This is a genomic window from Streptomyces sp. NP160 (assembly GCF_006335115.1).
Taxonomy (GTDB): domain Bacteria; phylum Actinomycetota; class Actinomycetes; order Actinomycetales; family Quadrisphaeraceae; genus Quadrisphaera.
The window spans coordinates 1-54697 of the sequence record NZ_VDMJ01000003.1; the positions used below are offsets into that span (position 1 = coordinate 1).

Consider the following 54697-nt stretch of genomic DNA (forward strand, 5'->3'; position numbering starts at 1 on the left):
ACCCCGAACACCGTGGTCGCCGAGACCCGCATCGCCGAGGTCGGCTGACCGCACCGCGCCCCGAGCGACGGCGAGGGCCCCGGACCAGCAGGTCCGGGGCCCTCGTCGCACCCCCCCCACCTCGTACCCCCCACCTCGTACCCCCGGCAGGCGCGGGTGGCGGCACGGGGGAGCCCCCCGGACCTGGTGGTCCGGGGGGCTCTGGCGCGCGCCCGGTGACCCGGGCGGACGGTCAGCTCAGTGGCTGTGCCCGTGGCCGGCGGCCGCGGGGGCCTCCTCCTCGGGCTTGTCCACGACCAGCGTGTCGGTGGTGAGCACCATCGACGCGATGGAGGCGGCGTTGCGCAGCGCGGAGCGCGTGACCTTCACCGGGTCGATGACGCCCGCGGCCACGAGGTCGACGTACTCGCCGGTGGCGGCGTTGAGGCCGTGGCCCGCCTCCAGCCCGCGGACGCGCTCGACGGCGACGTAGCCCTCGAGGCCCGCGTTCTCGGCGATCCAGCGCAGCGGCTCGGCGGCCGAGCGGCGCACGATCTGCGCGCCGGTGGCCTCGTCGCCGGTGAGCTCGAGGGCGTCGATGGCGGAGACGGCCTGGATGAGGGCGGAGCCGCCGCCGGCGACGATGCCCTCCTCGATGGCCGCGCGGGTCGCCGAGACGGCGTCCTCGATGCGGTGCTTCTTCTCCTTGAGCTCCACCTCGGTGGCGGCGCCGACCTTGATGACGCAGACGCCGCCGGCCAGCTTGGCCAGGCGCTCCTGCAGCTTCTCGCGGTCCCAGTCGGAGTCGGTGTTCTCGATCTCCGCCTTCACCTGGCGCACGCGGTCGGCCACGGCGTCGGCGTCGCCGCCGCCGTCGATGATCGTCGTGTCGTCCTTGGTGATGACGACGCGGCGGGCCGAGCCGAGGACCTCCAGGCCCACCTGGTCGAGCTTGAGGCCGACCTCGGGGCTGACGACCTGCGCACCGGTGAGGATGGCGATGTCCTGGAGGATCGCCTTGCGGCGGTCGCCGAAGGCCGGGGCCTTGACGGCGGCGGCGGTGAAGGTGCCGCGGATCTTGTTCACGACGAGCGTGGACAGCGCCTCGCCGTCGACGTCCTCGGCGATGATGAACAGCGGCTTGGAGGTCTGCAGGACCTTCTCCAGCAGCGGCAGGAGCTCCTGGACGGAGCTGATCTTGCCCTGCGAGAGCAGCACGTGGGCGTCCTCGAGGACGGCCTCCATGCGCTCGGAGTCGGTGACGAAGTAGGGCGAGATGTAGCCCTTGTCGAACTGCATGCCCTCGGTGAAGTCGAGCTCGAGGTTCATCGAGCTGGACTCCTCGACGGTGATGACGCCGTCCTTGCCGACCTTGTCGAAGGCCTCGGCGAGCAGGTCGCCGACGGTGGAGTCCTGCGCGGAGATGGTGGCGACCTGGGCGATCTCGCCCTTGTCGTCGATCTCGCGGGCGGTGGCGAGCAGCTTCTCGGAGACCGCGTCGACGGCCTTGTCGATGCCGCGCTTCAGCCCGGACGGGCTGGCGCCGGCGGCCACGTTGCGCAGGCCCTCCTTGACCATGGCCTGCGCCAGGACGGTCGCGGTGGTGGTGCCGTCACCGGCGACGTCGTTCGTCTTGGTGGCGACCTCCTTGGCGAGCTGGGCGCCGAGGTTCTCGTACGGGTCGTCCAGCTCCACCTCGCGGGCGATGGTGACGCCGTCGTTGGTGATGGTGGGGGCGCCCCACTTCTTGTCGATGACCACGTTGCGGCCCTTGGGGCCGAGGGTCACCTTGACGGCGTTCGCGAGGGCGTCGACCCCGCGCTCGAGGGCGCGGCGGGCGTTCTCGTCGAACTGCAGCTGCTTGGCCATGTCCTTCTTCCTGACGGCGTGGTGGTCGCGCTACCGGGTGCGCGAGTGGTGCGGGGACGGCGAACGCCCCGGGGCCCCCGCCGTGCGGCGTGGGGGCCGCCGGGGCGAGCCGAGATCAGTGGTCGATCAGGCGACGACGGCGAGCACGTCGCGCGCCGAGAGCACGAGCAGCTCCTGGCCGCCGTACTTCACCTCGGTGCCGCCGTACTTGGAGTAGATGACCTTGTCGCCGACCTTGACGTCGAGCGGCACGCGGTTGCCGTTGTCGTCGATGCGGCCCGGGCCCACGCTCAGGACCTCGCCCTCCTGGGGCTTCTCCTTCGCGGTGTCCGGGATGACGAGGCCGGATGCGGTGGTCTGCTCGGCGTCGAGGGGCTTGACGACGATGCGGTCCTCGAGCGGCTTGATGGAGACCGACACGGGCGGACCTCCCCTTCGCTGGTGGTGCGGAACGGACGGATGCGCGCGCCGGTGGGCCGGTGCGTCGTCGCGGGTGCCGCTCCGACCTCGGGCGCTGGCACTCTCGCAGGGAGAGTGCCAAGAAGGACAGTAGTGAGGCCGTCAGCACTCGGTCAACCCGAGTGCCAGCCGGCTCGCCCGTCCGCCCGGCTCAGACCAGCGAGCAGACGGTCTTGGCCTCCAGGTACCCGGCCAGGCCCTCCATCCCGTTCTCCACGCCCCACCCGGACGTCCGCCGCCCGCCCTTGACGAGCTCCGGGGAGAACACGGAGTGGCAGTTCACCCACACCGTCCCGGCGCGCACGCCGTCCACCACGCGCTGCGCGGTGCGCAGGTCGGTGGTCCAGACGCTCGCCGCCAGGCCGTAGTCGGTGTCGTTCGCCGCGGCGAGCACCTCCTCCACGTCGTCGAAGGGCGCGACGACGACCACGGGACCGAAGACCTCCTCCTGCACCAGCGGCGAGGTCGGGTCCGCCCCCACCAGCACCGTCGGCGCGAAGAAGCAGCCGCCGCCGGAGGCGTCGGCCACCGGGCCGCCGGACCCCACCACCTGCGCACCCGCGGCCACGCCGTCGGCCACGCGCTGCGCCACCCGGGCCGCGTGCGCCGGGCTCGCGAGGGGTCCCAGCTGCGCGCCGGGGTGGAGGCCGTGCCCGAGCGGGGTGCCGGCCGCGACCCCCGCGAGCGCCTCGACGAAGGCGTCGTGGGCGCGGCGCTCGACGTAGACCCGGGACCCGGCCACGCACACCTGCCCGGAGTTGGCGAAGACCCCCCGCGCCACCCCCGGCACCGCCGAGGCCATCTCGGCGTCGGCCATGACGACGGCGGGCGACTTGCCCCCCAGCTCGAGGGTGAGCCGGGGCAGGTGCCCGCCGGGCCGCCCGGCCGAGCGGACGATGGCGCGCCCCGTGGCGGTCGAGCCGGTGAAGGCCACCTTGTCGACCCCCGGGTGCTCGGCGAGCGCTGCGCCGACGGCACCTCCCCCGGTCAGCAGCGACACCGCCCCGCGGGGCAGGCCGGCCTCGTCGAGGGCGCGGACCAGCAGCTGCACGAGGCGCACGGACGTGAGCGGGGTGTCCTCGGCGGGCTTGAGGACGACGACGCACCCGGCGGCGAGCGCGGGCGCGACCTTCATCGCGGCCATGAGCAGGGGGGAGTTCCACGGCGTGATCGCGGCGACCACGCCCACCGGTTCGAGCACGGTGCTCGCCACCAGCCGCGCCCCGGGGGCCGCGTGCGTGGGCACCGGCGAGGAGGGCCGGAAGGTGGTGCCGGTGAGCTTGGTCGCGGCGCCGGCGAAGTAGCGGAACTGCTCGGCCGCGCCGGCCACCTCACCGCGGGCCGTGGCCAGGGTCTTGCCCTGGTCGAGCACCTCCAGCTGCGCCAGCTCCTCGGCGTGCTCGGCGAGCAGGTCGGCCACGCGCCACAGCAGCCGGCCGCGGGCCGAGGGGGTGGCCGCCCACCACGAGCCGGGGCGGCGGTCCTCCAGCACGGCGCGGGCCTCCTCGACGGCGGGCCCGACGTCCTCCGGGCCGGCGTCGGCGACGTCCGCGAGCACGGCGCCTGTGGCGGGGTCGCGGGTGGTCCGGCGCCCCCCCGTCGCGGCGGGGCCCCACTCCCCCGCGGTGAACAGGCCGGCCGGCTCCTCGCGCCACGCGTCGAGCACCGACCGCGCGGCCGGGGAGACGGCGCCGGCGGGCGCGGTCCCGCCGTCCAGCAGCGCGCTCACCAGGCCACCTCCGGCAGGCCGTGCTCGGCCACCCACGCCTCGCGGCGCGCGAACAGGCCGGGCGCGGTGGCGCGCGCCTCGTCGACGAGCTCGCCGAGGTCGGCGTGCACCAGCGCGCCGTCGCGCACCACCGGGGCGCCGTCCACCCAGACGTGGTCGACGTCGGAGCCGCGCACGGCGTGCACGAGGTTGTGGTGCACGTTGAGCAGCGGACCCGACGTGACCAGCGGCGTCATCCGCGGGGTGCGCGAGCGCACCGCCACGACGTCCGCCTTCTTCCCCACCTCCAGCGAGCCCAGGTCGGCCTCGCGCCCCAGCGCGCGGGCTCCACCGGTCGTCCCGAGGGCGAACGCGTCCCAGCTGGGCAGCGCCGCGGCGTCGAGGTCGCGCAGCTTGGCCAGCAGGGACGCGGCCTTGAGCTCCTCGAACACGTCGAGGTTGTTGTTCTCCTTCTCGCCGTCGGTCCCCAGGCCGACGGCGACTCCGGCCGCGAGCAGCTCGCGCACCCGGGCGGTGCCGCTGGCCAGCTTCATGTTGCTCACCGGGTTGTGCACCACGCCGACGCCGCGCTCGGCGAGCAGGCCGATCTCGTCGTCGTCGAGCCAGACGGCGTGGGCGAGCACGGTGCGCGGGGCGTCGAGCATCCCGAGGCGCTCCAGGGCGCGCACCGGACGGGCGCCGTAGCGGCGCTCGAACTCGGCGACCTCGTCGCGCGACTCGCTGCAGTGCGTGTACAGGCCGGTGCCGAGGTCCCGCGCCATCGCCACGGCGCGCTGCTGCGCAGCCTCGACGGCGTAGAAGGGGTGCTCCAGCCCCACCCACACCTCGACCCGCCCGCCGGCGGAGCCGTGGTGGTCGGCGGCGAGCCGCTCGACGTCGTCGAGGGTGTCGAAGAAGTCGTGCTCCGGGTGCTCCGCGGCGTACGGGACGGCCACGAGCCGGTTGCCGAGCAGCTCCGCGGCGCGGGCTCCGCCGTGCAGGTACCGCCACATGTCGACGACGGTGGTGGTGCCGGCGAGCAGGCCCTCCGCGTAGCAGAGGCGGGCGGCGACCTCGGCCTCGTGGGCGGTGAGCACGCGGTGCATGGGGTCGATGTGGACGCGCAGCCACTCCCACACCGGCAGCTCCTCGGCGGTGCCGCGCAGCAGGCCGGAGTGGTGGTGCGCGTTGACCAGACCGGGCACGAGGAGGTGGTCCGGCAGCTCCTCGACGGGTGCCCCCGGGTGCTCGGCGCGCACCGCGGTCAGCACCTCCTCCCGCGGCCCGACGGCGGTGATGCGGTCCCCGTCCAGCGCCACGGCGCCGTCGGTGAGCACCGTGTGGGCGGCGTCCCCCACGACGACGACGCCGGCCGCCAGCACGCGCACGCCGGCGCTCACCGGCGCACCGACCACGGCACCAGCAGGTCCGCGGCGCGCTCGGCCAGCGCCACCACGGGCGCGAGCGTGTTGGACGTCGGCACGGTGGGGAACGCCGAGGCGTCGGCCACGCGCAGGCCGTCGACGCCGCGGACGCGGAGCTCGGGGTCGAGCACGGCGGTCCCGTCGTCCTGGCGTCCCATCGCCGCGGTCCCGCAGGCGTGGAAGAAGGTGGTGCAGGCCAGGCTCATGAGCTCCTCCAGGTCGGTGTCGCCGGTGTCGCTGGTGAGGGTGGGCAGCGGCGCGAGGCGCTGGGCGCCGAGGGCGGAGAAGACCGGGCCGTCGGCCAGGTCGAGCACGTCGCGCAGGCCCTCGAGCAGGGCGGCGCGGTCGGCGGGGTCGGCCAGGAGGCCGGGGTGCAGGTCCACGGCGCCGCCGGGGGCGAGGTCGCGCACCACCAGGTGGCCGCGGCTGCGGCTGCCCATGAGCCCCACGCCGAGGCCCACCAGGTGCGGGTCGGAGCGGTCCAGCTCGTGGGCCTGCGCGACCGCCGGCGTCGCGCAGGCCGCCTGGGTCACGAAGCAGTGCAGGTCCGGGGCGTCGCTGCGGGGGCTCGCGCTGCGCCAGTTCCAGACTGCCCCGCCGCCGTTGTCGCGCACCGGCCCCCGCGGCTCGCGCAGCCGCAGGGTCACGCCTTCCAGCAGCGGGTGGTCCTGGAGGTTGCGCCCCACGCCCGCCAGGGCGCTGACCACGGGCACCCCCAGCCGGGCGAGGTCGGCCGGGTCCCCGACGCCGGAGGCCAGCAGCAGCCGCGGCGTCTCCACCGCGCCAGCGCACAGCACCACCTCGCCGCCGCTCACCAGCGCGCTGGTCACCGGCTGCCCGTCCAGCAGGTGGACGACGCCGGTGGCCCGACCGCCCTCCACCTCGACGCGCAGGGCCGGGCTGCCGGTGACCACGGTGAGCGACCCGCTGCCCGGCAGCTGCTCGAGCGGTGGCAGCTCGCGCAGGTAGGCGCGCGAGGTGCTCCAGCGGCGCGAGCGGACGCCGCCCGCGCCGTCGTCCTCCGCGGCGGCCGTGAGCTCGGCCAGCTCGGCGAGGCCGCCGGCCCCCTGCCGGCCAGCGGCGACCACGGCGTCGACCAGGGCCGTCGCGACCGGGTGCGGGTCGCGCGGCCGCTCCACGCGCAGCACGCGCTCGGCGAGCTCCAGCCGGGGCGCGACGTCCGCCCAGCCCCAGCCCGGCAGGTCCCAGCCGTCGTAGTCGCTGGGGTGCCCGCGGTACCAGAGCATCGCGTTGGTGCTGCTCGACCCGCCCAGCACCCGGCCGCGCGGCAGCGGGATGCGCCGGCCCGCCACCTGCGGCGACGGCGCGTACGAGACGCCCCAGTCGAGCTCGCCGCCGAGCATCGCGGGCCAGGACCCCGCGTCGGCGACGTCCTCGCGGCCGGCGTCGTCGGGGCCGGCCTCCAGCAGGAGGACGGCCGAGCCGCGCTCGGCGAGGCGGCGGGCCACCACGCAGCCCGCTCCCCCGCCGCCGACCACCACGTGGTCGTAGGCCCTCGCCGCGCCGGCCGCTGCGGGTCCCACCATCAGTTGTGCTCGCTCGGGCCCATGATCGTGACGCCCTCGGTCGCCTCGACGTGCCGCACGAAGCGGTAGGTGTCCTCGCGGCCGTCGCTGTGCTTGCGGCGCACCACGGGGTGGCCGGCCGCGGCGTGGCCCTCCGGGGAGGTGTCGACCTTGGCGACGACGACGTGCGGCGCGCTCGTGTCGGCCAGGCCCGCGGCGCACGCCGCGGCGAACGCCTCGACGTCGCGGACCGTGCTCGCGCGCACCACACCCGCTCCGCGCGCGATGGCCGCCAGGTCGACGGTGCCGGAGGAGGTGTGGGTGCGCGGCCCCCCGATGGACTGGTAGCGCTCGTTGTCCCAGACGACCACCAGCAGGTTGCCCGGCTGCTCGTTGCCGAGGGTGGCGAGCACCCCGAGGTTGAAGAGCAGGCCCCCGTCGGTGTCGAGGGAGACCACCCGCCGGTGCGGCAGCCCCACCGCGAGGCCCAGGGCCTGCGGGGTGACGCACCCGAGCTGCTGCTGGAAGAGGCTGGCCTCGCGCAGGTGGGGCGCAGCGGTGTACCACTCGTCGACGGCGCCGCCGAGGGAGAGCACCACCAGCTCGTCGGTCAGCATCCCCGCCAGCGCCTCCATCGCGGAGAAGCGCGTCATCGCCGAGGCGGGTGCAGCGGTCATCGGACGACGCTCCCGCCGAGCACGACCGCCGAGTGCTGGTACGCGGAGTACGACCACTCGTAGGCGTCCACCACGGCCTGCTCGATCCCGGCCTCCTCGCGCACCACGCGGTAGGGGATGCGCAGCGCCGCGAGCATCGGCTCCATCGTGATCCCGTGCGGCACGGCCCACCAGTTGTTCTCACCCAGCTCGCCGCGGTAGCTCATGACCATCACGACGGGGATGCCGGAGCCCAGGCCCATCCGGGCCAGCGGCTCGGCGGCCGCCCGCAGCCCGGAGTTCTCCATGCACAGCACGGCGCGCTTGCCGGACAGGAACACCCCGCCGCACACGGCGGCGCCCTCGCCCTCGTTGGTGCAGGGGACGGTGCGGATCCCGGGATGGGCGTCGAGCGCGGGGTAGAGCGGCTTGAGCAGGGAGTCGGGCAGGTAGCTGGCGACGGTCACGCCGGCGCGCTCCAGCCCGGCGATCACCGCCTGCACGGCGGTCGGGGTCATCGGTCTCCTCGGGTGCTGGCTGGTCTGGTCGGGGGTCGGGGTCAGAACTCGGCGAGGTGGCCGCGCAGCGTGGCGGCCGTGTAGCGGGTGCGCACGAGACCGCGCCGCTGCAGGACGGGCACCAGGCCCTCGGTGACCTGCACGACGTAGTGGCGCGAGAGCCGGTGGTACGGCGTGGTGACGAGGAAGCCGTCCCCGCCGACCTCGTCGGCCGCGGCCTCGAGCTGGTCGGCCACCTGCTCGGGGGTGCCCACGAGGTCGAGGGAGGAGTTGGTGCCGGCGTCGGCCGCCAGCTCGCGCAGCGGCTTGGTGCTCGGGCGCCCGTCGCCGCCGACCTGCGCGAACTTCGCGAGCGTGCCCAGCGAGCCGCGGGCAGAGCCCGCCAGCAGCAGCTCCGGCGCGGGCAGCGGCGCGTCGAGGTCGAGGGCGGTGAGGTCGACCCCCGTGTAGGCGCTGAACTTGGCCAGCGTCGTCGCGAGCGCGGTCGGGTGGGCCGCCGAGCGCGCCAGGGCGGCGCGGGCCTCCTCCTCGGTCTCCCCCAGCACCGGGGCCACGAGGAACAGCACGCGCAGGTCGTCCGGGTCCCGGCCCGCCTCGGCGGCGCGCTGGCGCACGTCGTCGCGGGCCGTCTTCATGGCCGCGGGGCCGTTGGCCACGGCGAGCACGACGTCGGCGTTGCGCGCGGCGAAGGCCCGGCCCGTGGGCGACCCGCCGGCCTGGCAGTACACGGGGCGGCCCTGCGGCGAGCGCACCGTGGTGAGCGGGCCCGCGACGGGGTGGCGGGGACCGGCCGCGTCGACGGGGTGCACGCGGGTGTGGTCGGCGTAGGTGTGGGTGGCGCGGTCCATGACGACGGCGTCCGGGTCCCAGCTCTCCAGCAGCGCCGTGACCACGTCCACGTGCTCCTGGGCCGCGGCGTAGCGCTCGTCGCGGTCGGGCAGGGCGGGCAGGCCGGCGTTGCGGGCCTCGGCGTCGTCGGTGCTGGTGACGATGTTCCAGCCGGTGCGGCCGCCGGAGAGGGAGTCGAGCGTGGAGACCAGCCGGGCCAGCAGGAACGGCGGGTAGAGCAGCGTCGACAGGGTGGTCACGACACCGAGGTGCTGGGTGGCGGCCGCCAGCAGCGCCGACAGCGGGGCCGGGTCGTGCCGCGGCGCGCGCACGCCCGTGCGCAGCAGGAGCTCGCGGGTGCCGCCCGCCTCGGACGAGACGGCCAGGGAGTCCTCCAGCAGCACCAGGTCGAAGCAGGCGCGCTCCAGGGCCCGCGCGAGGTCGGTGTGGAAGGCGCCGTCCCAGGGGCTGCCGCCGGCGGAGGCGAACGGCGCGTCCCACTCGTCGGGACCGAAGTGCGTGAACCACCCGAGGTGGAAGGGCCGTGCCACCGCTGCGCTCCCCGTCCGCGTCCCGCTGCTGCAAGGCGGGGCCGCACGTCGTCCGACCACCGGCCCTCGCACCCGGTGGCGGAACAGCACCCGGGGGCCGCGAGCGCGGCCGGGGCGGCGCAGGGGAGCTGCGCGCCGCCGATGGTGCCCGCGGCGCGGCCACCGTGGGTTGCGGGCGTGTTACGGCTCGGCGGGAGGCGGCTGCGAGGATCGGCGGGTGCACGAGGAGCCCGCTGACGCGTCGTCGTCCTCCTCCTCACCCTCGGCGGCGGGCGTGGCGCCGCTCCTGCGCCCCGAGGGGTGGGCGCTGCTCGAGGCCCTGCCGCCCTACACCGGCCCGGACGCCGCGATGGCCCTGGGCGAGCGCCTGCGCGCCGAGGGCGCCGAGCCGCAGCTCGTCGCGGCGGCCATGACGCAGTCGCGGCTGCGCGCGAAGGGCGAGGCCAAGTTCGGCCCGTTCGCCGCCGGGATGCTCTTCACCGCCGAGGGCCTCGAGCAGGCGACGCGGCTGCAGGTGGCGGCCCACCACGCCCGGCGCTTCCGCGACGCCGGCTGCACCCGCGTGGCCGACCTCGGCTGCGGCATCGGCGGCGACGCGATGGCGCTGGCCTCCCTCGGCCTGGGGGTCCTGGCCGTGGACAGGGACGAGGCGACCGCCGCCGTCGCCACGGTGAACCTGCGCCACTGGCCCGAGGCGCAGGTCCACCGCGCCGACGTGCTGGACGTGGTCGCCGAGCTCGGCCGGGACGGTTCCGTGGACGGCGCCTGGCTCGACCCCGCCCGCCGGAACGCCTCCGGACGCCGCGTCCTGGACCCCCACCACGCCTCTCCCCCGTGGAGCGCGGTGCTGGACGTCGCTCGGCGCGTGCCCGCCACGGGCGTCAAGCTGGCGCCCGGTGTGCCCCGTGACGTCGCCGCGGGGTCCGGGCTGGCCGCGGAGGTGCAGTGGGTCTCCGTCGACGGCGACGTCGTGGAGGCGGCGTGCTGGTTCGGCCCCCTCGCCCGCCCGGGCCGGGCGGCCACCGCCCTGGTGCTGCGCTCGGCCGAGCACGGCGGCACCGCCACCCTCGTCGACGACGAGGGACTGGAGGTGCCACCCGCCATCGGCTCTCCGGACGGGGTCGGCGCCTACCTGTACGACCCCGACGGCGCCGTGGTGCGCTCCGGGCTCGTGGGGCAGGTGGCCGCTCTGGTCGGCGGCTCGCTGCTCGACCCGTCCATCGCCTACGTCACCTCCGACCGGCTGGTGACCACGCCGCTGGCGCGGGCGCTGGCGGTGGAGGAGGTCTGGCCGTTCGGGCTGAAGGCGCTGCGCACGCGGCTGAGGGACCGGGGCGTGGGCGCCGTGGAGGTGCTCAAGCGCGGCAGCGCCGTGGACGTCGAGCAGCTGCGCCGGTCCCTGAGGCTGGAGGGACCGCGCCAGGCGACGCTCGTGCTCACCCGCGTGGCGGGTCGCCAGCACGTCCTGCTCTGCCGGCCGGTGACGACCCCCTCGGCGCCGACGCCCCCGCGACCGTCTCCTGATCGTGACCAGAACCCCGGTCCGGAAACAGCCCCGTAACACGGCCGTCCTCCGGCCGACGCACAGCGCTCCTAGCGTCCCCGCTCGTCCACCGCGAGCTGGCACGAGAAGGCAGCACGCGGTCCCCACGCAGCGCGGGAGAACCGCGAGCACCAGAACCCGGGAGGCCCTCGTGCCGTCGATCGACCGCCACCACCAGCAGCTCGTCCGCAGCGCCCTGGGGCGCCGCTCCTTCCTGCGCATGGCGGGACTGGCGGGCCTCGGCGTCGCCGGCGCCGGCGCGCTGGCGGCCTGCGGCGGCTCCGACACGGGGGCCGGCACGGGCGGCTCGAGCAGCGGCGGGTCCGCCGACTACGGCGACCTGGCCATCCAGCTGTCCTGGATCAAGAACATCGAGTTCGCCGGCGAGTACTTCGCCGACTCCAAGGGCTACTTCAAGGACGCCGGGTTCTCGAGCGTCAACCTCATCGCCGGCGGTGCGGCGGGCACGAGCGCCGAGGCCGCCGTCACCACCGGCAAGGCGCTCGTGGGCCTGTCAGCCCCCACGCTGACCGCCCCGGCCATCAACGAGGGCGCCCCCCTGAAGATCATCGGCGCGACGTTCCAGAAGAACGCCTTCTGCATCGTCTCGCTCGACTCCAACCCGATCCCCGACCCGGCGGCCATGGCGGGCAAGAAGATCGGCGTGCAGTCCGGCGGCAACGAGCAGATCTTCTCCGGGCTCCTCAAGGCCAACGGCATCGACCCCAGCTCGCTGACCATCGTCCCGGTCCAGTACGACCCGACCGTGGTCACCACCGGCGAGGTCGACGGCTTCATGGCCTACCTCACCAACGAGCCGATCCTCCTGCAGGGCAAGGGCTTCAAGACCGTGCAGTTCGCCTTCGCCGACCACGGCCTGCCGCTGGTCACGGAGACCTTCACCGTGGCGCAGCAGACCATCGAGGAGGACCGCGACAAGCTCAAGGCCTTCCTCAAGGCGGAGATCCTCGGCTGGACCGACGCCCTCAACGACCCGCAGGAGGGCGCGCGCCTCGCGGTGGAGCAGTACGGCAAGGACCTGAACCTCAACCTCGACGAGCAGATCCAGGAGATCAACGCCCAGGCCACCCTGATCGTCACGGCCGACACGGTGCAGAACGGCCTGTTCACGATGACCGATGAGCTCGTCGCCACCAACATCGAGTCGCTCGCCACGGCCGGCACCACGATCACCGCGGAGGAGCTCTTCGACCTCTCGCTGATCCAGGAGGTCTACTCCGAGGACCCCTCGCTCATCACCGGCCCGACGCTGACGCCCGAGGCCGCCGCCTCGGCCGCCCCCGCCTGACGCACCCGCCCAGCCCGCGGCGGTCGGCGCAGCAGTGCGCCGACCGCCGCGGGCGGGGCCCGTCCCGGGAGGGACCCGCATGGACGCAGCACTCCTGCCCAAGGCCGAGCTCCACGTGCACGTCGAGGGCACGCTCGAGCCGGAGCTCGTGGTCGAGCTCGCCCGGCGCCACCGCGTGGCGCTGCCCACCACCGACCCGGCCGTGCTGCGGGCAGCACGCCGCTTCACCGACCTGCAGTCCTTCCTCGACCAGTACTACGAGGCCGCCGAGCTGCTGCGCACCGAGCAGGACTTCCACGACCTCATGGCCGCCTACCTCGCCCGCGCCGAGCAGGCCGGGGTGCGCCGCGCCGAGGTCTTCCTCGACCCCCAGCACCACACCGAGCGCGGCGTGCCCCTGGAGGCGGTGTTCGGCGGCCTGAGCGCCGCCGCCGCGGCGAGCCCGGTCTCGGTGGCCCTCGTCCCGTGCTTCATGCGCCACCTCGGGCCCGACGCCGCGCTCGAGGCCCTGCGCACGTGGCTGCCGCACCGCGAGCACTTCGTGGGCGTGGGCCTGGACTCCACCGAGGTCGGCAACCCGCCGGCCGCCTACGCCCCCGCGTACGCCCTCGCCGCCGCGGAGGGCCTGCACCGCAGCGCCCACGTCGGCGAGGAGGGCACCGCCGCCGACGTCGCCGAGGCGCTCGACACCCTCGGCATCGAGCGGCTCGACCACGGCAACCACTCCCTCGACGACGCCGAGGTCGTCGCCCGCCTGCGTGACGCCGGCACGTCGCTGACGGTGTGCCCGCTGAGCAACGTGGCGCTGCGCGTCGTCGACGTCCTCGAGCGCCACCCGCTGCCGGCGATGCTCGAGGCCGGCCTGGTCGTGTCCGTCAACAGCGACGACCCGGCCTACTTCGGCGGGTACGTCGACGACAACTACCGGGCCCTGCGCGACGTCGTCGGCCTCACCGACGACCAGCTGGCCCAGCTGGCGCTGGCGTCCTTCGACGCCAGCTTCGCCGACCCCGGCGCCAAGGAGTCGTGGCGCGCCGAGGTGCTCGCCGCGAGCACCGCCCCGACCCCCGTGACGACCCCCGACCCCCGAGGAGCGCTGTGAGCACCCAGTCCGCCCAGACGGCGACGACGACAGCGGGGGCCGGGTCGCCGGCGCCCGGCAGCAGCGGCCTCGACATCCGGGGCCTGACCAAGACCTTCGCCACCGGCCGGCGCACCGTGACGGCCCTGGACGACGCGCACCTGTCCACCCCGCAGGGCACCTTCCTGTCGCTGCTGGGGCCCTCCGGGTGCGGCAAGTCGACGGTGCTGCGCATCCTCGCCGGCCTGGAGGAGGCGACGTCGGGCCAGGCGCTGGTCAACGGCCTCACCCCGCTGGAGGTGCGCCGCCAGCACAAGCTGGGCATCGCCTTCCAGGACTCCGCCCTGCTCCCGTGGCGCAGCGTGGTCTCCAACATCAAGCTGCCGCTGGAGGTGGCCGGCGTGAAGCCGGACCAGTCCTACGTGGACGAGCTGGTGGAGCTGGTCGGCCTGAAGGGCTTCGAGAAGGCCAAGCCGGGCCAGCTGTCCGGCGGCATGCGCCAGCGCGTCTCCATCGCGCGCGCCCTCGTGGTGCGCCCCGAGGTGCTGCTGCTCGACGAGCCCTTCGGCGCCCTGGACGACATGACCCGCCAGCGCCTCAACCTCGAGCTGCTGCGCATCTGGACCGAGAAGCCCGCCACCACGCTCATGGTCACCCACGGCATCGCCGAGGCGGTGTTCCTGTCCGACGTGGTGGCGGTCATGAGCCCCCGCCCGGGTCGCGTGCTGGAGGTGGTCCCGATCGACCTCCCCCGCCCGCGGACGCCCGAGATGATGCGGACGCCGGAGTTCCACGCCCTGCACGACCACCTGTCGGGCCTGCTGTTCGGCCGCGGCGGTGCTGCGATGGGCGGCCACTGATGACCGACTACCACGTCGCGCCACCCACCGAGCAGGAGCTGGAGGCTCGCACCAAGCGGTCGTTCGAGCGTCCCCGGTGGCTGGCCGGCGTCATCGGCGTCCTCGGGATCCTCGCGCTGTGGTCCCTGCTGGCCGTCACCGTCTTCGCCGACGGCGGTGGCGTGCCCACGCCCTGGGCCGTCGTCGCGAAGATGGGCGCCGACGGCTGGTCCCTGTACGGCCCCAACTCCGCGGTCACGGTGAGCAGCGCCGCGCAGGGGTTCCTGTGGGGCAACGCCCTGGCGCTGGTGCTGGCCGGAGCCGTCCTCGTGGTCCCCCAGCTGGACGGCCTGGCCACGCAGCTGGGCGTCATCAGCTACTGCATGCCGCTGACCGCCATCGGCCCGATCATCCAGATCGTCTTCGGCGGCCGGTCGACCTCCATCTTCCTGGCGGCGGTCGCCGTCTTCTTCACCACGCTCATCGGCTCGCTGCTCGGCCTGCGCGCCGCGGACCGCACGAGCATCGACCTCGTCGCCGCCTACGGCGGCAGCCGCCTGCAGCAGCTGCTGAAGGTCCGCATCGTCTCCGCCCTGCCCAGCCTGCTCGCCGCGCTGATGATCGCCGCTCCCGCCGCCATGCTCGGCGCGATCATCGGCGAGTACCTCGGCGGCGTCGACAGCGGCCTCGGCGTGGCGCTGACCAACGCCCAGCAGCAGTTCGACGTGCCCCGCACCTGGGGCCTCGCCATCGCCACCGGCGCCATCGCCGGTGCCGGCTACCTCGTCTTCAGCCTCGTCTCGCGGGTCGTCACGCCGTGGTCGGCCGGACAGGAGGGCACCTCGTGAGCGCACCCACCGGCACGTCCGACCCCACCGAGGCCCGCGGCACCGCCGACCTCACCACGCCGCCGCCGGCCGGGGCCCCCGTGCCGGCCCCGCCGGCCGGCGAGTCGGTGCGGCCCGCCGGGCACGTCGTCGGAGTGGCGGTGTGGCGCGCCTTCCGGCCGCTGCTCGTGTCCGCCGTCGTCGCCCTGGTGGTGTGGTGGGGGTTCCTCGCCGCCTTCGAGATCAGCCCCTTCGTGGGCAAGACGCCGCAGGCCGTGTGGGCCTACCTCGTCACCGACCCCGACGCCGCGACCAACCGCGCCACCATCGCGGAGCCGCTGGGCGTCACCCTGCAGCACGCGCTGGTCGGGTTCGTCGCCGGCATGGCGGCTGCGCTCGTGGTCGGTGCGGCGTTCGTGGCGGCGCGCTCGCTCGAGCAGTCGCTCATGCCCATCGCCATGCTGCTGCGCTCGGTGCCCCTGGTCGCGATGACGCCGATCATCGTGCTCATCTTCGGTCGCGGGCTCGGGTCCATCGCGGTGATGGGCGGCATCGTCGTCTTCTTCCCCGCGCTGGTGAACGTCGTGCAGGGCCTGCGCTCGGTGCCCCCGACCTCTCGGGACCTCGTCCACGCCTACGGCGGCTCCGACCTCGCCGTCATGCGCCGGGTCGGCATCCCCACCGCGATGCCGGCGATCTTCGCCGCCGTCCGCATCTCCGTGCCCGGCGCCCTCACCGGCGCCCTGGTGGTGGAGTGGCTGGCCACCGGCGACGGCATCGGCTCGCAGATCCTGTCCGCCATCGGCGGCTTCCGCTACGACGAGGTCTGGGCCCTCATCGTGGCCGTCACCGCGACGTCGGTGGTGCTCTACACGCTCGTGGGCCTGCTCGAGGGCCTCGTCCTGGCCCGGTACGCACCGCACCGCCTGACGCGGTGAGGTGCGGCTGCCGGCCGTGCTGCCAGGCTGGGGGGCGTGAGCACTGACGCAGGGGCGCCGGGCCGGCGCGTCGTCCTCGACACCGACCTCGGCACCGACGTCGACGACGCCCTCGCCCTCGCGCTGCTGCTCGGCTCCCCCGAGGTGGAGCTGCTCGGCGTCACCACCGTCTACGGCGACACCGACCTGCGCGCCCGCGCCACCTCGCGCCTGCTGGAGCTGGCCGGCGTCCCCGGCCCCGGAGCGCCGGGCGGGCTGCCCGTGCGCGCGGGCGCGTCCGCGCCCCTGTCGGGCGCCGAGGTCTGGTGGGCAGGGCACGAGGGCACCCTGCTGGGCGACCTGACGACGGCGACGACGACCGCCCCGGCGCCGGGCTCCGCTGCCGCCGACGACGCCGCCGACTGGCTCGCGGCCACCGCGGCCGCTGCGCCGGGCGCGGTGGACCTGCTGGCCATCGGCCCGCTCACCGGTGTCGCGACGGCGCTGCGCCGCCACCCGGAGCTCGCCCGCCACCTCCGCTCGCTGGTGGTGATGGGCGGCCGCTGGGACGGCGCGCTGACCGCGGACGGCCTCCTGGAGGACGAGCACAACCTGCGCAGCGACGCCGTCGCCGCGGCCGAGGTCCTCACCTGCGGCGCCCAGACCCTCGTCGTCGGCCTCGAGGTCACCCAGCGGGTGCGCCTCGAGGCGGGCGACGTGGAGCGCATCGCCGCGGCCGGGCCGCTGGGCGCCGCGCTGGCGGCGCAGGTGCGGCAGTGGTGGGAGTTCTGGGACGAGCCGTGGGGCGTCCCCCACGACCCGGTGACCGCCCTGGTGCTGCTCGAGCCGGACGTGCTGCAGCTGGGCCCGCCCGGGCGCGTGGAGGTGGACGGTCGCGGAGCCGTGGTGCACGTGCCCGACCCCGCCGGCACCGTCCGCGTCGCCGTCGGGGTGGACGCCCAGCGCGCTGCGGAGGCCGTGGTCCGCCGGGTGCTCGCGGGCTGCCGCCGCTCCGCGGAGCAGGAAAGGGCCTGAGGCACCCGGGCCCGCCCGCACCCGCCTAGCCTGCGGGCATGACGGTCCGCGACCTGCGCCTGCTGCCCAAGGCCTCCCTGCACACCCACCTCGAGGGGTGCATGCGCCCCTCCACGCTGGCGGACCTGGCGGCCGGCTACGGCATCCCCGTGCCGGAGACCCGCGGCTACGGGAACTTCGGGGCCTTCGCCGGCCTCTACGACGCCGCGGCGCAGTGCATCCGGTCCGAGGACGACCTGCGCCGGCTCGTCCGCGAGGTGGTCGAGGACGCCGCCGCCGACGGAGCCGTGTGGGTGGAGCCCCAGATCTGGCCCCACTACGAGAGCCCGCAGCTCGCGGACCCCGGGCGGGTCCTCGACGTGGCGCTCGACGAGGGGCGCGCCACCGCCGAGCGGCTCGGCGTGGGCTTCGGCCTGATGGTCACCGCCATCCGCGTGCTGCCGGTCGAGGACGCCGAGGCCCTGGCCGAGCTGGCCGTCACGCGCGCCGGCCAGGGGGTGGTCTCCTTCGGCCTGGCCCACGACGAGGTGCTCGGCCCGCCCGCGCCCTTCGCCCGCGCCTTCGCGGTGGCGCGCGCGGGCGGGCTCGTCTCGGCGCCGCACGCGGGCGAGCTGCTGGGGGCCGACAGCGTCCGCTCGGCCCTGGACGACCTCGGCGCGCAGCGCATCGCCCACGGCGTGCGCGCCGTGGAGGACCCGGCGCTGGTGGAGCGGCTCGCCGCCGAGCGCGTCTGCCTGGACGTCTGCCCCACCTCCAACGTGCTGCTCGGCGTGGTGCCCTCCCTCGCCGAGCACCCGCTGCGGCAGCTGTTGGAGGCCGGGGTGCCGTGCTCGGTCAACACCGACGACTCCCTGCTCTTCGGCCCCGGCCTGCTGGAGGAGTACGAGACCGCCCGCACCGCGCTCGGGCTCGACGACGCGCAGCTGGCCACCGTGGCGCGCAGCGGCCTCGAGGCGGCCTCGCACGCCCCGGCTGCACTGGTCAGCACGGCCCTCGAGCGCGTGGAGAGCTGGCTGGCGAGCTGAGCCGCCGGCGCGCCGGCCGCTGCTGCGGCTGGCGCGCCGACCGGCACGACCGTCTGGCGGGTGGTAGTTTCGGTCCACCGAAACTCGGGCGGCGCCGGTGCCGCTCGAGCGTCACCGAGGGAGGCCACCGGGTGTCCGCCGCCGTCGTCGCGCTGCTCGTGGCGCTCGCCGCCCCCGCGCTCCTGCTCTGCCTGGCCCTGGCCGTGTCAGCTGCCCTGCCGGGCCTGCGCCCGCGCCTGCGCGCCCGCTCGCCCCGCGAGCTGCGCGAGCCCGCCGACCTCACCGCCGCTCGTGACGAGCTGGAGCGCGGCGCCCCGGAGTGGGCCGAGGCGCTGCGCTCCTGAGGGCCCTGCGCTCCCGAGGGCCCTGCTCCGGGGAGCGCTGCGCAGCGCGCCGCCGGTTTCGGCCGCCCGAAGTCCTCCAGGGCGTTCCCCCAGGTCAGTGAGGGTTTTTTCGGGTGACCGAAGTGCTTGGACCCCGCTCCGGGAGCCGGTAGCGTCGTCGTCGACCCGCCGCGCGGGCCACCACGACTCGTCCTGACCGATGGCGGTGAGCTGGTCGCGGGCCCTCGGGTCCCCGGCTCGCCGCCTTCCTGCTGCGCCCGTGCGGGCGCTGCGGCCTGCTGCGGAGGCACCGCGTGCTGCTCACCCTCGTCCTGCTGCTCGGCTGCGCCGTGCTCATCTACCTGGCGTGCGAGTGGTTCGTGAACGCCGTGGAGTGGCTGGGCGTCCGCATGGCGGTCGGGTCGGCCGTGGTCGGCACGGTGCTCGCCGCCGCGGGCACCGCCCTGCCCGAGAGCGTGGTGACGCTGGTCGCGGTGCTCTTCGGCTCCCCGGAGACCGGCGCCGACGTCGGGGTCGGCGCCGCGCTGGGCGGCCCCCTCGTCGTCGGCAGCCTCGCCTACGCGGTGGTCGGCGTCGTCCTGCTGGGCAACCGGCGGGGGGCCCGACGCGGAGCCGCTCGTGCTGCCGCCGCGGAGCGCGTCAGTGCGGCCGTGGCCGCGAGCGGGGTGGCGGCTGGCCGCAGGCCGTCGACAGGTGGCAGCACGGACGCCGAGGCGGCGCAGCTGGCCGCCGTCGACACCCGCTCGCTGGCGCGCGACCAGGCGTGGTTCCTCGTGTCCTTCGCGGCGGCCGCCTCGCTCGGGCTGGTGGCCTTCGCGGTCAAGCCGTGGCTGGGGTGGCTGTTGTTCGGCGCCTACGCCGTCTACTGCTGGCGCCAGGTGCGGTCCGGCGGCGACGCGCACAGCGCCGAGGACCTCGAGCCCCTCAAGGCCCAGCCGAGGCGCGAGCGCCCGAGCACGACAGCCGTCGTCGCGCAGGTGGTGGTGTCGCTGGCCGTCATCTTCGCCGCCTCGCAGGTGTTCGTCGGGCAGCTGGAGGCGCTGGCGCCGCAGCTGGGCCTGTCGGCCTCGCTGGTGGCGCTGCTGCTCGCCCCCATCGCCACCGAGCTGCCGGAGGTGCTCAACGCCCTCATCTGGGTGCGCCAGGGCAAGGCCTTCCTCGCCCTGGGCAACCTGGCGGGGTCGATGGTCATCCAGGCAACCATCCCCACGGGGCTCGGGCTGGCCTTCACCAGCTGGCACGTGGAGGGTCCTCTGCTGCTGGCCGTGGTCGCCACCCTGGCCGTCGTGGGCTACCTGCTGGTGCTGTTCGCCACCCGCCGCGTGACGGCGGTGCGCCTGGCGGCGGCGTCGTCCGCCTACGCCGCCTTCGCCGTCGGCCTGGCCGTCACCACCGCCTGAGCCCCGCTCCGTCCCGTCCCGTCACCGCACTCGCGCACCCCAGTGCCGGTTCAGGCCCCCTTCATCCCGCACTCGCGCACCCCAGTGCGGCTTCGCGGGGCCTCGAAGCCGCACTCGGATGCGCGAGTGCGGCTTCGCGGGCCGGTCAGCGCGCGGACGCGGGCGTGGCCGCGGTGTGGGTGCCGATGGCCCACACGAACGGCGGGGTCGTGCCGTTGACGGACCAGTCACCCACGATCCTGGCCTTGTAGATCACCGGGTTGTGCGACGCGACCGTGCGCGCGTTGCGCCAGTGCCGGTCGAGGTCCTTGGCGCGCGAAGTCCCCGACGCCCCGAGGGTGTTGAACAGCAGCGTCGCCGCGCGCGGCACGCTCTCGCTGAGCACCACCTGCGCCTGCGCGGTGGCGATCTCGGCGCGGGCGTTGGCGGCGAGGTCGGCCTCGCTGTCGCGGTCGTGGGCGGTGTCGGCGGCGCCCTGGACCGCGGCCGCGGCGGCCAGGGCGGTGGCGCGCGCGGCGAAGGCGGTCGAGGAGATCTCCCCCGCCACGGCGAGCACCTGCGGGTCCTCCCGGACCACGGGCGCCAGGCCGTGGCTGTAGGAGCGGGTGCGGGCGCGCACCTCGTGGGCGGTGTCGCGCTCCACGGCGGCGGCGATGCCGGCGTGCACCGCGAGCAGCACCAGCTGGTACAGCGCCGTCTGGTAGCGGAACCTGTCGTCGAAGGCGGCGAGGTCGTCGTCCTCGACCACGGCGTCCTCCAGCACCATCGTGCCGGTGCCCGTGAGCTGCTGGCCGAAGCCGTCCCAGTCGTCGCTGACGGTCACGCCGGGCTGGTCGAGCCGCACGAGCGCGGTGACGGTGCCGGCGGCGGCGTCCCCGGCCTCCTGCACCGCGAGGGTCTCCTCGTCGGTGAGCTGGGCGACCACGTCGCTCCAGCCGGCGTAGATCGTGCCGGTCGTGTAGTACTTGCGGCCGCTGATGCGCCAGCGGCCGTCGGCGTCGCGACGGACCTTGGTCGCCTGGCCGCCGAGGGTGGTGCCACCGGTCTCGCTCCACGCGTTGCCGGTCCACTCCCCCGCCGCCACCCTGGCGAACCAGGCGTCGCGATAGGGCCCGTCGGGCAGGGACAGCAGGTGCTCCACCCAGGCGACCTGCCCGCGGAAGACCTGCGGCAGGTTGGAGTCCGCGGCGGCCAGGTCGATCATCAGCTCGGTGAAGCCCACGAGGTCGAGGCCGTCACCGCCGTGCTCGACGGGCACGCGCAGGCGCGTGAAGCCGGCCTCCACCAGCGCCCTCACCTGCTCGCGCGGCAGCTCGTGGTCGACCTCGCGCTGCACGACGCCCTCCGCCACGGCGTCGAAGACCGGCTGCAGGCGGGCGCGGGCGGCGGCCAGCCGCTCAGCGGGGGTCGTCGCGCTGGTCCGGTGGGTCGGCTGGGTGGTGGTGCTCATCGACGGCGCTCTCCTCGGCGTTCAGTGGTCGTCACCGGGCGCCTGTGCCCGGGCCGACGAGGAGGAGCGCGCCGTTACCGGGCGCGGACGCCTGGTCCGGTCATCACCCGGAGCACCCCACGACGCGGGGTTGCCGGCCAGCGAGCCGGGGCTTGGCGCTGGCGCTCATGACCTCCGCGCACCGTAGCGTCACGGCACCCGGGCGGTCCAGGCCGGGTCGAGGTACTTGCTCTGCGCCAGCTCGCGGGCGGAGGCGAGCTCCGCGGGCGTCACGTCGCCGTCGGCGAGGCCGTACCGGGCGCGGAACGACGCCGCCATCGCGGCGATGACGTCCTCGCGCGCCATGCCCGTCTGCGAGCGCAGCGGGTCGACGCGCTTGGCGGCGCTCGTGGTGCCCTTGTCGGAGAGCTTCTCGCGGCCGATGCGCAGCACCTGGAGCATCTTCGCGGCGTCGATGTCGTACGACATCGTCACGTGGTGCAGCACCGCTCCGGGCACCCGCTTCTGGGCGGCCCCGGCGATCTTGCCCGCCGCGGAGACGATGTCGTTGATGGGCCGGTACTCGGCCCGGACGCCGAGGTCACCGAGGGCCTCGAGCACCCACGCGTCGAGGTAGGCGTAGGAGTCGACGAAGCTCAGCCCCGCGACCATCGAGTCCGGCACCGTGAGGGACCAGGTGATGGTGTTGCCGGGCTCGGCGAACATCGCGCCCCCGCCGCTGATCCGCCGCACCACGTCCACGCCGAGCGCGGAGGCGGCCTCGCCGTCGACCTCGTTGCGCAGCGACTGGAAGCTCCCGATGATCACGGTCGGCCGGTCCCACTCCCACACCCGCAGCGTGGGCCCGCGGCGTCCGTGCGCCACCTCCTCGAGCAGCACCTCGTCCAGCGCCATGAGCAGCTCGGGGCTCTCGGGACCGCGGTGCACGAGCGACCAGGAGTGGTCGGCGAAGCCCGTCGCGCGGGCCAGGGCGCGTCGGACGACGACGGCGACGGCCTCCGGCGTCACCCCCACGAGCACGGCCCCGGGCGGCAGGGCGGCTCGCACCCGGGCAGCCAGGTCGGCGGCCTCGGTGTCGGCGGGAACGCCCTCCAGCGCCGCGTCGATCGCCTCGAGGGCGTCGTCCGGCTCGAGGAAGAAGTCCCCCGAGACCCGCACGTCGCGCAGCACCCCTCCCGCGCTGAGCTCGTGGGGGCCGCTCACCTCGAGGTCGACCACGACGAGCTTGCCGCCGGGGACCTTGTACTCGCCGTGCACGGTGCGCGCTCCTGCCGGGGGCCGTCAGACGACGACCGTGGACACCGGCAGGCCGGGGTCCGTCGCCAGGTCGAGGGGGGAGGGGCCGAGCCCGTCGGCGAGCGCCAGCGCGCCGAGCGCCGCCACCATCGCGCCGTTGTCGGTGCACAGGCGCAGCGGCGGCACCCGCAGGTCGAGGCCGGCCGCCTCGCAGCGCTCGGCCAGCAGGCCGCGCACGCGCGCGTTGGCAGCGACGCCCCCGCCCAGCAGCACGGTCCGCACCCCGCGGTCCAGCGCCGCGCTGACCGTCTTGCGGGCGAGCACGTCGGCCACGGCCTCGGAGAAGGAGGCGGCGACGTCGGCGACGAAGCGCTCGTCGAGCTCCCCACCGGCCCGGCGGTGGACGTCCACCTCGCGGGCCACGGCCGTCTTGAGGCCCGAGAACGAGAAGTCGTAGGGGTGGCGGCGCAGGTCGTGCGCGGCGGTCAGCCCCCGGGGGAAGGCGATGGCCGCGGGGTCACCGCCCTCGGCGGCGCGCTGCACGTGGGGCCCGCCGGGGTAGGGCAGGCCGAGCAGGCGGGCGACCTTGTCGAAGGCCTCACCGGCGGCGTCGTCGAGGGTCTGGCCGAGCAGCTCCACGCGCAGCGCTCCCACCCCCTCCCCCGCGGGGCTGCGGACGTCGAGCAGCTCGGTGTGCCCGCCGGAGACGAGCAGCGCCACGCTGCGCTCCGGGAGGGCCCCGGAGACGAGCACGTCCACGGCGACGTGCGCCACGAGGTGGTTGACCCCGAGCAGCGGCACGTCCAGCGCCAGGGCGAGCGCCTTCGCCGCCGCGACGCCCACGAGCAGCGCTCCCGCCAGGCCCGGGCCGGCGGTCACCGCCACGGCGTCGACGTCGGCGAGGGTGGCGCCGGCCTCCTCGCACGCCCGCCGCATCGTCGGCAGGAGCGCCTCCAGGTGCGCGCGGCTGGCGATCTCGGGGACGACGCCGCCGAACCTGACGTGCTCGTCGACGCTGCTGGCCACCGCGTGGCCGAGCAGCTGCGCCCCGCGCACCAGGGCCACGCCGGTCTCGTCGCACGAGCTCTCGATGCCCAGCACCAGGGGTGCGGTGGAGCCGCCAGCCGTCGTCACGCGACCACCCTACGAGCGCTGCGCACCGGCACCGGCGCCGGTCAGGCGCAGCCGGAGCACGAGCGCGTCGACGTCCTCGGGCTGGTAGTAGCGCCGCCGCACCCCGATCCTCTCGAAGCCGCGGGCGGCGTAGAGCGCCTGCGCGGGCTCGTTGTCGGCGCGGACCTCGAGCAGCACCGCGCTGGCGCCGCCCTCGCGCGCCGCCGCGACCAGGGCGTCGAGCAGCAGCGCCCCCACCCCCCGGCGCTGCGCGTGAGCAGCCACCGCGAGGGTCTGGACGTCGGCGTCGGGCCCTGCGAGCGCCAGGCCGGCGTAGCCGAGCAGCGCTCCCCCGCCGTCCTCGGCCACGAGGTAGGTGCGCCCGGGGGCGGCCAGCTCCGACCAGAACGTCTCCGCGCTCCACGCGCTCGCGCCGAACAGCGCGGCCTCCACGGGCAGCAGCGGCTCGACGTCCCACCAGCGCATCCGCCGCAGGACCACGCTGCTCACCGACCGCTCACCGGCCGCTCACCGGCTGCTGGCCGGCCGGAGCGAGGCGGGCACCTGGGCGTCGGGGCGGCGCAGGTACAGCGGCTGCGCGGGCAGCAGCTCGCCCCCGACGGCCAGGCGCCGCGCCACGAGGGCGCCCAGCACGCCCGGGTCGGGGTCGAGCGGCAGCGCCACGGAGTCCTGCCCCTGTCCCGAGGCGCCCGCGAGGACGTCGGGGCCGGGCAGCGCGTCGCGGTAGAGCGCCGCGCCGCGCCCCACGGCGGGCAGCCCCTCGGTGACGACGTCGGCGGGGGCGCTGACGTCCGGTCCTGCGGTGCGGCGCCACCCCGCGAGGGCGTCGGAGGGGTCGTCGACGGCGACCCGGGCCCAGTGCACCTCGCGGCGGCGGGCGTCCGCGGCCACCACGAAGCCGCCGGCGAGCGGCCCGCGGGCGCTGGCCGGCGCGGCGGCGAGCGCGGTGGCCGCCAGGGCGTCCAGGCTGCTCACGCCGTGCACCGGCACGCCGAGCGCCTCGGAGAGCGCCAGGGCCGTGACCACGCCGACGCGCAGCCCCGTGAAGGGAGCCGGCCCGACACCCACGGCGACGGCGCCGAGGTCGCGGCGGTCGACGCCGGCCGCGGCCAGCACCGAGCGGACGGCGGGGGCCAGCAGCTCGCCGTGGCGGCGCGGGTCCAGGTGCTGCTCCTGGGCGAGCAGGCGCTCGCCGTCGAGCAGGGCGACGCCGACGGCGGAGGACGTGTCGAGGGCGAGCAGCAGCACGGCCAGCAGCGTAGGCCGCCCGGGTGGCGCCGAGCCCCGCCGCCCGACACGCCGCGACAAGTTGCTTGCACGCTGCACACAACAGTCCTACAGTCATTGCTTGTGACATCCATCGACACGTCGAGCGCGCCGGCCCGCACGCCGGCCGCCGAGGAGCTGGTGGAGGAGTTCGGGTCGCTCATGCGCGTCGTCCACCTCCACAAGGCCCAGTCGGCGATGCGCTCGGCGCACTCCCTGCTCTTCCCGGTGGCCCACCACGGGCCGCTGCGCACCACCGCCCTCGCGGAGCTGGTCCACACCGACCCCTCCACCACCAGCCGGCAGGTCGCCGAGCTGGTCTCCGAGGGCCTCGTCGAGCGCCAGGACGACCCGGCCGACCGCCGCGCCTGCCTCATCGCGACCACCGCCGCGGGCCGCGCCGCCGTCTCGGCGATGCGCGCCCAGCGCGCCCGCCTCTTCGCCGAGGCCCTCTCCGACTGGTCCCCCCAGGAGATCACCTCCTTCACGGGCGACCTGCGCCGCTTCCGCGAGGCGCTCGCCGCGTCCGCGCTCGCTCCCGCGCCCGTCCTCGGGAGCACCCCCTCCAGCACCCAGCCAGACCAGGAGCACTGATGTCCTCCACCGCCGCGGCGCCTCCCGCCGCCAGCGCACCCGGCGCCTTCACCCACCGCCAGATCATGACGATCCTGTCCGGCCTGATGCTCGGCCTCTTCCTGGCCGCGCTCGACCAGACCGTCGTCTCGACCGCCATCCGCACCATCGCGGACGACCTGCAGGGCTACTCGCTGCAGGCGTGGGCCACCACGGCCTTCCTGATCACCTCGACCATCGCCACGCCGCTGTACGGCAAGCTCTCCGACATCTACGGCCGCAAGCCGTTCTACCTCTTCGCGATCGGGATCTTCGTCGTCGGCTCGGCCCTGTGCGCCTTCGCCTGGTCGATGTACTCCCTCGCCGCGTTCCGCGCCGTGCAGGGCATCGGCGCCGGCGGCCTCATGAGCCTGGCGTTCGCGATCCTCGGCGACATCGTGCCGCCGCGGGAGCGCTCCCGGTACCAGGGCTTCTTCATGGCCGTCTTCGGCTCCTCCAGCGTCCTCGGCCCGGTCGTCGGCGGCCTGCTGGCCGGCCAGGACCAGCTGCTCGGCATGAGCGGCTGGCGCTGGATCTTCCTGGTCAACGCGCCGCTCGGCGTGGCGGCCTTCCTCGTGGTGGCCCGCGTGCTCCACATCCCGCACGTCCGCCGCGACCACCGCATCGACTGGTGGGGCGCCGCGGCGCTCGTCGTCGCCCTCGTGCCGCTGCTCATCGTCGCCGAGCAGGGTCGCGAGTGGGGCTGGACCTCCGCCGGCTCCGTCGCCTGCTACGCCATCGGCGCCGTCGGCATCGCCACCTTCGTCGTCGCCGAGCGCGCGATGAAGGACGAGGCGCTGCTGCCGCCGCGCATGTTCGGCGAGCGCACCTTCTCGGTCGGCATCGTGTCCAGCTTCATCGTGGGCATGGGCATGTTCGGCGGGATGCTGCTGCTCCCGCAGTACCTCCAGGTGGTCAAGGGCTCCTCGCCCACCGTCGCCGGCCTGCAGACCCTGCCGCTGGTGCTCGGCATCATGAGCGCCGCCGCCGTCTCCGGCCGCATCACGAGCAGGACCGGCCGGTACAAGGTCTTCCCGGTGGTCGGCACCGCGGTGCTCGCCGTCGCCCTCGGCCTGTTCTCGCTGGTCGGGGCCGACACCCCGCTGCTCGCGACCATGGCGATCATGCTGCTCTTCGGCATGGGCCTGGGCCTCAACATGCAGTCGGTGATCCTCGCGGTGCAGAACGCCGTGAGTCCCCGCGACATGGGCGTGGCCACCTCCTCGGTGACCTTCTTCCGCCAGATGGGCGGCACCCTGGGCGCCGCGGTGTTCCTGTCGCTGCTCTTCAGCATCGTCGTCGGCCGCATCGCCACCGCGTTCACCGAGGCGCAGGGCACCTCCGAGTTCCAGCGGGCGCTCGCCGCGAACCCCGACCAGGCGCAGACCCTGGCCGGCGTCACCTCGGGCGGCGGCTCGCTGAACGACACCTCGTTCCTCAACACCCTCGACGACGCCCTGGCCCACCCCTTCCGGGTCGGCTTCTCCTCCGCGATGGACACGATCTTCCTGCTCGCGGCGGGGATCATGGTGATCGGCTTCGTGGTGACGATCTTCCTCCCGGAGAAGCCGCTGCGCACCACCGCCGGCGTCCAGGCCCGCGCCGAGGAGGCCGGCTCGGCCTCGACCTCCGCGGACGGTCCGGCGGCGGCGGTCGCCGCCTCGGCCCCCACGTCCACCGCCCCGGTGGTGGAGGAGGACGACGACGACCGCCGGGTCCGCGCCTCCCGCTGACACCCGGCGCGCCGCCCCCGGGCGGCGGTGACGCAGCAGACCCGCACCTCGAGCGTCGAGGTGGGGGTCTGCTGCGTCACGCCACCGGGCGTCAGGGCAGCTGCACGCCGTCCCAGCGCGGCCCGAGACCGCGCAGCACCACGCGGCGCCCCTCCCCCGCACCTGCCGTGGAGGGGCGCTCCAGGTGCACCTCGAGGCGGTCCGCCGCGAGCTGCTCGACGAGGCCCTCGCCCCACTCCACCAGCGTCACCGACTCCTCCAGGGAGGCGTCCAGGTCGAGGTCGTCCACCTCGCCGGCGGACCCGAGCCGGTAGGCGTCCACGTGGACCATCGACGGCCCGCCCACGAGCGAGGGGTGGACGCGGGAGATGACGAACGTGGGCGAGGTGACCGGGCCGCGCACGCCGAGGCCGTCGCCCACGCCCTGGGCCAGGGTGGTCTTGCCCGCGCCGAGGTCCCCGGTGAGGACCACGAGGTCGCCCGGGCGCAGCAGCGCGGCCAGCGCGCGCCCCAGGTCGTGCATGTCCTCGGCGGTCGGCACCGACAGCACCCGCTCGGCGGTCTGACCTGCGGTCACAGCCCTGCCCCCTCCTGCTCACCCGTCTGGTCGTCGGTCTGGTCGTCGGTCTGGTCGTCGGTCTGGGGCACGCCGGCGGTGCCGGTGTACCGGCGCGGCAGGCGCGCGGAGACGCGCGCCACCACCTCGTAGCCGATGGTGCCGCACGCCCGCGCCCAGTCCTCCGCGGTGGGGCCTCCCAGGGCGCCGTCGCCGAAGAGCTCCACGAGGTCCCCCGCGGCAGCCGTCCCGGCGCCCGGCAGGCCGCCCAGGTCCACCACGAACTGGTCCATGCAGACCCGGCCGGCCACCGTGGTGCGGCCACCGGCCACCACCACCGGACCGACCCCGCTGGCCGCGCGCGGCACGCCGTCGGCGTAGCCCAGGGGCACCAGGCCCAGCCGGGTCGGGCGGTCGGTCGTGTAGGTGTGCCCGTAGGAGACGCCCTGCCCCGCCTCGACGTCCTTGACCAGCGCCAGCCGGGTCCGCACCGACATCGCCGGGCGCAGGCCCAGCTGCTCCGGCGTGCCGACACCGTCGCCCGGCGATAGCCCGTAGACGGCGATGCCGGGCCGCACGAGGTCGTAGCGGAGGTCCGGGTCGGTCAGGAGGGCGGCGGAGTTGGCGAGGTGCCGCAGCGCGAAGGTCGCCCCCAGCTCACCGGCCGCCGCCAGCGCGCCCTCGAAGGCCTCGCGCTGCCGCAGCAGGCTCGGGTGGCCGGGCTCGTCGGCGCGGGCGAGGTGCGACCAGGCGCCCACCAGCTCGGCCAGCCCCTCCTCGCGCGCCGCCACCGCAGCGCGCACCGCTCCCGGCCAGTCCGCCGCCGTCGCGCCCCCGCGGCCCATCCCGGTCTCGGCCTCCAGGTGCAGCCGCACCGGTCGGTCCGCGGCGCGCGCGGCCTCCGCGAGGAGCCGCACCGCCCGCTCCGAGGACGCCGACAGGTCCACTCCCGCGGCCACGGCGGCCTGCACGTCCTGGCCCGGCACCCACAGCCAGCACAGCACGGGTGCGGTCACGCCGGCGGCGCGCAGGGCCAGCGCCTCCCCCAGCTGCGCCACGCCCAGCCAGGTGGCCCCTCCGGCGAGCGCGGCGCGCGCGGCGGGCACCAGCCCGTGGCCATACGCGTCGGCCTTGACCACCGCCATGACGACGGCGGGGGCTGCGCGCTCGACGAGGCGCGCGGTGTTGGCGGCGATGGCGTCGAGGTCCACCACCGCCTGCCCGGTCCAGCGCCCGTGCCAGAGGCCCGCCGTCGTCTCGGCCGTCGGCTCGGTCGTCGCGTCGGTCACGAGGGCCACTCCCGCCGGGTCAGCAGGTGCGCGACGACGCCGGGCACCGCCCGCGCCACCGCCTCAGCGTGCAGCGGTCCGCCGCCGCTGGCGAGGGCAGCGGCGCGGCCGTGCACAGCGGTCGCGAGCGCCCCGGCGTCGAAGGGGTCCAGTCCCGCCGCCAGCAGCGTGCCGGCGACCCCCGCGAGCACGTCGCCCGCACCGGCCGTCCCGAGCCAGCCGGGCCCGTCGGTCTGCGAGCGCACCCGCCCGTCCGGCGCGCCCAGCAGGGTGGTCGAGCCCTTGAGCAGGACGACGGCGCCGGTGGCGCGGGCGGCGCGCTGGGCGTGCTCGAGCGGGCGGCCCTCGACCGCGGTCCGGTCCACCTCCTCGCCGTCCGGTCCGTCCAGGCCGCTGAGCAGCCGGGCGAGCTCGCCGGCGTGCGGGGTGAGCAGCACGGCGGTGCGCCGGGGGTCGAGGGGACCGGTGTCGCGCAGGCGGGCCGCCAGCGCCGGCAGGGCGCCGGCGTCGAGCAGGGCGGGGACGCCGTCGTCGAGCGCCGCGGCCAGCGCGTCCGAGACCGCTGCCGCCTGGGCGCCGTCGTCGGGGTCGACCCCGGACCCGACGGCCCAGGCCTGCACCCGTCCCGCGCCGGGGACCACCTCGGGCAGGCGCTGGCGGACCAGGTCGGTGGGACGCGGCGGCCCCACGTAGCGGACCATCCCGGCGCCGGAGAGCACGGCGGCGGTGGTGCACAGCAGCGCCGCGCCGGTGTAGGTGTCGCCGCCGGCGACCACGCCGAGCACGCCGCGGGAGTACTTGTCGTCCTGCGGTCCGGGCACCGGCCACAGCAGCGCCGCCTGCTCGGGCTCCAGCTCCTCCACGGCCGCCGGTCCCAGCACCGCCGGGTCGAGCCCGGTGTCGACGACGACGACCCGACCCGCGGCCCTCACCGCCGGCGGCAGCAGCAGCGCCGGCTTGGCGGTGCCGAAGGTGACGGTGACGTCGGCGTGCACGCAGGCGGGGCGCCCGCGGGGGTCGCGCGGCAGCTCGCCGCTGTCGGCGGCCACGCCGCTGGGCACGTCGACGGCCACCACGAGAGCACCGGCGGGGACCGCCGCGACGAGGGCCGAGGCGGAGGCGTCCAGCCCGGGGCGCCCGCCGGTGCCCAGCAGCCCGTCGAGCACCACGTCGGCGCCCGCGAGCGCGGAGCGCGCCGCCGCACGGCGGCGGCCGTGGTCGCCGTCGGTCGGCGCAGCGGCGGGCAGGACCCTGCCGCCCGCGGCGCGCAGCGCCGCCAGACCCCCGGCGTGGGCCCGCGGGCCGGCCAGCAGGGCCACCACCTGGGCTCCCCCGGCGGCCAGGCGGGCACCCGCGTGCAGCGCGTCGCCGCCGTTGCTGCCGACGCCCACCAGCAGCGCCACCCGGGCCCCGTAGAGCCGGCCGCGCCGGCGGCGCACCTCACCGGCCACCACGGACGCCAGTCCCGCGGCGGCGCGGAGCATCAGCGGGCCGTCCTGCGCTGGGGGGCGGTCGGGCAGGCCCGGGTCGGCGGCGGCCTCGGCGCGCCGGACGGCCTCGACGGTGTGGGCGGAGGTCACGGGGTCCCAGCCTGGCCCAGCGCCTCGGCCAGCACGAAGGCGGAGGCCACGCCGGCGTCGTGGGTGAGCGACAGGTGCCAGGTGGTCACGCCGAGCTCGGCGGCGGCGGCCGCCACCGTGCCGCGCACCCGCAGCACGGGCCGTCCGGACGCCGAGCGCTCGACCTCGGCGTCGTGCCAGGCCAGGCCACCCGGGGCGCCGAGGGCCTTGGCCACGGCCTCCTTGGCGGCGAAGCGGGCCGCGAGGGACTCCAGCGGCAGGTCGCGCTCGGCGGGGGTGAAGAGCCTCGTCCGCAGCGCGGGGGTGCGGGCCAGGGTGCGCCCGAACCTCTCCACGCCCACGACGTCGACGCCCACGCCGACGATCACCGCCGTGCTCCTCGGGCGCTCACTCGACGGTGACGGACTTGGCGAGGTTGCGCGGCTGGTCGACGTCCAGGCCCTTGGCGCTGGCCACCTCCATCGCGAACACCTGGAGCGGCACCACCGTCACCAGCGGCGCCATCAGCGTGGGCACCCGCGGCACCCGCACCACGAGGTCGGCCGAGCCGAGCACCGCGTCGTCGCCGTCCTCGGCGATGACGATGGTGCGCGCACCGCGGGCGCGCACCTCCTGGGCGTTGGAGACGACCTTGGCGTGCAGGGAGTCGCGGCTGTCGGGCGAGGGCACGATGACGAACACCGGCTGCCCCTCCTCCACCAGCGCGATCGGGCCGTGCTTGAGCTCGCCGGCGGCGAAGCCCTCGGCGTGCAGGTAGGCCAGCTCCTTGAGCTTCAGCGCGCCCTCGAGGGCCACCGGGAACCCGACGTGGCGGCCCAGGAAGAGCACCGACTTGGAGTCGGCGAGCTCGTGGGCGAGCTTGCGGACCTCCTCGGACCTGTCCAGCACGGTCTGGACGGCGTCGGGCATGCCGTGCAGCTGCCCCAGGACGGTGCGCACCTCGTCGGCGAACATGTTGCCGCGCAGCTGCGCGAGGTACAGGCCCAGCAGGTAGCACGCGGTGATCTGCGCGAGGAAGGCCTTGGTGGAGGCGACCGCCACCTCGGGGCCCGCGTGGGTGTACAGCGCCGCGTCGGACTCGCGGGGGATGGTCGCGCCCTGGGTGTTGCAGATGGCGAGCACCTTGGCGCCCTGCTCGCGCGCGTGGCGGATGGCCATGACGACGTCCATCGTCTCCCCGGACTGGGAGATGGCGACGACGAGGGTGCGCTCGGTGAGCACCGGGTCGCGGTAGCGGAACTCGTGGGCGAGCTCGACCTCCACCGGGATCCGGCACCAGTGCTCGATGGCGTACTTGGCCACGTGCCCGGCGTAGGCGGCCGTGCCGCACGCGATGACGATGATCTTGTCGGTGCGGCGCAGGACGGCGGTGTCCATGCGCAGCTCGTCGAGCACGAGGGCGCCGCTGGCGTCGGTGCGCCCGAGCAGCGTGTCGGCGACGGCCTTGGGCTGCTCGTGGATCTCCTTGTCCATGTACCACTGGTAGCCGCCCTTCTCGGCGGCCGCGGCGTCCCAGTCGACGGTGAAGGCGCGCGGGGTGACCGGCGCGCCGTCGAAGCCGGTGACCTCGACGGAGGTGGCGGTGATGGTGACCACCTGGTCCTGGCCGAGCTCCAGCGCGTCGCGGGTGCGGCCGATGAAGGCCGCGACGTCGGAGCCGAGGTAGTTGGCGCCGTCGCCGAGCCCCACCACCAGCGGGGAGTTGCGGCGGGCGCCGACCACGGTGCCGGGCGCGTCGACGTGGACGGCCAGCAGCGTGAAGGCGCCCTCGAGGTCGCGGCAGACCTCGCGCATCGCCGTGGTGAGGTCGGCCCCGGCGGCCACCGCGCGGCCGAGCAGGTGCGCGACCACCTCGGTGTCGGTCTGGGAGGTGAACGGCACGCCCTGCTCGAGCAGCTCGGCCTTGAGCGCGGCGTAGTTCTCGATGATGCCGTTGTGGATGACGGCCAGGCGGCCGTCGGCGCTCGTGTGCGGGTGGGCGTTGGCGTCGGTGGGGCCGCCGTGCGTCGCCCAGCGGGTGTGGCCGATGGCGGCCGCCGCGTCCGGCACCGGCTCGGCCTCCAGCGCCTCCACCAGGCGTGCCAGGCGACCGGCCCGCTTGGTGACGTGCAGCGCGTGCGCTCCGCCCCCGGGCCCGTCGTGGCCGTCGGCCTCGGCGACGACGGCGACGCCCGCGCTGTCGTAGCCCCGGTACTCCAGCCGCCTCAGGCCCTCCAGGACCACCGCGAGCGCCTCACCGCCGGCGGGGTCGCTGGGCCGGACGGTGGGACGGGGACCTGCGTAGCCCACGATGCCGCACATGTCGGGAAGGCTACGGCTCCTCGTCCGGGCATGATGGCGCCCCGTGGAACCAGCCCCGCCGCGCACCGGCCAGAGCACGGGCCGGACGACGGGGTCCCTGCCCGCCGTGGCACCGGCGACCAGGCCCGGCGCGTCCCCCTTCGTCGACCTGGACCGCGCCGCGTGGAGCCGCCTGCGCGCCTCCACGCCCATGAACCTCACCGCCGCGGACCTCGAGCGCGTGCGCGGCCTCGGGGAGCGGATCGACCTGCGGGAGGTGGAGGAGGTCTACCTGCCGCTGTCCCGGCTGCTGAACCTCTACGCCGCCGGCGCGGCGCGGATGCACGCGGTGACCTCCACGTTCCTCGGGGACGGCTCCGGCGTCGCGCCCGGGCCGCGCACCCCCTTCGTCATCGGGGTGGCGGGGTCGGTGGCGGTCGGCAAGTCGACGGTGGCGCGCCTGCTGCGCGAGCTGCTCTCGCACTGGCCCGACACCCCGCGCGTCGAGCTGGTGACCACCGACGGGTTCCTGATGCCCAACGCGGAGCTGGAGCGACGCGGGCTGCTCGGCCGCAAGGGCTTCCCCGAGTCCTACGACCGCCGCGCGCTGCTCCGCTTCGTGACGGCGGTGAAGTCCGGGGCGCCGGAGGTGCGGGCCCCCCTGTACTCCCACCTCGTCTACGACATCGTCCCCGGGGCGGAGGTCGTGGTGCGCTCCCCCGACGTCCTCATCGTCGAGGGCCTCAACGTGCTGCAGCCCGCGCGGCCCCGCAGCGACGGGCGCACCGGGCTGGCGGTGAGCGACTTCTTCGACGTCTCGCTCTACGTGGACGCCCGCACCGAGGACGTCGCCACCTGGTACGAGGAGCGCTTCCTGCGGCTGCGCCAGACGGCCTTCTCCCGCCCGGAGTCGTACTTCCGCCGCTACGCGGACCTGTCCGACGCCCAGGCCCGGGCCCGCGCGCGGGAGATCTGGTCGAGCATCAACGAGCCGAACCTCGTGGAGAACGTCCTCACCACGCGGGGGCGCGCCACGATCGTCCTGCGCAAGGCGGCGGACCACTCCGTGACGCGCGTGCGCCTGCGCAAGCTGTGAGCCGCGCGTGAGCGGTGCTGCCGGCCGGGCGGGGCTGCCGCCGTGGCGGCTGCTGGGGCTGGTGGCGCTGGGGGGTGCCGTCGGGGCGCCGCTGCGCTGGGCGCTGGCTCTGGCGCTGCCGGGGCCCGCGTCGGGGTGGCCGACGGCCACCTTCACCACCAACCTCGTGGGCGCCTTCGCGCTCGGGCTGGTCCTGGAGGCGCTGGCGCGCCGCGGGCCCGACGAGGGGCGCCGCAGGGCGGTCCGGCTCGCCGTGGGCACCGGCGTGCTGGGCGCCTTCACCACCTACAGCACCTTCGCGCTGGAGGTCGACCAGTACCTGCGCTCGGGCCAGGTGGGCCTGGGTGTCGGCTACGCGCTGGCCACCGCGGCGGCGGGGGTCGTGTGCGCAGCGCTGGGGGTGCTGGTCGCCTCAGCGGGGCGGGGCCGGACCAGGAGCGCCCCGTGACCGGCGCAGCCCTCCTGCTCGTCGTGCTGGGCGGCGTGGCCGGTGCCCCTGCGCGCTACGCGCTGGACTGCGCCGTCCTGGCCCGCTGGCAGCGCCGGCACCGGTCCGCGACCCCGTCCCGCCCGCCGGCCGTCCCCCCGGGGACCCTGGTCGTCAACCTGCTGGGCGCCTTGCTGCTCGGCGTGCTCGTGGGGCTCGCGCCCCCCGGTACGTCCACGTCGCGCGGCCCGCTGTGGCTCGTGGCCGCAGCGACCGGCTTCTGCGGCTCCTTCACCACCTTCAGCAGCGCCGCCCTCGAGGTGGTCAGGCTCGCGCAGGCGCGCCGGTGGGCCGCAGCAGGGGCCACCGCGTCGGTGCACCTGCTCGGGAGCCTGGGCGCGCTCGGCGTCGGGCTCGCGACGGGGACGGCGCTCGCGCCGCCGGGCTGACACCGCCGGCTGGCACCACCACCGCCGCCGTCGGCGACCGCGTGCCGCCGGGGACGGCCTCAGAGGGCCAGGCGCTCCCCGACGACGCCGGCGAGCCGGTCAGCGACGGCCCGGGCCTGCGCCTCGTCGCCCGCCTCCACCATGACGCGGACGAGCGGCTCGGTGCCGGAGGGGCGCAGCAGCACGCGGCCGGTCTCGCCGAGCTCCGCGGATGCTGCGGCGACGGCCGCCGAGACGTGCTCGTCGGAGCTGGCCCGCGACTTGTCGACGCGCGGCACGTTGACCAGCACCTGCGGCAGCCGCTGGACCACGGAGGCGACCTCCGCCAGGGGGCGGCCCACCTCGGCGACCCGGGCGAGCAGGTGCAGGGCGGTGAGCACGCCGTCGCCGGTGGTCTGGTGCTCGAGCATCACGACGTGGCCTGACTGCTCACCGCCGAGGGCGTAGCCGCCCTCGCGCATGGCCTCGAGCACGTAGCGGTCGCCCACGGCGGTCTGCAGGACCTCGACGCCCGCGGCGCGCATGGCCAGCAGCAGCCCGAGGTTGCTCATGACCGTGGCGACGAGCACCGAGCCGGGCAGCTGCCCGCGCTCGGCGAGAGCCAGCGCGAGCACGCCCATGATCTGGTCGCCGTCGACGACCCGTCCCGCCGCGTCGACGGCCAGGCACCGGTCGGCGTCACCGTCGAAGGCGATGCCGGCGTCCGCGCGGTGCTCGACCACGGCCCGCTGCAGTGGCTCGAGGTGGGTCGACCCCACACCGTCGTTGGTGTTGAGCCCGTCCGGCTCCGCGCCCATGACGACCACGTCGGCTCCGGCGCGGCGCAGCGCCTCCGGCCCGACGCTCCAGGCGGCTCCGTGGGCGCAGTCGACGACGACGCGCAGCCCGTCCAGCCGGTGGGGCAGCGTGGCGAGGAGGTGGTCCACGTACCGCGCCCCGGCACCGGCGTCGGCGGTGACCCGCCCGACGCCGGCGCCCGTGGGGCGCGCCCACGGCTCGCGCAGGCGCCCCTCGATGGCGTCCTCCACCTCGTCGGGCAGCTTGTGGCCGCCGCGGGCGAAGAACTTGATGCCGTTGTCCGGCACCGGGTTGTGCGACGCGGACAGCACCACGCCGAGGTCCGCCCCCGTGGCGGCGACGACGTGGGCGATGCCCGGGGTCGGCAGCACACCGACGTCGGAGACGTCCACGCCGGCGCTCGCCAGCCCGGCGACCACCGCTGCCGAGAGGAACTCTCCCGACGCGCGGGGGTCGCGACCGACCACGGCCCGCGGGCGGTGCCCGGAGAACGCTCCTGCGTCTCCGAGCACGTGCGCCGCGGCCACCGACAGGTCGAGGGCGAGCTCCGCGGTGACGTCGACGTTCGCGAGACCGCGCACGCCGTCCGTGCCGAAGTAGCGACCCATGTCAGCCTCTGGTCCTGCTCGTGCTGCGGGGAAGCTGCAGCCGGACGAGCCGGGTCAGCGCTTGCTGTACTGAGGAGCCTTGCGGGCCTTCTTGAGGCCGGCCTTCTTGCGCTCCTTGATCCGCGCGTCGCGGCTCAGGAAGCCGGCCTTCTTGAGCGAAGGGCGGTTGGCCTCGACGTCGATGCCGTTGAGGGCGCGGGCGATGCCCAGGCGCAGCGCACCGGCCTGGCCGGAGACGCCGCCGCCGTCGATGCGGGCGATGACGTCGAAGCGGCCCTCGACCTCAGTGACGCGGAAGGGCTCGTTCACCATCTGCTGGTGGACCTTGTTCGGGAAGTACGACTCGAGGTCGCGCCCGTTGATGGACCACTGGCCGGAGCCGGGGACGATGCGCACCCGCGCCACGGCCTCCTTGCGGCGGCCGGTGGCCGCACCCGGGGCGGTGATGCTCGAGCCACCGCCGGCGATGCCGGGGCTGGTGGTCGAGTAGCTGCTCAGCTCGTCCTCGTCGTAGCCGCCGTCCTCGAGGGGGGCGTCGACGGGCGCGGTGTCGGTGCTCAACGGAGGTCCTCCTGCGCGCTCACTGCGCGACCTGGGTCAGGGTGTACGGCGTGGGCTTCTGGGCGGCGTGGGGGTGCTCGGGGCCCGCGTAGACCTTGAGCTTGCCGAGGACCTCACGGCCCAGGGAGTTCTTGGGGATCATGCCGCGCACGGCGCGCTCGATGGCGCGCTCGGGGTCGCGGGCGAGGAGGTCGGTGTAGCGCTCCGACTTCAGACCGCCCGGGTAGCCCGAGTGGCGGTAGACCCGCTTCTGCTCCGACTTGCTGCCCGTGAGGACGACCTTGTCGGCGTTGATGATGATGACGAAGTCACCGGTGTCGACGTGCGGGGCGAACACGGGCTTGTGCTTGCCGCGCAGCAGACGCGCGGTCTGGCTGGCCAGACGGCCCAGGACGACGTCCGAGGCGTCGATGACGTGCCAGGCGCGGTCGACCTCGCCGGGCTTGGGGGTGTACGTGCGCACGCTCGGACCTTCGCTCTGTGGACAGTGGTTCGTGAGGGGTGGTGCTGGTACTGCTGGGGGTGCGCCTCGACCGGTTGCGCCGGAGGTGTGTCCACCGTTCACGGCGACGTCGAACGCACGACGGCCAGCAGACTACTCGGCGCCGGTCCCCCGGGTCAAAACGCGGCCCCGGCCCCGGGACGCGCCGGGGCCGGGGCCGCGTGGGAGCTGACGAGGACCGCGCCGGGACCGCCGACGCGGCGCGCGGCGGTGGGGGTCGGGCGTCCTCGGGGTCAGTCGTCCTCGGGGTCGGGGACGACGTGGACGGCGGCCTCCTCGGCGGAGGCCGCGCCGCCGTCGATGCCGGCGTCGCTCGCCACGGCGCTCTTCTCCCGGTCCTCCGAGGCGCCCTGGTCCGGCTCCACGAGGCGGCCGGCGCGCGCGTCGCCCACCTCGTCGTCCAGGAGCTCCCCCTCGACGTCGCCGGAGGCGGGCTGGTCGGCCGGCAGGTCGCCGTCGTCCGCGAGACCGGCGGAGGCGTCGCGGTCGCCGCTGCCGCGCGGCTGGCCCTCCTCGTCGGAGCCGTCCAGGACGACCGACGCGGACGGGTCCGGCTCCTCCTCGGCGAGGCGCTCGTCGAGGGTCTCGCCGGCCAGCTCCTCGTCGGCGGTCATCCCGAAGCGGCCCACGCGCACGTCGCGCTCACGAGGCGAGTGGCCCTCGTCGAGGAGCTCGCTCTGGTAGGCGTCGTCCTCGGTGTCGGCCATCGAGGTGATCGGGTCCTGGTCGGGCTGGGCCCCGGGGGTGCTCATGGTCACGAGGCTGCCACGGAGCGCCTCAGCCGTCCTGCTGAGCGCCTCCCCCCGGGGGTGCCGCCTGCGGCTCGTCGCGGCGCGCGCGGGCCTGCCGGACGCGCAGGGCGAGGTCGGGGTCGTCCGGGTAGTCCACGCGCTCGAGCACGAGCCCGTGGGCCGGCGCCACGGTGACCCCCGGGTCGCGCCGGGCGGCGGCGAGCACCTGCGCGGGCCACTCCACCGGACGGCGCCTCGACCCGACGGCCACGGCGGCCCCGACGAGGGCGCGCACCATGGAGTGGCAGAACGCGTCGGCGACCACCTCGGCCACCAGCAGGTCCCCCTCGCCCGCCGGCGCGCGGCCGTGCTCGCGCCGCCAGCGGTAGCGCAGCAGCGTGCGGGTGGTCGTGGCGCCCTCCCGCGGGCGGCAGAAGGCGGCGAAGTCGTGGAGCCCCTCCAGCGCCCGGGACGCGGCGTCCATCGCCGCCTCGTCGAGGCGCCCGTGCGCTCCCGCGCCCGCGCGGCGGGCGTCTACCACGTCGCGCCGCCGCAGCGGGTCCGTCCCCCCGGGGCGGTCCGAGATCCGGTAGGCGTAGTGGCGCCGCAGGGCTGCGAAGCGGGCGTCGAAGCCGTCAGGGGCCGGTGCCGCGGCCCGGACGACCACGTCGGTCGGAAGCACCCCCGCCAGCCGCGTGACGAGCGAGGCGGCCGGTGTCCTGGCCGACCTGCCAGGCAGCTGCTCCCACGCGGGCAGGGGGACGTCGACGTGCACCACCTGCCCCCGGGCGTGGACGCCGGCGTCGGTGCGCCCCGCCACCACCGTCGCGGGCGGCTCGCCCAGCCGGAGCACCCGGGCCAGGCCGTCCTCGAGCTCCCCCTGGACGGTGCGCAGCCCCGGCTGGCGGGCCCACCCGGCGAAGTCCGTGCCGTCGTAGCCGAGGTCCAGCCGGACTCGCACGCGCGGACCCGCCGCGCCGGGCCGTCCCTCGGGCACCTGGGCCTGCGCGTCCTGCACGCGAGGACCCTGCCACGGGCGCCGCGGGGCGCGGCCGGGGGGCCGCACGACGACGGGGGCCCCTGCACCTCGCGGTGCAGGGGCCCCCGTGGACGTGCGGCTCGTCAGGCCTTGGGCGCCTCGGCGGAGCCGGCGGCGTCGTCGACCTGCGACTCGGCCGGGGTCACGGCCGTGGTGTCACCGGCCTCGGCGGACGGAGCGGCCTGCGAGGTCGGCTCGGCCTGCTCCTCGGCGGCCGGGGCCTCGGTGGCCTCCGCCTCCGTGGCGGTCGCCGCAGCGGGCTGGTTGCCGCGCGCGGAGCGGGCTGTCGCTGCCTCGGCCTCGCGCACGGTGGCGGCGCGCGCGGTCAGCGGCTCGAGGACCAGCTCGATGACGGCCATGGGGGCCTTGTCACCCTTGCGCGGGCCGATCTTGGTGATGCGGGTGTAGCCGCCCGGGCGCTCGGCCATGGCGGGCCCGATCTCCGTGAAGAGGGCGTGCACGACGCCCTTGTCCTTCACGGTCGACAGGACGCGGCGGCGGGCTGCGAGGTCACCGCGCTTCGCGAACGTCACGAGGCGCTCGGCCAGGGGGCGCAGGCGCTTGGCCTTGGCCTCCGTGGTCGTGATGCTGCGGTGCTCGAACAGCTGGGTGGCCAGGCCGGCGAGCAGCAGGCGCTCGTGCGCCGGGCCGCTGCCGAGCCGCGGACCCTTGGTGGGGGTGGGCATCTCGTCTCCAGTGATCGTCAGTCGTGCGTCGGTGCTGCTGCGGCCCCGGGGCGCCGGACCGCGGTGGTCCGGCGCCCCGGGAGCCGCTCAGCGCTGGTCGGGACCGGCCAGCGCCGCGGTGGGGCTGAGGTGGGGCTCAGTACTGCTCGGTCTCGGCGAACGCGGAGTCGTCGTCCGCGCCGTAGCTGTCGACCGCCAGACCGGGGTCGAACCCGGGGGGGCTGTCCTTGAGCTGCAGGCCCATGCCCTGCAGCTTGACCTTGACCTCGTCGATGGACTTCGCGCCGAAGTTGCGGATGTCCATCAGGTCGGCCTCGCTGCGCGCGGTGAGCTCACCCACGGTGTGGATGCCCTCGCGCTTGAGGCAGTTGTAGGAGCGGACCGTGAGCTCGAGCTCCTCGATCGGCAGGGCGAGGTCGGCCGCCAGCGCCGCGTCGGACGGCGACGGGCCGATGTCGATGCCCTCGGCCTCGACGTTGAGCTCGCGGGCCAGGCCGAACAGCTCCATGAGCGTCTTGCCCGCGCTGGCCATCGCGTCGCGGGGGCGCGTGGACGGCTTGGTCTCGACGTCCACGACCAGGCGGTCGAAGTCGGTGCGCTGCTCCACGCGGGTGGCCTCGACCTTGTAGGTCACCTTGAGGACCGGGGAGTAGATCGAGTCGACCGGGATGCGGCCGATCTCGGCGTCCGCGTCCTTGTTCTGCGCGGCGGAGACGTACCCGCGCCCGCGCTCGACGGTCAGCTCCACCTCGAGGCGGGCGGTCTCGTCGAGGGTGGCGAGCTCCAGCTCGGGGTTGTGCACCTCGACACCGGCCGGAGGCGCGATGTCGGCGGCGGTCACGACGCCGGGGCCCTGCTTGCGCAGGTACATCACCACGGGCTCGTCGTGCTCGCTGGAGACGACGAGGCCCTTGATGCCGAGGATCAGCTCGGTGACGTCCTCCTTGACGCCCGGCACCGTGCTGAACTCGTGCAGCACGCCGTCGATGCGGATGCTGGTCACGGCCGCGCCCGGGATGGACGACAGCAGCGTGCGGCGCAGGGAGTTGCCGAGGGTGTAGCCGAAGCCGGGCTCGAGCGGCTCGATGACGAACCGGGAGCGGTGGTCGGCGATCGGCTCCTCGAGGAGCGTGGGGCGCTGTGCGATGAGCACGGGTGGGTGCCTTCCTGCCGAGGGTCCGCCATATGACCCTGCGGCGCGTGTTCACCCCGGGCGGCGTCGGTCTGCCGCCCGGGGGTGGGGCTGGTGGAGCTGGTGGAGCTCGTCGTGGCGCGGGCCGCAGGGGCCCGCGCCACGGCAGGGAGGTCAGACGCGGCGGCGCTTCGGGGGGCGCGTGCCGTTGTGCGGGACGGGCGTGACGTCGGAGATCTGCCCGACCTCCAGGCCGGTGGCCTGCAGGGAGCGGATCGCGGTCTCGCGGCCGGAGCCGGGGCCCTTGACGAACACGTCGACCTTGCGCATCCCGTGCTCCTGCGCGCGGCGGGCGGCGGCCTCGGCGGCCATCTGGGCGGCGAAGGGGGTGGACTTGCGCGAGCCCTTGAAGCCGACCTGGCCCGCGGAGGCCCAGGAGATCACGGCGCCCGAGGGGTCGGTGATCGAGACGATCGTGTTGTTGAAGGTGCTCTTGATGTGCGCCTGGCCGACGGCGACGTTCTTCCGCTCCTTGCGGCGCGGGCGGCGGGCTGCGCCGGCGGCGGCGCGGCGGGTCGTGGGGGGCATGGCTCTTCTCCTGGGTCCGAGGGTCTCGTGTGCGGCTGGCCGGTGGGGCCGTGGGGCGGCTGGCGGACGTGGCGCCGTGCTGTGGACGGGCGCGGGCGCCGCTCAGCCGCGCGTCACTTGCGCCCGGCCTTCTTCTTGCCGGCGACCGTGCGCTTCGGGCCCTTGCGGGTGCGCGCGTTGGTCTTGGTGCGCTGGCCGCGCACGGGCAGGCCGCGGCGGTGCCGCAGGCCCTCGTAGGTGCCGATCTCGACCTTGCGGCGGATGTCGGCGGACACCTCGCGGCGGAGGTCGCCCTCGACCCGGTAGTTGGCCTCGATGTACTCGCGCAGCGCGACCTGCTCGGGCTCGCCGAGGTCGCGCACGCGGGTGTCACCGCTGATGCCGGTCGCTGCGAGCACCTCGAGCGCACGGGTGCGGCCGATGCCGAAGATGTAGGTGAGCGCCACCTCGAGCCGCTTCTCGCGGGGGAGGTCGACGCCGACGATGCGTGCCACTGCTGTCCTGTCCGTCGTCCGGAGGTCTGCGGCAGCCCGTGCCCCGCCGGTCGGCGGGTCCCCGGCCTCCGGGCCGGGGGTGTCGGCCCTGGGGGCCGTGGGCTGCTCTGCGTGCTGGTGGACCCTGCGGGTCCGGGTGGAGCGGGTGGAGCTGGTGCTGCGTCGTGCGGGTGGTGCTCTGCTCAGCCCTGGCGCTGCTTGTGGCGCAGGTTCTCGCAGATGACCATCACGCGACCGTGCCGGCGGATCACCTTGCACTTGTCGCAGATCTGCTTGACGCTCGGCTTGACCTTCATGATCGTCCTGTCGTGCGGGAGTGGCTGAGGGTGGGGAGCTGCGAGCCGTGGTGCGAGCGGCTCACTTGTAGCGGTAGACGATGCGACCGCGGGAGAGGTCGTACGGGCTGAGCTCCACGACCACGCGGTCCTCCGGGAGGATGCGGATGTAGTGCTGCCGCATCTTCCCCGAGATGTGCGCGAGCACCTTGTGGCCGTTCGAGAGCTCCACGCGGAACATGGCGTTCGGCAGGGCCTCGACCACCGCGCCCTCGATCTCGATGACGCCGTCCTTCTTGGGCATGTCCTCCGCTCACCGGCCGGCGGCGCGCTGGCGCCTCCGGCCCTTGCAACTGGTCGTCGTCCGGCCGTGAGGGCCGGTCGGGCTCCGCAGGTGACCGACCGGGAGAGGGCGGACGCACGGGAGCGACCCTCCATGCTAAGCCACAGCACCCGGCTCGGTGAAATCGCTCCCCCCGCCGCCTGCGCAGCCCCTCACGCCAGGGGCGCCAGGGGCGCCACCTGCACGCCCCGGGCACCCAGCTCGGCCGCACCCCCGTCCTCGGCGGTGAGGACCCACGCACCGCGCTCCCCCAGGGCCACGGTGTGCTCCCAGTGCGCGGCGCGGCTGCCGTCGGTGGTGACCACCGTCCAGCCGTCCTCGAGGACGTCGGTGTCGGCGGTGCCCCGCGAGAGCATCGGCTCCACCGCCACGCACAGCCCGGGCCGCAGCTTGGGCCCGCGCGACCGGCTCCGGTGGTTGAGCACCTCCGGCGGCTGGTGCATCGCCGTGCCGATGCCGTGGCCGACGTACCCGTCGACCACTGCCAGGGGCGCTCCCCCGGCCGCCGCGGCCTCCTCCGCGCACCCCTCGACGGCGTCCCCCACCACGCCGAGCCGCTGGCCCTGCGCGAGGCCGCGGGCGAGGGCGGCGATGCCCTCCCACATCGAGGCGCGCGTGGTCTCCACGAGCGCGACGTCCGCCGGGTCGTGGTGCTCGGGATCCCCGACGAGCACCGAGAACGCCGCGTCCCCGTGCCAGCCGTCCACCACGGCGCCGCAGTCGACGCTGAGCACGTCGCCCGCCACGAGCACGCGGTCCCCCGGGATGCCGTGCACCACCTCGGCTCCCACGGACGTGCACAGGGTGCGCGGGTACCCGTGGTAGCCGAGGAACGACGGCACGGCGCCCGCGTCGCGGATGACCTGCGCCGCGACGTCGTCGAGGTCGCCCGTCGTCACGCCCGGGCGCACGGCGGCGCGGACCGCGGCGAGCGCCTCGGCCACCACCAGCCCGGCCCGGCGCATGAGCAGCACCTGCTCGGGCCGCTTGTACTCGATCCGCTCGCGCCCCAGCACCGCTGCGGGCCCGCCCTCAGGCGCCGGCGGCGGCGGCGCTGCTGGCGTCGCCACCGGCGGCGCGCAGGGCCGCCGCGACGCGCCGCGAGACCTCGTCGACCGCACCCACGCCGTCGACCGTGACGAGCAGCCCCCGCGTCGCGTACGCCGCCGCCAGCGGGGCGGTCTGCTCGGCGTAGACCTCCAGGCGCCGGCGCACGACCTCCTCGGTGTCGTCGCTGCGGCCCTGCTCGCTGGCGCGCTTGAGGAGCCTCTCGACGACGACGTCGACGTCCGCGGTGATCTCGAGCACCGCGTCCAGGCCCGTCCCGGCGGCGGCGAGCACCTCGTCGAGCGTGCGCACCTGGGCGGTGGTGCGGGGGTAGCCGTCCAGCAGGAAGCCCGCGGAGGCGTCCGGCTGGGACAGGCGGTCCGCGACCATGCGGTTGGTGACGTCGTCGGGGACGTACTCGCCGGCGTCCATGTACCGCTGCGCCTCGCGGCCCAGGTCCGTCCCCGCGGCCTTGTTGGCGCGGAAGATGTCGCCGGTGGAGATGGCGGGGACGCCCAGCCGCTCGGCCAGCAGCGCGGCCTGCGTGCCCTTGCCCGCTCCGGGCGGGCCGAGCAGGACCACGCGCGACGGCGTGGCGGCGGGGCCGGCGTCGACGGCGGTGGGGCGGGAGTCAGGGCTGTCGGTCATCGGAGGAACCCCTCGTAGTGGCGCTGCTGGAGCTGGGACTCGATCTGCTTCACCGTCTCCAGGCCGACGCCGACGACGATGAGGATGGACGTACCACCGAAGGGGAAGTTCTGGTTGGCGCCGACCGCCACGAGGGCGACCAGCGGCACCAGCGCCACGAGCCCCAGGTAGAGGGCTCCCGGCAGGGTGATGCGCGTGAGGACGTGGTCGAGGTACTCGGCCGTGGGGCGGCCCGCGCGGACGCCGGGGATGAACCCGCCCACCCGCTTGATGTTGTCGGCCACCTCGTCCGGGTTGAACGTGATGGCGACGTAGAAGTACGTGAAGAACACGATGAGCAGGACGTAGGCGACGATGTACGCCGGGTGGTCGCCGCGCGTGAACGTGTTCTGGATGAAGATCACCCAGCTGTCGGTCGGGTCGCCGAACTGGGCGGCCAGGGCCGGCAGGTACAGCAGGGACGAGGCGAAGATGACCGGGATGACGCCGGCCATGTTGACCTTCATCGGGATGTAGGTGCTCGTGCCCCCGTACATGCGGCGGCCCACCATGCGCTTGGCGTACTGCACCGGGATGCGCCGCTGGGACTGCTCGACGAAGACGACGGCGGCCACGATGAGCAGGCCGACGGCGATGACGAGCGCCATCGTGCCCCAGCCCCGCTCGCGCCCGATGGCGGCGATCGAGGTCGGGAACTGGGCGGCGACGGAGGTGAAGATGAGCAGCGACATGCCGTTGCCGACACCGCGCTCGGTCACCATCTCGCCCATCCACATCACCAGGCCGGTGCCGGCCGTCATGGTCAGCACCATGAGGAGCAGCACGGGCACGGAGTCGTCGGGGATGACGTCGGCGCAGGCGCCGGAGCTCGAGCCGAAGAGGTTGCCGGAGCGGGCGACCGCCACGTAGGTGGTGGACTGCAGCACCGCCAGGGCGATGGTCAGGTACCGCGTGTACTGCGTCAGCTTCGCGGTGCCGGACTGCCCCTCCTTGTGCAGCTCCTCGAAGCGGGGGATCACCACCCGGAGCAGCTGGATGATGATGCTCGCGGTGATGTACGGCATGATCCCCAGCGCGAAGACGCTGAGCTGGAGCAGCGCACCGCCGCTGAAGAGGTTGACCAGCCCCAGCAGGTCGCTCTGGGTGTCGATGCCCGCGAGGCACTGCTGCACGTTGGTGTAGCTGACGCCCGGCGCCGGCACGAAGGACCCGAGGCGGAACACCGCCATGATCGCCAGCGTGAAGACGATCTTGCGTCGCAGGTCGGGCGTCCTGAACGCCCGCACGAACGCACCTAGCACGTGTCCTCCTGGTCAGTCTCCGCCGGCACCTCGTCCGAGGCTCGGCTGCGAGCGCGGCACCTGCCGCGGCCCGCGGGGGGCCGTGACGGCGGCGCGGGTCTGTCACGACGCGCCCCGCGGTGCCAGCGCCCCGCTCGAGGTCGCCCGAGCGGCCCGGGTGCCGACCCGGCGAGGTTACCCGGCGCGGTGACCCGCCGTGGCGCCTCCGCACCTCCGGGGTGCGCGGGCCCTCGGCGGACCACCGGCGGGGCCGGGCGGACAGAGGGCCCGGACCGCGCTGCTGCGCGGTCCGGGCCCTCTGGCGCCGCGCCGGCCCCCCTGGCGGGGGGACCGGCGGCCGCACCCGGTCAGAGCCGGGTGGTGGTCCCGCCGGCGGCGGCGATCTTCGCCTCCGCCGACGCCGAGAACGCGTGCGCGGTCACCTGGACCGGGACGCTGATGTCACCGGTGCCGAGCACCTTGACGCGCTGCCCGGCGCGCACGGCACCGACGGCCACGAGCTCGTCCACACCGACCTCGCCGCCCTGGGGGAACAGCTCGGAGATGCGGTCCAGGTTCACGACCTGGGACACGACCTTCGCGGGGTTGGTGAAGCCGCGCAGCTTGGGCAGGCGCATGTGCAGGGGCATCTGGCCACCCTCGAAGCGCGCGGACACCTGGTAGCGGGCCTTCGTGCCCTTGGTGCCGCGGCCGGCGGTCTTGCCCTTGCTGGCCTCACCACGACCCACGCGGGTCTTCGCGGTCTTCGCCCCGGGGGCGGGCCGCAGGTGGTGGACCTTCAACGTGTGCTCAGTGGTCTCGCTCATCAGCTGCTGACCTCCTCCACGGTCACGAGGTGGCGCACCGCGCGCAGCATGCCCAGCACCTCGGGGCGGTCCTCACGGACGACCGACTGGCCGATCCGCTTGAGACCGAGGGTGCGCAGCGTGTCGCGGTGGTTCTGCTTGCCACCGATCTCAGACTTGACCTGGGTCACCTTGAGCTGCGCCATCAGACGGCCGCCGCCCTGGCCCGCAGGAGGGCCGCCGGAGCGACCTCCTCGACCGACAGGCCGCGGCGCGCCGCGACGGACTCGGGCTGCTCGAGGCCCTTCAGCGCGGTCACCGTGGCGTGCACGATGTTGATCGCGTTGGAGGAGCCCAGGGACTTGCTCAGCACGTCGTGGATGCCGGCGCACTCGAGCACGGCGCGCACCGGGCCACCGGCGATGACGCCGGTACCGGGGCTCGCCGGGCGCAGCAGCACGACGCCAGCAGCGTCCTCGCCCTGCACCGGGTGGGGGATCGTGCCCTGGATCCGGGGGACGCGGAAGAAGTTCTTCTTCGCCTCCTCCACGCCCTTGGCGATCGCCGCGGGCACCTCCTTGGCCTTGCCGTAGCCGACGCCGAGGGTGCCGTCGCCGTCACCCACCACGACGAGCGCGGTGAAGCTGAAGCGCCGGCCGCCCTTGACGACCTTGGCGACGCGGTTGATGGTCACGACGCGCTCCAGGAACTGGCTGCGCTCGGCGTCACCGCCGCGGCCGCCGCGGTCGTTGCCGCCGCGCCCGCCCCGGTCGTTGCCGCCGCGCTGGCCGCGGTCGTTCCCCGGGCCGCCGGTCCCGCTGGGGGGGCCACCGGCGCCCCTGCGCTGTGGTCCGGGCATCAGGCGTTCCTTCCGTTGGTCAGGTTCGTACGGGTGCTCACAGGGAGAGCCCCCCCTCGCGGGCGCCGTCCGCGACCGCGGCCACACGGCCGTGGTAGCGGTTGCCGCCGCGGTCGAAGACCACGGCCTCCACGCCCGCGGCCCTGGCGCGCTCGGCGACGAGCTCGCCGACGCGTCGGGCCTTGGCCGTCTTGTCGCCGTCGTGCCCGCGCAGGTCGGCCTCCATGGTGGAGGCCGACGCCAGCGTGCGGCCGACGGTGTCGTCCACGACCTGGACGGCGATGTGCCGCGCGGAGCGGACGACCACCAGCCGCGGACGGACCGCGGTGCCGGTGACCTTCTTGCGCACGCGCAGGTGGCGGCGGGAGCGGGCGGCGGAGCCCGTCTTGGCAGCGCCCTTGCGGAGGAGCTTCGTCCTACTGGCGAGAGCCATGACTACTTACCAGCCTTCCCGACCTTGCGCCGGACGACCTCGCCGGCGTAGCGCACGCCCTTGCCCTTGTAGGGGTCGGGCTTGCGCAGCTTGCGGATGTTCGCAGCGACCTCACCGACGCGCTGCTTGTCGATGCCCGCCACCGCGAAGCGGTTGGGGGCGGACACCGTGAGGGTGATGCCCTCGGGTGCCTTGACCAGCACGGGGTGGCTGAAGCCGAGGGCGAACTCCAGGTCGGAACCGCGTGCCTGCACGCGGTAGCCGGTACCCACGATCTCCATCTGCTTCTCGAAGCCCTGCGTCACGCCGGTGACCATGTTGGCCAGCAGCGTGCGGGTCAGGCCGTGCAGCGACTTGGACAGCCGCTCGTCGTTCGGACGCGTGACGGCGAGGACGCCGTCCTCACCGCGGTCGACGGACAGCGGCGCGGGCACGGTGTGCGTGAGGGTCCCCTTGGGGCCCTTGACGGTGACGGTGCGGCCCTCGGCACCGTCGATGGTGACGTCCACCCCGGCCGGCACGGCCACGGGGAGCCTTCCGATGCGCGACATGCTCTACCCCCTCACCAGACGTAGGCGAGGACTTCCCCGCCCACGCCCTGCTTGCTCGCCTGGCGGTCGGTCAGGAGGCCGGAGGAGGTCGAGAGGATCGCCACCCCCAGGCCACCGAGGACGCGCGGCAGGTTGGTCGACTTGGCGTACACGCGCAGACCGGGCTTGCTGACGCGGCGCAGGCCGGCGATCGAGCGCTCCCGGTTGGGGCCGTACTTGAGGTCCAGCACGAGGCGCTTGCCCACCTCGGCGTCCTCGACGCGCCACGAGGCGATGTAACCCTCGCTCTTGAGGATCTCCGCCACGCGGGACTTCAGCTTGCTGTAGGGCATGGCGACGTCGTCGTGGTACGCCGAGTTGGCGTTCCGCAGGCGCGTCAGCATGTCCGCGATCGGGTCGGTCATGGTCATCGGGCTCGTCCGCCCTTCCTCGCCGTGGTCCCCCGGACGGCTGTCCGTGCGGGGCCTGCGGCGCAGTGGTTCAACAGGAGTGTGAGGAGCGTGCTGCTTACCAGGAGCTCTTGGTGATGCCCGGGAGCTCGCCGCGGTGGGCCATGTCTCGCAGGCACACGCGGCACAGGCCGAACTTGCGGTACACCGAGTGCGGGCGACCGCACTTCTGGCAGCGGGTGTAGGCGCGCACGGCGAACTTCGGCTTGCGCGACGCCTTGACGATCAGAGCGGTCTTGGCCATGGGTGTCTGCCTCAGTCCTCGGTCAGTTCTCGCGGAACGGGAAGCCGAGCAGGCGCAGCAGCGCCCGGCCCTCGTCGTCGCTCGTCGCGGTGGTGACGACCGTGATGTCCATGCCGCGGACGCGGTCGATCTTGTCCTGGTCGATCTCGTGGAACATCGACTGCTCGTCGAGGCCGAAGGTGTAGTTGCCGCGGCCGTCGAACTGCTTGGGCGAGAGCCCGCGGAAGTCCCTGATCCGGGGCAGCGCGAGGCTGACCAGGCGGTCCAGGAACTCCCACATGCGGTCGCCGCGCAGCGTGGCGTGGGCGCCGATCGGCATGCCCTCGCGCAGCTTGAACTGCGCGATGGACTTGCGCGCCTTCGTCACCGCCGGGCGCTGGCCCGTGATGAGCGTGAGGTCGCGCACGGCGCCGTCGATGAGCTTCGAGTCGCGAGCGGCCTCGCCGACGCCCATGTTCACGACGACCTTGACCAGGCGCGGGACCTGCATCACGTTGTCGTGCTTGAACTGCTCGCGCAGCGCCGGGGCGATCTCCTGGGCGTAGCGCGTCTTCAGGCGCGGCGGCACCTTGGTGCCGGTGGCCTGAGCGTCCGTGCTGGCGGTCGTGTCGGTGCTCATGCGATGTCCTCGCCCGAGCGGCGGGCGACGCGCACGCGCACGGTGCGCTGCACGCCGTCGCGCTCGACGGTCTCGGTGCGGATGCCCACGCGGGTGGGCTTCTTGGTCTTGGGGTCGACGAGCGCGACGTTGCTGATGTGCAGCGGCGCCTCGTGCGTCTCGATGCCACCGGTGCGCGAGCCGCGGGCGGTCTGGCCGGCCTTCACGTGCTTGGTCACGCGGTTGATGCCCTCGACCAGGACGCGGCCGCGGTCGGGGTAGACCTCGAGGACGCGGCCGGTCTTGCCGCGGTCGCCACCACGGGCCTGCTTCTTGCCGGTGATGACCTGGACCAGGTCACCCTTCTTGATGCGGGTCTTGGCCATGGGTCAGAGCACCTCCGGGGCGAGCGAGATGATCCGCATGAACTTCTTGTCCCGCAGCTCGCGGCCCACCGGGCCGAAGATGCGGGTGCCGCGCGGGTCGCCGTCGTTGCGCAGGATCACCGCGGCGTTCTCGTCGAAGCGGATGTATGAGCCGTCCGGACGACGGTTCTCCTTGGTGGTGCGGACGACGACCGCCTTGACGACGTCGCCCTTCTTGACGGCACCCCCGGGGATGGCGTCCTTGACGGTGGCGACGATGACGTCGCCGATGCCGGCGTAGCGGCGTCCGCTGCCGCCGAGCACGCGGATGCAGAGGATCTCCTTGGCACCCGTGTTGTCGGCGACGCGCAGCCGCGACTCCTGCTGGATCACTGCTTCTCTCCTGTCGTCACGCCGGTCCTCGCCCGCCGCCGGCCAGCCGGCCGGCGGGGGTCGAGCCTCGCGGAACTAGATGGGACCGTGGGGTGGGCTTACTTGGCCCGCTCGAGGACCTCGACCACGCGCCACCGCTTGGTGGCCGACAGCGGACGGGTCTCGGCGATGCTGACGAGGTCGCCGATGCCAGCGGTCTCGTTCTCGTCGTGCGCCTTCACCTTGACGGTGCGGCGGATGACCTTGGCGTAGAGGGGGTGCTTCACGCGGTCCTCGACGGCGACGACCACGGTCTTGGTCATCTTGTCGCTGACCACGTAGCCGCGGCGCGTCTTGCGGTAGCCGCGGGCCTGGCCCTCGGTGGTGGTGGTGTTCTCGCTCACTGGGCGTCGACCTCCCCGATGCCGAGCTCGCGCTCACGCATCGTCGTGTAGATCCGGGCGATGTCCCGGCGGACGGCGCGCAGCCGGCCGTGGTTCTCGAGCTGCCCGGTGGCCGACTGGAAGCGGAGGTTGAAGAGCTCCTCCTTGGCCTTCCGCAGCTCCTCGACGAGGCGCTCGTCCTCGAAGCCGCGCAGCGCGGTGGGCTCCAAGCCCTTGGACCCGACGGCCATCAGGACAGCCCTCCCTCACGGGTGATGAAGCGGCACTTCATCGGCAGCTTGTGGATCGCGCGCCGCATCGCCTCGCGGGCGATCTCCTCCGGCACGCCGGACAGCTCGAACATCACGCGTCCGGGCTTGACGTTGCTGATCCACCACTCGGGCGAGCCCTTGCCCGAACCCATGCGGGTCTCGGCGGGCTTCTTGGTCAGCGGGCGGTCCGGGTAGATGTTGATCCAGACCTTGCCGCCGCGCTTGATGTGGCGGGTCATGGCGATACGAGCGGACTCGATCTGCCGGTTGGTCACGTAGCCGTGCTCCAGCGCCTGGATGCCGAAGTCACCGAACGTGATCGCGGTGCCGCCGGTGGCCTGGCCACGACGGGTGGGGTGGTGCTGCTTGCGGTGCGCGAGGCGCCGAGGGATCAGCACGGGTCAGCCCTCCGATCCGGGTGCGGACGCCCCGGCCTCGGCCGGAGCGGTGGTGGCGGCGGCGGGGGCCTGGCCCTCGCCGCGCTGCGGGTTGCCCCCGCGCTGGGGACGGTCACCGCGCTGCGGGCGGTCACCGCGCGGCGGACGCGCACCGCGGGGAGCGGTGGCGGCCTGCGCGGCGAGCTCGCGCTGGGTGTGGTCGCCCTTGTAGACCCAGACCTTCACGCCGATGCGGCCGAAGGTGGTCTTGGCCTCGTAGAAGCCGTAGTCGATGTACGCGCGGAGCGTGTGCAGGGGCACACGGCCCTCGCGGTAGAACTCCGAGCGGCTCATCTCGGCGCCACCCAGGCGGCCCGAGCACTGCACGCGGATGCCCTTGGCGCCGGCGCGCTGCGCCGACTGCATGCCCTTGCGCATGGCGCGGCGGAACGACACGCGGCTCGCGAGCTGCTCCGCGATGCCCTGCGCGACCAGCTGCGCCTCGACCTCGGGGTTCTTCACCTCGAGGATGTTCAGCTGGACCTGCTTGCCGGTGAGCTTCTCCAGCTCGCCGCGCAGGCGGTCGGCCTCGGCGCCGCGGCGGCCGATGACGATGCCCGGGCGGGCGGTGTGGATGTCGACGCGCACGCGGTCACGGGTGCGCTCGATCTCGACGCGGGCGATGCCGGCCCGGTCCATGCCCTTCGACATGAGCCGGCGGATCTCCACGTCCTCCTTCACGTAGTCGCGGTAGCGCTGCCCCGGGCGGGTGCTGTCGGCGAACCAGCGCGACCGGTGGTCGGTGGTGATGCCGAGGCGGAACCCGTTCGGGTTGACCTTCTGCCCCATCAGCGGGCCCTCCTCGTCTGCTGGTCACCGCTGGAGGCTCCCGCGCCGGCCTTGTCGGCCTCGGGGGCGACCACCACGGTGATGTGGCTGGTGCGCTTGTTGATCCGGCCCGCGCGGCCCTGGGCCCGCGGCCGGAAGCGCTTCAGCGTGACGCCCTCGTCGACGTACGCCGCGCTGATGACCAGGCTGCGCTCGTCGAAGGCCTCGCTGGCGCGGTCGGCCTTGACCCGGGCGTTCGCGATCGCGCTCTGCACGACCTTGAGCACCGGCTCGCTGGCCGACTGGGGGGCGAAGCTCAGCACCGCCACCGCCTCGCTCGCACGGCGTCCGCGGATCAGGTCCACGACGCGCCGTGCCTTCTGCGGCGTCACGCGGACGTACCGCGCCTGCGCCTTGGCTTCCATGTCTCGTCCTGCCTCGTGTCTCGGCTGGGTCGGGGTGTTCGTCGCCTGCTGACCGGGGTCAGCGGCGACGGCCCCGGCGGTCGTCCTTCTCGTGCCCGCGGAAGGTGCGGGTGGGGGCGAACTCGCCGAGCTTGTGCCCGACCATCGCCTCGGTGACGAACACCGGCACGTGCTTGCGGCCGTCGTGCACGGCGATCGTGTGCCCGAGCATGTCCGGGATGATCATCGAACGGCGCGACCACGTGCGGATGACGTTCTTCGTGCCCTTCTCGTTCTGGGCGTCCACCTTCTTGGCGAGGTGGTCGTCGACGAAGGGGCCCTTCTTCAGGCTGCGCGGCATGGCTCAGCTACTCCCTCAGCGCTTCTTGCCGGCAGTGCGCCGACGGACGATCTGGCGGTCGCTGGCCTTGCCGGGACGGCGGGTACGACCCTCGGCCTGGCCCCAGGGGCTGACCGGGTGACGACCACCGGAGGTCTTGCCCTCACCACCACCGTGCGGGTGGTCGATCGGGTTCATGGCGACACCGCGGACGGTCGGGCGCTTGCCCTTCCAGCGCATGCGGCCGGCCTTGCCCCAGTTGATGTTCGACTGCTCGGCGTTGCCGACCTCGCCGACCGTCGCGCGGCACTCGACCGAGACGGTGCGGACCTCGCCGGACGGCATGCGCAGCTGCGCCGTGCCGCCCTCGCGGGCCACCAGCCGGATCGAGGCGCCGGCCGAGCGGGCCATCTTGGCGCCGCCGCCCGGGCGCAGCTCCACGGCGTGCACGACGGTGCCGACGGGGATGTTGCGCAGCGGCAGGTTGTTGCCCGGCTTGATGTCGGCCTCGGGGCCGTTCTCGATGCGGTCGCCCTGCTTGAGACGGGTCGGCGCCAGGATGTAGCGCTTGGTCCCGTCCACGTAGTGCAGGAGCGCCAGGCGCGCCGTGCGGTTGGGGTCGTACTCGATGTGAGCGACCGTCGCGGGCACGCCGTCCTTGTCGTGGCGGCGGAAGTCGATCACGCGGTAGGCGCGCTTGTGGCCGCCGCCCTGGTGGCGCGTCGTGATGCGGCCGCTGGAGTTGCGGCCGCCCTTCTTCGGCAGCGGGCGGACGAGGGACTTCTCGGGCTCGCTGCGAGTGACCTCGACGAAGTCAGCGACCGAGGAGCCGCGACGGCCCGGCGTGGTGGGCTTGTACTGGCGGATGCCCATCTCAGGCCCCTCCCCCGAAGATGTCGATGGTGCCCTCGCGCAGGGTGACGACGGCGCGCTTGGTGTCCTTGCGCTTGCCGGTCCCCGTGCGCGTGCGGCGCTTCTTGCCCTCGCGGTTGAGGGTGTTGACCGAGGCGACCTTGACGCCGAAGACCTTCTCGACGGCGACCTTGATCTCGGTCTTGTTGGCGCGCGGGTCCACCAGGAACGTGTACTTGCCCTGGTCGAGCAGCGCGTAGCTCTTCTCGGACACGACCGGGGCGACGAGCACGTCGCGCGGGTCCTTGCCGATGCCGGCGAACGCGCTGGTCGCGGTCGACGGCGTGGTGGGCGTCTCGCTCATCGAGCGGCCTCCTCGCTGCGGGTGGCGCCGGCCAGGAAGGCCTCCAGCGCGCCGGAGGTGAACACGACGTCGTCGGAGCACAGGACGTCGTAGGTGTTGAGCTGGTCGGCGAACAGCAGGTGCACGCCGGCCGCGTTCTGCAGGCTCTTCCAGCTCAGCTCGTCGCCGCGCTGCAGCACCACGAGGCGCTGCTGGCGCTCGGACAGGCCGGAGAGCAGGCCGATCGCGCTCTTGGTGCTCGGGACCTCGCCCGCCACGACGGCGGACAGGACGTGCACGCGGGAGTGGCGGGCCCGGTCGGACAGGGCGCCGCGCAGGGCAGCGGCCTTCATCTTCTTGGGCGTCCGCTGGCTGTAGTCACGCGGCTGCGGGCCGTGGACGGTGCCACCGCCGGCGAACTGCGGGGCGCGGGTGGAGCCCTGGCGGGCGCGGCCGGTGCCCTTCTGCTTGTAGGGCTTCTTGCCACCGCCGCGGACCTCGCCGCGGGTCTTGGTGGCGTGCGTGCCCTGGCGGGCCGCGGCC

General features: G+C 74.9%; 66 protein-coding genes and 1 riboswitch (1 of these 67 cut by a window edge). Of the genes, 15 read left to right on the forward strand and 51 right to left on the reverse strand.

Annotated features, from left to right (window positions below; translation table 11 throughout):
- Positions 1-237 precede the first annotated feature (237 nt).
- The 8 genes from groL to FHN55_RS01140 all read right to left on the reverse strand — a co-directional run bounded on the left by groL (position 238) and on the right by FHN55_RS01140 (position 9518).
- Entirely contained in the window at positions 238-1848 is a 1611-nt protein-coding gene (gene groL, locus FHN55_RS01105) for a chaperonin GroEL (RefSeq protein WP_139709971.1), read from the reverse strand.
- 126 nt (positions 1849-1974) lie between these two features.
- The gene (gene groES / locus FHN55_RS01110) at positions 1975-2268 is read right to left on the reverse strand and encodes a co-chaperone GroES (protein ID WP_139709973.1); all 294 of its coding nucleotides are present in this window, start codon (positions 2266-2268) and stop codon (positions 1975-1977) included.
- Between the two features lie 190 nt (positions 2269-2458).
- On the reverse strand, positions 2459-4036 hold the full coding sequence (locus FHN55_RS01115) for an aldehyde dehydrogenase (RefSeq protein WP_218974238.1): 1578 nt from the start codon (positions 4034-4036) through the stop codon (positions 2459-2461).
- Positions 4033-5415 carry an amidohydrolase family protein gene (locus tag FHN55_RS01120; RefSeq protein WP_218974239.1) on the reverse strand — a complete coding sequence of 461 codons (1383 nt, stop codon included), beginning with the start codon at positions 5413-5415 and terminating at the stop codon, positions 4033-4035. The genes FHN55_RS01115 and FHN55_RS01120 overlap by 4 nt, the downstream gene beginning before the upstream one ends.
- A complete protein-coding gene (locus tag FHN55_RS01125) occupies positions 5412-6986 on the reverse strand; it encodes a GMC family oxidoreductase (protein ID WP_139709975.1) in 1575 nt (524 codons plus the stop codon). The genes FHN55_RS01120 and FHN55_RS01125 overlap by 4 nt, the downstream gene beginning before the upstream one ends.
- The gene (locus FHN55_RS01130; RefSeq protein WP_139709977.1) at positions 6986-7642 is read right to left on the reverse strand and encodes a thiamine pyrophosphate-dependent enzyme; all 657 of its coding nucleotides are present in this window, start codon (positions 7640-7642) and stop codon (positions 6986-6988) included. The genes FHN55_RS01125 and FHN55_RS01130 overlap by 1 nt, the downstream gene beginning before the upstream one ends.
- Positions 7639-8139, reverse strand: coding sequence for a thiamine pyrophosphate-binding protein (locus FHN55_RS01135; protein WP_139709979.1), 501 nt, complete (start codon positions 8137-8139; stop codon positions 7639-7641). Before FHN55_RS01135 ends, FHN55_RS01130 begins: the two co-directional genes overlap by 4 nt.
- A gap of 41 nt (positions 8140-8180) precedes the next feature.
- Positions 8181-9518, reverse strand: coding sequence for an NtaA/DmoA family FMN-dependent monooxygenase (locus FHN55_RS01140; protein WP_139709981.1), 1338 nt, complete (start codon positions 9516-9518; stop codon positions 8181-8183).
- A gap of 217 nt (positions 9519-9735) precedes the next feature.
- On the opposite strand from FHN55_RS01140, the gene FHN55_RS01145 reads away from it, so the two are divergent.
- The 10 genes from FHN55_RS01145 (at position 9736) to FHN55_RS01190 (ending at position 19838) form a co-directional block, all read left to right on the forward strand.
- Complete coding sequence (locus FHN55_RS01145; RefSeq protein WP_257570610.1) at positions 9736-11079, forward strand: class I SAM-dependent methyltransferase; 1344 nt, start codon at positions 9736-9738, stop codon at positions 11077-11079.
- A 133-nt stretch (positions 11080-11212) separates the two neighbouring features.
- Positions 11213-12370 carry an ABC transporter substrate-binding protein gene (locus tag FHN55_RS01150; protein ID WP_218974240.1) on the forward strand — a complete coding sequence of 386 codons (1158 nt, stop codon included), beginning with the start codon at positions 11213-11215 and terminating at the stop codon, positions 12368-12370.
- 79 nt (positions 12371-12449) lie between these two features.
- Positions 12450-13472, forward strand: coding sequence for an adenosine deaminase (gene add, locus FHN55_RS01155; RefSeq protein ID WP_139709983.1), 1023 nt, complete (start codon positions 12450-12452; stop codon positions 13470-13472).
- Entirely contained in the window at positions 13469-14311 is an 843-nt protein-coding gene (locus FHN55_RS01160; RefSeq protein ID WP_139709985.1) for an ABC transporter ATP-binding protein, read from the forward strand. Before add (FHN55_RS01155) ends, FHN55_RS01160 begins: the two co-directional genes overlap by 4 nt.
- Positions 14311-15138, forward strand: coding sequence for an ABC transporter permease (locus tag FHN55_RS01165; RefSeq protein ID WP_139709987.1), 828 nt, complete (start codon positions 14311-14313; stop codon positions 15136-15138). Before FHN55_RS01160 ends, FHN55_RS01165 begins: the two co-directional genes overlap by 1 nt.
- Positions 15135-16055 (forward strand): ABC transporter permease, encoded by a 921-nt coding sequence (locus FHN55_RS01170; protein WP_218974241.1) that lies wholly within the window; start codon positions 15135-15137, stop codon positions 16053-16055. The genes FHN55_RS01165 and FHN55_RS01170 overlap by 4 nt, the downstream gene beginning before the upstream one ends.
- A 36-nt stretch (positions 16056-16091) precedes the next feature.
- Positions 16092-17069, forward strand: a complete 978-nt coding sequence (locus tag FHN55_RS01175) for a nucleoside hydrolase (RefSeq protein WP_180357561.1) — start codon at positions 16092-16094, stop codon at positions 17067-17069.
- A gap of 38 nt (positions 17070-17107) precedes the next feature.
- Positions 17108-18094: an adenosine deaminase gene (gene add / locus FHN55_RS01180; RefSeq protein ID WP_139709992.1), complete on the forward strand. Its 987-nt coding sequence runs from the start codon at positions 17108-17110 to the stop codon at positions 18092-18094.
- 131 nt (positions 18095-18225) lie between these two features.
- Positions 18226-18438, forward strand: coding sequence for a hypothetical protein (locus FHN55_RS01185; protein ID WP_139709994.1), 213 nt, complete (start codon positions 18226-18228; stop codon positions 18436-18438).
- Between the two features lie 293 nt (positions 18439-18731).
- Positions 18732-19838: a sodium:calcium antiporter gene (locus FHN55_RS01190; protein WP_257570611.1), complete on the forward strand. Its 1107-nt coding sequence runs from the start codon at positions 18732-18734 to the stop codon at positions 19836-19838.
- 145 nt (positions 19839-19983) lie between these two features.
- On the opposite strand, the gene FHN55_RS01195 is transcribed toward FHN55_RS01190, so the two are convergent.
- The 5 genes from FHN55_RS01195 to tsaB form a co-directional block, all read right to left on the reverse strand.
- Positions 19984-21288, reverse strand: coding sequence for an acyl-CoA dehydrogenase family protein (locus FHN55_RS01195; protein WP_139709995.1), 1305 nt, complete (start codon positions 21286-21288; stop codon positions 19984-19986).
- Between the two features lie 65 nt (positions 21289-21353).
- Positions 21354-21461, reverse strand: a riboswitch (SAM riboswitch).
- Positions 21462-21477: 16 nt separating this feature from the next.
- Positions 21478-22545 (reverse strand): biotin/lipoate A/B protein ligase family protein, encoded by a 1068-nt coding sequence (locus FHN55_RS01200; protein ID WP_139709997.1) that lies wholly within the window; start codon positions 22543-22545, stop codon positions 21478-21480.
- 24 nt (positions 22546-22569) lie between these two features.
- Positions 22570-23658, reverse strand: a complete 1089-nt coding sequence (tsaD, locus tag FHN55_RS01205) for a tRNA (adenosine(37)-N6)-threonylcarbamoyltransferase complex transferase subunit TsaD (RefSeq protein ID WP_139709999.1) — start codon at positions 23656-23658, stop codon at positions 22570-22572.
- Between the two features lie 9 nt (positions 23659-23667).
- Complete coding sequence (gene rimI / locus FHN55_RS01210) at positions 23668-24147, reverse strand: ribosomal protein S18-alanine N-acetyltransferase (RefSeq protein ID WP_257570612.1); 480 nt, start codon at positions 24145-24147, stop codon at positions 23668-23670.
- An 18-nt stretch (positions 24148-24165) separates the two neighbouring features.
- A complete protein-coding gene (gene tsaB / locus FHN55_RS01215) occupies positions 24166-24906 on the reverse strand; it encodes a tRNA (adenosine(37)-N6)-threonylcarbamoyltransferase complex dimerization subunit type 1 TsaB (RefSeq protein ID WP_139710000.1) in 741 nt (246 codons plus the stop codon).
- 102 nt (positions 24907-25008) lie between these two features.
- On the opposite strand from tsaB, the gene FHN55_RS01220 reads away from it, so the two are divergent.
- Both FHN55_RS01220 and FHN55_RS01225 read left to right on the forward strand, forming a co-directional pair.
- A complete protein-coding gene (locus FHN55_RS01220; RefSeq protein ID WP_139710002.1) occupies positions 25009-25518 on the forward strand; it encodes a MarR family winged helix-turn-helix transcriptional regulator in 510 nt (169 codons plus the stop codon).
- On the forward strand, positions 25518-27269 hold the full coding sequence (locus FHN55_RS01225) for an MDR family MFS transporter (protein WP_139710005.1): 1752 nt from the start codon (positions 25518-25520) through the stop codon (positions 27267-27269). The genes FHN55_RS01220 and FHN55_RS01225 overlap by 1 nt, the downstream gene beginning before the upstream one ends.
- A 91-nt stretch (positions 27270-27360) precedes the next feature.
- On the opposite strand, the gene tsaE is transcribed toward FHN55_RS01225, so the two are convergent.
- The 5 genes from tsaE to glmS are packed head-to-tail and all read right to left on the reverse strand — an operon-like array spanning position 27361 to position 32995.
- The gene (gene tsaE / locus FHN55_RS01230) at positions 27361-27792 is read right to left on the reverse strand and encodes a tRNA (adenosine(37)-N6)-threonylcarbamoyltransferase complex ATPase subunit type 1 TsaE (RefSeq protein WP_139710307.1); all 432 of its coding nucleotides are present in this window, start codon (positions 27790-27792) and stop codon (positions 27361-27363) included.
- 50 nt (positions 27793-27842) lie between these two features.
- Complete coding sequence (gene alr, locus FHN55_RS01235; protein WP_257570613.1) at positions 27843-29114, reverse strand: alanine racemase; 1272 nt, start codon at positions 29112-29114, stop codon at positions 27843-27845.
- Positions 29111-30694, reverse strand: coding sequence for a bifunctional ADP-dependent NAD(P)H-hydrate dehydratase/NAD(P)H-hydrate epimerase (locus FHN55_RS01240; protein WP_139710007.1), 1584 nt, complete (start codon positions 30692-30694; stop codon positions 29111-29113). The genes alr and FHN55_RS01240 overlap by 4 nt, the downstream gene beginning before the upstream one ends.
- The gene (locus tag FHN55_RS01245; protein WP_139710009.1) at positions 30691-31062 is read right to left on the reverse strand and encodes a holo-ACP synthase; all 372 of its coding nucleotides are present in this window, start codon (positions 31060-31062) and stop codon (positions 30691-30693) included. Before FHN55_RS01245 ends, FHN55_RS01240 begins: the two co-directional genes overlap by 4 nt.
- A 19-nt stretch (positions 31063-31081) precedes the next feature.
- A complete protein-coding gene (glmS, locus tag FHN55_RS01250; RefSeq protein WP_139710011.1) occupies positions 31082-32995 on the reverse strand; it encodes a glutamine--fructose-6-phosphate transaminase (isomerizing) in 1914 nt (637 codons plus the stop codon).
- Positions 32996-33092: 97 nt separating this feature from the next.
- On the opposite strand from glmS, the gene coaA reads away from it, so the two are divergent.
- From coaA to FHN55_RS01265, 3 genes are read left to right on the forward strand one after another with little or no spacing between them, the layout of a single operon-like run.
- The gene (coaA, locus tag FHN55_RS01255; protein WP_139710311.1) at positions 33093-34070 is read left to right on the forward strand and encodes a type I pantothenate kinase; all 978 of its coding nucleotides are present in this window, start codon (positions 33093-33095) and stop codon (positions 34068-34070) included.
- 7 nt (positions 34071-34077) lie between these two features.
- On the forward strand, positions 34078-34518 hold the full coding sequence (locus FHN55_RS01260; protein ID WP_139710013.1) for a CrcB family protein: 441 nt from the start codon (positions 34078-34080) through the stop codon (positions 34516-34518).
- Positions 34515-34946, forward strand: a complete 432-nt coding sequence (locus FHN55_RS01265) for a CrcB family protein (RefSeq protein ID WP_180357562.1) — start codon at positions 34515-34517, stop codon at positions 34944-34946. Before FHN55_RS01260 ends, FHN55_RS01265 begins: the two co-directional genes overlap by 4 nt.
- Before the next feature lie 59 nt (positions 34947-35005).
- Here FHN55_RS01265 and glmM read toward each other — a convergent pair whose 3' ends face one another.
- The 33 genes from glmM to rplD form a co-directional block, all read right to left on the reverse strand.
- Entirely contained in the window at positions 35006-36352 is a 1347-nt protein-coding gene (glmM, locus tag FHN55_RS01270) for a phosphoglucosamine mutase (RefSeq protein ID WP_139710015.1), read from the reverse strand.
- Between the two features lie 54 nt (positions 36353-36406).
- Positions 36407-36850, reverse strand: coding sequence for a 30S ribosomal protein S9 (rpsI, locus tag FHN55_RS01275; RefSeq protein ID WP_373995690.1), 444 nt, complete (start codon positions 36848-36850; stop codon positions 36407-36409).
- Between the two features lie 82 nt (positions 36851-36932).
- Positions 36933-37376: a 50S ribosomal protein L13 gene (rplM, locus tag FHN55_RS01280; protein WP_109773062.1), complete on the reverse strand. Its 444-nt coding sequence runs from the start codon at positions 37374-37376 to the stop codon at positions 36933-36935.
- Between the two features lie 272 nt (positions 37377-37648).
- Complete coding sequence (locus tag FHN55_RS01285; RefSeq protein WP_139710019.1) at positions 37649-38167, reverse strand: DUF5709 domain-containing protein; 519 nt, start codon at positions 38165-38167, stop codon at positions 37649-37651.
- Between the two features lie 25 nt (positions 38168-38192).
- Positions 38193-39164 carry a tRNA pseudouridine(38-40) synthase TruA gene (gene truA / locus FHN55_RS01290; RefSeq protein WP_257570614.1) on the reverse strand — a complete coding sequence of 324 codons (972 nt, stop codon included), beginning with the start codon at positions 39162-39164 and terminating at the stop codon, positions 38193-38195.
- A gap of 104 nt (positions 39165-39268) precedes the next feature.
- Positions 39269-39871 carry a 50S ribosomal protein L17 gene (gene rplQ, locus FHN55_RS01295; protein WP_139710021.1) on the reverse strand — a complete coding sequence of 201 codons (603 nt, stop codon included), beginning with the start codon at positions 39869-39871 and terminating at the stop codon, positions 39269-39271.
- A gap of 136 nt (positions 39872-40007) precedes the next feature.
- Positions 40008-41024 carry a DNA-directed RNA polymerase subunit alpha gene (locus FHN55_RS01300; protein ID WP_139710023.1) on the reverse strand — a complete coding sequence of 339 codons (1017 nt, stop codon included), beginning with the start codon at positions 41022-41024 and terminating at the stop codon, positions 40008-40010.
- A 153-nt stretch (positions 41025-41177) separates the two neighbouring features.
- Positions 41178-41591: a 30S ribosomal protein S11 gene (rpsK, locus tag FHN55_RS01305; RefSeq protein WP_139710024.1), complete on the reverse strand. Its 414-nt coding sequence runs from the start codon at positions 41589-41591 to the stop codon at positions 41178-41180.
- Between the two features lie 113 nt (positions 41592-41704).
- The gene (gene rpsM, locus FHN55_RS01310; protein WP_139710027.1) at positions 41705-42085 is read right to left on the reverse strand and encodes a 30S ribosomal protein S13; all 381 of its coding nucleotides are present in this window, start codon (positions 42083-42085) and stop codon (positions 41705-41707) included.
- A 182-nt stretch (positions 42086-42267) separates the two neighbouring features.
- Positions 42268-42381 (reverse strand): 50S ribosomal protein L36, encoded by a 114-nt coding sequence (rpmJ, locus tag FHN55_RS01315; RefSeq protein WP_109773067.1) that lies wholly within the window; start codon positions 42379-42381, stop codon positions 42268-42270.
- A gap of 61 nt (positions 42382-42442) precedes the next feature.
- Positions 42443-42664, reverse strand: coding sequence for a translation initiation factor IF-1 (gene infA / locus FHN55_RS01320; RefSeq protein ID WP_109773068.1), 222 nt, complete (start codon positions 42662-42664; stop codon positions 42443-42445).
- Between the two features lie 191 nt (positions 42665-42855).
- Positions 42856-43701, reverse strand: coding sequence for a type I methionyl aminopeptidase (map, locus tag FHN55_RS01325; RefSeq protein ID WP_257570628.1), 846 nt, complete (start codon positions 43699-43701; stop codon positions 42856-42858).
- A 34-nt stretch (positions 43702-43735) separates the two neighbouring features.
- On the reverse strand, positions 43736-44398 hold the full coding sequence (locus tag FHN55_RS01330; protein ID WP_180357563.1) for an adenylate kinase: 663 nt from the start codon (positions 44396-44398) through the stop codon (positions 43736-43738).
- Positions 44395-45699 (reverse strand): preprotein translocase subunit SecY, encoded by a 1305-nt coding sequence (gene secY / locus FHN55_RS01335; RefSeq protein WP_139710029.1) that lies wholly within the window; start codon positions 45697-45699, stop codon positions 44395-44397. The genes FHN55_RS01330 and secY overlap by 4 nt, the downstream gene beginning before the upstream one ends.
- 347 nt (positions 45700-46046) lie before the next feature.
- Positions 46047-46505, reverse strand: coding sequence for a 50S ribosomal protein L15 (rplO, locus tag FHN55_RS01340; RefSeq protein ID WP_139710031.1), 459 nt, complete (start codon positions 46503-46505; stop codon positions 46047-46049).
- Complete coding sequence (gene rpmD, locus FHN55_RS01345; protein ID WP_139710033.1) at positions 46505-46690, reverse strand: 50S ribosomal protein L30; 186 nt, start codon at positions 46688-46690, stop codon at positions 46505-46507. Before rpmD ends, rplO begins: the two co-directional genes overlap by 1 nt.
- Complete coding sequence (rpsE, locus tag FHN55_RS01350; RefSeq protein ID WP_139710035.1) at positions 46690-47343, reverse strand: 30S ribosomal protein S5; 654 nt, start codon at positions 47341-47343, stop codon at positions 46690-46692. The genes rpmD and rpsE overlap by 1 nt, the downstream gene beginning before the upstream one ends.
- A 37-nt stretch (positions 47344-47380) precedes the next feature.
- Positions 47381-47776, reverse strand: a complete 396-nt coding sequence (gene rplR / locus FHN55_RS01355; RefSeq protein ID WP_139710037.1) for a 50S ribosomal protein L18 — start codon at positions 47774-47776, stop codon at positions 47381-47383.
- 2 nt (positions 47777-47778) lie between these two features.
- Entirely contained in the window at positions 47779-48327 is a 549-nt protein-coding gene (rplF, locus tag FHN55_RS01360; protein ID WP_139710039.1) for a 50S ribosomal protein L6, read from the reverse strand.
- Between the two features lie 11 nt (positions 48328-48338).
- Positions 48339-48737 carry a 30S ribosomal protein S8 gene (gene rpsH, locus FHN55_RS01365; RefSeq protein ID WP_139710041.1) on the reverse strand — a complete coding sequence of 133 codons (399 nt, stop codon included), beginning with the start codon at positions 48735-48737 and terminating at the stop codon, positions 48339-48341.
- A gap of 97 nt (positions 48738-48834) precedes the next feature.
- A complete protein-coding gene (locus FHN55_RS01370) occupies positions 48835-49020 on the reverse strand; it encodes a type Z 30S ribosomal protein S14 (protein WP_109773078.1) in 186 nt (61 codons plus the stop codon).
- Between the two features lie 22 nt (positions 49021-49042).
- The gene (rplE, locus tag FHN55_RS01375; protein WP_139710043.1) at positions 49043-49639 is read right to left on the reverse strand and encodes a 50S ribosomal protein L5; all 597 of its coding nucleotides are present in this window, start codon (positions 49637-49639) and stop codon (positions 49043-49045) included.
- Positions 49636-50004, reverse strand: coding sequence for a 50S ribosomal protein L24 (gene rplX / locus FHN55_RS01380; RefSeq protein ID WP_139710045.1), 369 nt, complete (start codon positions 50002-50004; stop codon positions 49636-49638). The genes rplE and rplX overlap by 4 nt, the downstream gene beginning before the upstream one ends.
- Before the next feature lie 3 nt (positions 50005-50007).
- Positions 50008-50376: a 50S ribosomal protein L14 gene (gene rplN / locus FHN55_RS01385; RefSeq protein ID WP_139710047.1), complete on the reverse strand. Its 369-nt coding sequence runs from the start codon at positions 50374-50376 to the stop codon at positions 50008-50010.
- 98 nt (positions 50377-50474) lie between these two features.
- Positions 50475-50759 carry a 30S ribosomal protein S17 gene (gene rpsQ / locus FHN55_RS01390; RefSeq protein ID WP_139710049.1) on the reverse strand — a complete coding sequence of 95 codons (285 nt, stop codon included), beginning with the start codon at positions 50757-50759 and terminating at the stop codon, positions 50475-50477.
- Entirely contained in the window at positions 50756-50989 is a 234-nt protein-coding gene (gene rpmC, locus FHN55_RS01395) for a 50S ribosomal protein L29 (protein WP_109773083.1), read from the reverse strand. Before rpmC ends, rpsQ begins: the two co-directional genes overlap by 4 nt.
- Positions 50989-51408, reverse strand: coding sequence for a 50S ribosomal protein L16 (rplP, locus tag FHN55_RS01400; protein ID WP_139710052.1), 420 nt, complete (start codon positions 51406-51408; stop codon positions 50989-50991). Before rplP ends, rpmC begins: the two co-directional genes overlap by 1 nt.
- A 3-nt stretch (positions 51409-51411) precedes the next feature.
- Positions 51412-52236, reverse strand: coding sequence for a 30S ribosomal protein S3 (gene rpsC / locus FHN55_RS01405; RefSeq protein ID WP_139710054.1), 825 nt, complete (start codon positions 52234-52236; stop codon positions 51412-51414).
- Entirely contained in the window at positions 52236-52640 is a 405-nt protein-coding gene (gene rplV, locus FHN55_RS01410; protein WP_139710056.1) for a 50S ribosomal protein L22, read from the reverse strand. The genes rpsC and rplV overlap by 1 nt, the downstream gene beginning before the upstream one ends.
- A 58-nt stretch (positions 52641-52698) precedes the next feature.
- Positions 52699-52980, reverse strand: coding sequence for a 30S ribosomal protein S19 (gene rpsS / locus FHN55_RS01415; RefSeq protein WP_139710058.1), 282 nt, complete (start codon positions 52978-52980; stop codon positions 52699-52701).
- Between the two features lie 15 nt (positions 52981-52995).
- Positions 52996-53832: a 50S ribosomal protein L2 gene (gene rplB, locus FHN55_RS01420; RefSeq protein ID WP_139710060.1), complete on the reverse strand. Its 837-nt coding sequence runs from the start codon at positions 53830-53832 to the stop codon at positions 52996-52998.
- 1 nt (position 53833) lies between these two features.
- Complete coding sequence (gene rplW, locus FHN55_RS01425) at positions 53834-54175, reverse strand: 50S ribosomal protein L23 (RefSeq protein WP_139710062.1); 342 nt, start codon at positions 54173-54175, stop codon at positions 53834-53836.
- On the reverse strand, positions 54172-54697 hold the 3' portion of the coding sequence (gene rplD, locus FHN55_RS01430) for a 50S ribosomal protein L4 (protein WP_139710064.1). Its footprint extends 158 nt past the window's final position; only the last 526 of its 684 coding nucleotides appear in the window; its start codon lies off the right edge, out of view — the gene reads right to left on this strand; the stop codon is at positions 54172-54174. The genes rplW and rplD overlap by 4 nt, the downstream gene beginning before the upstream one ends.

Coding starts and splice junctions, on each gene's coding strand:
- rpmC (WP_109773083.1), bottom strand. CDS start 50,989: ATGGCCGTCGGGTCCAAGGGCTTGGAGCCCACCGCGCTGCGCGGCTTC.
- FHN55_RS01165 (WP_139709987.1), top strand. CDS start 14,311: ATGACCGACTACCACGTCGCGCCACCCACCGAGCAGGAGCTGGAGGCT.
- rpsE (WP_139710035.1), bottom strand. CDS start 47,343: ATGCCCGGACCACAGCGCAGGGGCGCCGGTGGCCCCCCCAGCGGGACC.
- tsaE (WP_139710307.1), bottom strand. CDS start 27,792: ATGCACGACCTGGGGCGCGCGCTGGCCGCGCTGCTGCGCCCGGGCGAC.
- infA (WP_109773068.1), bottom strand. CDS start 42,664: ATGCCCAAGAAGGACGGCGTCATCGAGATCGAGGGCGCGGTGGTCGAG.
- rplX (WP_139710045.1), bottom strand. CDS start 50,004: ATGGCCAAGACCCGCATCAAGAAGGGTGACCTGGTCCAGGTCATCACC.
- rpsH (WP_139710041.1), bottom strand. CDS start 48,737: ATGACCATGACCGACCCGATCGCGGACATGCTGACGCGCCTGCGGAAC.
- rpmJ (WP_109773067.1), bottom strand. CDS start 42,381: ATGAAGGTCAAGCCGAGCGTCAAGCAGATCTGCGACAAGTGCAAGGTG.
- FHN55_RS01125 (WP_139709975.1), bottom strand. CDS start 6,986: ATGGTGGGACCCGCAGCGGCCGGCGCGGCGAGGGCCTACGACCACGTG.
- rplE (WP_139710043.1), bottom strand. CDS start 49,639: ATGAGCACCGACACGACCGCCAGCACGGACGCTCAGGCCACCGGCACC.
- glmM (WP_139710015.1), bottom strand. CDS start 36,352: ATGGGTCGCTACTTCGGCACGGACGGCGTGCGCGGTCTCGCGAACGTC.
- groL (WP_139709971.1), bottom strand. CDS start 1,848: ATGGCCAAGCAGCTGCAGTTCGACGAGAACGCCCGCCGCGCCCTCGAG.
- FHN55_RS01370 (WP_109773078.1), bottom strand. CDS start 49,020: ATGGCCAAGACCGCTCTGATCGTCAAGGCGTCGCGCAAGCCGAAGTTC.
- rpsK (WP_139710024.1), bottom strand. CDS start 41,591: ATGCCCCCCACGACCCGCCGCGCCGCCGCCGGCGCAGCCCGCCGCCCG.
- add (WP_139709983.1), top strand. CDS start 12,450: ATGGACGCAGCACTCCTGCCCAAGGCCGAGCTCCACGTGCACGTCGAG.
- rplQ (WP_139710021.1), bottom strand. CDS start 39,871: ATGCCCACCCCCACCAAGGGTCCGCGGCTCGGCAGCGGCCCGGCGCAC.
- rplF (WP_139710039.1), bottom strand. CDS start 48,327: ATGTCGCGCATCGGAAGGCTCCCCGTGGCCGTGCCGGCCGGGGTGGAC.
- rplB (WP_139710060.1), bottom strand. CDS start 53,832: ATGGGCATCCGCCAGTACAAGCCCACCACGCCGGGCCGTCGCGGCTCC.
- rplW (WP_139710062.1), bottom strand. CDS start 54,175: ATGAGCGAGACGCCCACCACGCCGTCGACCGCGACCAGCGCGTTCGCC.
- rpsC (WP_139710054.1), bottom strand. CDS start 52,236: ATGGGGCAGAAGGTCAACCCGAACGGGTTCCGCCTCGGCATCACCACC.
- add (WP_139709992.1), top strand. CDS start 17,108: ATGACGGTCCGCGACCTGCGCCTGCTGCCCAAGGCCTCCCTGCACACC.
- FHN55_RS01225 (WP_139710005.1), top strand. CDS start 25,518: ATGTCCTCCACCGCCGCGGCGCCTCCCGCCGCCAGCGCACCCGGCGCC.
- rpmD (WP_139710033.1), bottom strand. CDS start 46,690: ATGGCGCAGCTCAAGGTGACCCAGGTCAAGTCTGAGATCGGTGGCAAG.
- FHN55_RS01135 (WP_139709979.1), bottom strand. CDS start 8,139: ATGACCCCGACCGCCGTGCAGGCGGTGATCGCCGGGCTGGAGCGCGCC.
- glmS (WP_139710011.1), bottom strand. CDS start 32,995: ATGTGCGGCATCGTGGGCTACGCAGGTCCCCGTCCCACCGTCCGGCCC.
- FHN55_RS01330 (WP_180357563.1), bottom strand. CDS start 44,398: ATGACCGACAGCCCTGACTCCCGCCCCACCGCCGTCGACGCCGGCCCC.
- FHN55_RS01285 (WP_139710019.1), bottom strand. CDS start 38,167: ATGAGCACCCCCGGGGCCCAGCCCGACCAGGACCCGATCACCTCGATG.
- FHN55_RS01195 (WP_139709995.1), bottom strand. CDS start 21,288: ATGAGCACCACCACCCAGCCGACCCACCGGACCAGCGCGACGACCCCC.
- rplO (WP_139710031.1), bottom strand. CDS start 46,505: ATGAGCGAGACCACTGAGCACACGTTGAAGGTCCACCACCTGCGGCCC.
- rpsS (WP_139710058.1), bottom strand. CDS start 52,980: ATGCCGCGCAGCCTGAAGAAGGGCCCCTTCGTCGACGACCACCTCGCC.
- FHN55_RS01130 (WP_139709977.1), bottom strand. CDS start 7,642: ATGACCGCTGCACCCGCCTCGGCGATGACGCGCTTCTCCGCGATGGAG.
- rplV (WP_139710056.1), bottom strand. CDS start 52,640: ATGGAAGCCAAGGCGCAGGCGCGGTACGTCCGCGTGACGCCGCAGAAG.
- rplR (WP_139710037.1), bottom strand. CDS start 47,776: ATGGCTCTCGCCAGTAGGACGAAGCTCCTCCGCAAGGGCGCTGCCAAG.